Source organism: Ramlibacter henchirensis (genome assembly GCF_004682015.1).
Classification (GTDB): Bacteria; Pseudomonadota; Gammaproteobacteria; order Burkholderiales; family Burkholderiaceae_C; genus Ramlibacter; species Ramlibacter henchirensis.
This window is the reverse complement of record NZ_SMLM01000001.1, coordinates 2,433,679-2,487,693: the sequence shown is the minus strand read 5'-3', so window position 1 is coordinate 2,487,693 and position 54,015 is coordinate 2,433,679. Positions and strand designations below refer to the sequence as shown.

59 protein-coding genes (2 of these 59 cut by a window edge) are annotated in these 54,015 nt (G+C 68.1%); 9 read left to right on the top strand and 50 right to left on the bottom strand.

Features of this window, described 5'->3' with window-relative positions; translation table 11 throughout:
* Positions 1 to 117, bottom strand: partial view of a Nif3-like dinuclear metal center hexameric protein gene (locus EZ313_RS12290; RefSeq protein WP_135263423.1) — the start only. It extends 642 nt beyond the left edge of the window; only the first 117 of its 759 coding nucleotides appear in the window; its start codon is at positions 115 to 117; the stop codon falls past the left edge of the window.
* Between the two features lie 112 nt (positions 118 to 229).
* Here EZ313_RS12290 and EZ313_RS12285 point away from each other — a divergent pair, with 112 nt between their 5' ends.
* Positions 230 to 1,381: a S1C family serine protease gene (locus EZ313_RS12285; RefSeq protein WP_135263422.1), complete on the top strand. Its 1,152-nt coding sequence runs from the start codon at positions 230 to 232 to the stop codon at positions 1,379 to 1,381.
* A gap of 6 nt (positions 1,382 to 1,387) precedes the next feature.
* On the opposite strand, the gene tatC is transcribed toward EZ313_RS12285, so the two are convergent.
* From tatC to EZ313_RS12150, 27 genes are all read right to left on the bottom strand, one after another.
* Entirely contained in the window at positions 1,388 to 2,182 is a 795-nt protein-coding gene (gene tatC, locus EZ313_RS12280; RefSeq protein ID WP_135263421.1) for a twin-arginine translocase subunit TatC, read from the bottom strand.
* Positions 2,182 to 2,649, bottom strand: a complete 468-nt coding sequence (gene tatB, locus EZ313_RS12275; RefSeq protein ID WP_135263420.1) for a Sec-independent protein translocase protein TatB — start codon at positions 2,647 to 2,649, stop codon at positions 2,182 to 2,184. The genes tatC and tatB overlap by 1 nt, the downstream gene beginning before the upstream one ends.
* A 25-nt stretch (positions 2,650 to 2,674) precedes the next feature.
* A complete protein-coding gene (tatA, locus tag EZ313_RS12270; protein WP_135263419.1) occupies positions 2,675 to 2,920 on the bottom strand; it encodes a Sec-independent protein translocase subunit TatA in 246 nt (81 codons plus the stop codon).
* An 81-nt stretch (positions 2,921 to 3,001) separates the two neighbouring features.
* Positions 3,002 to 3,364: a histidine triad nucleotide-binding protein gene (locus tag EZ313_RS12265; RefSeq protein WP_135263418.1), complete on the bottom strand. Its 363-nt coding sequence runs from the start codon at positions 3,362 to 3,364 to the stop codon at positions 3,002 to 3,004.
* A gap of 5 nt (positions 3,365 to 3,369) precedes the next feature.
* Positions 3,370 to 3,726, bottom strand: coding sequence for a DUF4870 family protein (locus EZ313_RS12260; protein ID WP_135263417.1), 357 nt, complete (start codon positions 3,724 to 3,726; stop codon positions 3,370 to 3,372).
* Positions 3,723 to 4,091 carry a phosphoribosyl-ATP diphosphatase gene (locus tag EZ313_RS12255; protein ID WP_135263416.1) on the bottom strand — a complete coding sequence of 123 codons (369 nt, stop codon included), beginning with the start codon at positions 4,089 to 4,091 and terminating at the stop codon, positions 3,723 to 3,725. The genes EZ313_RS12260 and EZ313_RS12255 overlap by 4 nt, the downstream gene beginning before the upstream one ends.
* Positions 4,088 to 4,495, bottom strand: a complete 408-nt coding sequence (hisI, locus tag EZ313_RS12250; protein WP_205960364.1) for a phosphoribosyl-AMP cyclohydrolase — start codon at positions 4,493 to 4,495, stop codon at positions 4,088 to 4,090. Before hisI ends, EZ313_RS12255 begins: the two co-directional genes overlap by 4 nt.
* A 25-nt stretch (positions 4,496 to 4,520) precedes the next feature.
* Positions 4,521 to 5,300 carry an imidazole glycerol phosphate synthase subunit HisF gene (hisF, locus tag EZ313_RS12245; RefSeq protein WP_135263414.1) on the bottom strand — a complete coding sequence of 260 codons (780 nt, stop codon included), beginning with the start codon at positions 5,298 to 5,300 and terminating at the stop codon, positions 4,521 to 4,523.
* Between the two features lie 28 nt (positions 5,301 to 5,328).
* Positions 5,329 to 6,072: a 1-(5-phosphoribosyl)-5-[(5-phosphoribosylamino)methylideneamino]imidazole-4-carboxamide isomerase gene (hisA, locus tag EZ313_RS12240; RefSeq protein ID WP_135263413.1), complete on the bottom strand. Its 744-nt coding sequence runs from the start codon at positions 6,070 to 6,072 to the stop codon at positions 5,329 to 5,331.
* A gap of 57 nt (positions 6,073 to 6,129) precedes the next feature.
* A complete protein-coding gene (gene hisH / locus EZ313_RS12235) occupies positions 6,130 to 6,774 on the bottom strand; it encodes an imidazole glycerol phosphate synthase subunit HisH (protein ID WP_135263412.1) in 645 nt (214 codons plus the stop codon).
* Between the two features lie 36 nt (positions 6,775 to 6,810).
* Positions 6,811 to 7,407: an imidazoleglycerol-phosphate dehydratase HisB gene (gene hisB, locus EZ313_RS12230; RefSeq protein ID WP_135263411.1), complete on the bottom strand. Its 597-nt coding sequence runs from the start codon at positions 7,405 to 7,407 to the stop codon at positions 6,811 to 6,813.
* Positions 7,408 to 7,462: 55 nt separating this feature from the next.
* Positions 7,463 to 8,542 carry a histidinol-phosphate transaminase gene (gene hisC, locus EZ313_RS12225; protein ID WP_135263410.1) on the bottom strand — a complete coding sequence of 360 codons (1,080 nt, stop codon included), beginning with the start codon at positions 8,540 to 8,542 and terminating at the stop codon, positions 7,463 to 7,465.
* A complete protein-coding gene (gene hisD, locus EZ313_RS12220) occupies positions 8,539 to 9,858 on the bottom strand; it encodes a histidinol dehydrogenase (RefSeq protein WP_135263409.1) in 1,320 nt (439 codons plus the stop codon). Before hisD ends, hisC begins: the two co-directional genes overlap by 4 nt.
* Entirely contained in the window at positions 9,858 to 10,508 is a 651-nt protein-coding gene (hisG, locus tag EZ313_RS12215; protein ID WP_135263408.1) for an ATP phosphoribosyltransferase, read from the bottom strand. Before hisG ends, hisD begins: the two co-directional genes overlap by 1 nt.
* Positions 10,505 to 11,773: a UDP-N-acetylglucosamine 1-carboxyvinyltransferase gene (gene murA, locus EZ313_RS12210; protein WP_135263407.1), complete on the bottom strand. Its 1,269-nt coding sequence runs from the start codon at positions 11,771 to 11,773 to the stop codon at positions 10,505 to 10,507. Before murA ends, hisG begins: the two co-directional genes overlap by 4 nt.
* A 5-nt stretch (positions 11,774 to 11,778) precedes the next feature.
* Positions 11,779 to 12,024 carry a BolA family protein gene (locus tag EZ313_RS12205; RefSeq protein WP_135263406.1) on the bottom strand — a complete coding sequence of 82 codons (246 nt, stop codon included), beginning with the start codon at positions 12,022 to 12,024 and terminating at the stop codon, positions 11,779 to 11,781.
* 88 nt (positions 12,025 to 12,112) lie between these two features.
* Positions 12,113 to 12,868, bottom strand: a complete 756-nt coding sequence (locus tag EZ313_RS12200; protein WP_135263660.1) for an ABC transporter permease — start codon at positions 12,866 to 12,868, stop codon at positions 12,113 to 12,115.
* A gap of 5 nt (positions 12,869 to 12,873) precedes the next feature.
* Complete coding sequence (locus EZ313_RS12195; protein ID WP_135263405.1) at positions 12,874 to 13,797, bottom strand: ABC transporter ATP-binding protein; 924 nt, start codon at positions 13,795 to 13,797, stop codon at positions 12,874 to 12,876.
* 64 nt (positions 13,798 to 13,861) lie between these two features.
* The gene (locus tag EZ313_RS12190) at positions 13,862 to 14,137 is read right to left on the bottom strand and encodes an STAS domain-containing protein (protein ID WP_135263404.1); all 276 of its coding nucleotides are present in this window, start codon (positions 14,135 to 14,137) and stop codon (positions 13,862 to 13,864) included.
* Positions 14,137 to 14,781, bottom strand: a complete 645-nt coding sequence (locus tag EZ313_RS12185) for an MlaC/ttg2D family ABC transporter substrate-binding protein (RefSeq protein ID WP_135263403.1) — start codon at positions 14,779 to 14,781, stop codon at positions 14,137 to 14,139. The genes EZ313_RS12190 and EZ313_RS12185 overlap by 1 nt, the downstream gene beginning before the upstream one ends.
* A 105-nt stretch (positions 14,782 to 14,886) precedes the next feature.
* Positions 14,887 to 15,708: an MlaA family lipoprotein gene (locus EZ313_RS12180; protein WP_135263402.1), complete on the bottom strand. Its 822-nt coding sequence runs from the start codon at positions 15,706 to 15,708 to the stop codon at positions 14,887 to 14,889.
* Entirely contained in the window at positions 15,705 to 16,229 is a 525-nt protein-coding gene (mlaD, locus tag EZ313_RS12175) for an outer membrane lipid asymmetry maintenance protein MlaD (protein ID WP_135263401.1), read from the bottom strand. Before mlaD ends, EZ313_RS12180 begins: the two co-directional genes overlap by 4 nt.
* An 11-nt stretch (positions 16,230 to 16,240) precedes the next feature.
* Positions 16,241 to 17,023, bottom strand: a complete 783-nt coding sequence (gene mlaE, locus EZ313_RS12170; protein ID WP_135263400.1) for a lipid asymmetry maintenance ABC transporter permease subunit MlaE — start codon at positions 17,021 to 17,023, stop codon at positions 16,241 to 16,243.
* On the bottom strand, positions 17,020 to 17,835 hold the full coding sequence (locus EZ313_RS12165) for an ABC transporter ATP-binding protein (RefSeq protein ID WP_135263399.1): 816 nt from the start codon (positions 17,833 to 17,835) through the stop codon (positions 17,020 to 17,022). The genes mlaE and EZ313_RS12165 overlap by 4 nt, the downstream gene beginning before the upstream one ends.
* Positions 17,836 to 17,962: 127 nt before the next feature.
* Positions 17,963 to 19,429 (bottom strand): glutamate synthase subunit beta, encoded by a 1,467-nt coding sequence (locus tag EZ313_RS12160; RefSeq protein ID WP_135263398.1) that lies wholly within the window; start codon positions 19,427 to 19,429, stop codon positions 17,963 to 17,965.
* Between the two features lie 26 nt (positions 19,430 to 19,455).
* Positions 19,456 to 24,186: a glutamate synthase-related protein gene (locus tag EZ313_RS12155; protein ID WP_135263397.1), complete on the bottom strand. Its 4,731-nt coding sequence runs from the start codon at positions 24,184 to 24,186 to the stop codon at positions 19,456 to 19,458.
* Between the two features lie 133 nt (positions 24,187 to 24,319).
* Complete coding sequence (locus tag EZ313_RS12150) at positions 24,320 to 25,015, bottom strand: REP-associated tyrosine transposase (protein ID WP_135263396.1); 696 nt, start codon at positions 25,013 to 25,015, stop codon at positions 24,320 to 24,322.
* A gap of 130 nt (positions 25,016 to 25,145) precedes the next feature.
* Between EZ313_RS12150 and EZ313_RS12145 the strand changes: the two genes are divergently transcribed.
* Positions 25,146 to 25,325: a hypothetical protein gene (locus tag EZ313_RS12145; protein ID WP_135263395.1), complete on the top strand. Its 180-nt coding sequence runs from the start codon at positions 25,146 to 25,148 to the stop codon at positions 25,323 to 25,325.
* Here EZ313_RS12145 and EZ313_RS12140 read toward each other — a convergent pair whose 3' ends face one another.
* Genes EZ313_RS12140 through EZ313_RS12090 form a run of 11 tightly spaced genes read right to left on the bottom strand, consistent with a single transcriptional unit; the run spans position 25,326 to position 35,864 of the window.
* Positions 25,326 to 26,177: a class I SAM-dependent methyltransferase gene (locus tag EZ313_RS12140; RefSeq protein WP_135263394.1), complete on the bottom strand. Its 852-nt coding sequence runs from the start codon at positions 26,175 to 26,177 to the stop codon at positions 25,326 to 25,328.
* On the bottom strand, positions 26,174 to 26,734 hold the full coding sequence (locus EZ313_RS12135; protein WP_135263393.1) for a DUF1415 domain-containing protein: 561 nt from the start codon (positions 26,732 to 26,734) through the stop codon (positions 26,174 to 26,176). Before EZ313_RS12135 ends, EZ313_RS12140 begins: the two co-directional genes overlap by 4 nt.
* 32 nt (positions 26,735 to 26,766) lie before the next feature.
* Complete coding sequence (locus EZ313_RS12130; RefSeq protein WP_135263392.1) at positions 26,767 to 27,966, bottom strand: MFS transporter; 1,200 nt, start codon at positions 27,964 to 27,966, stop codon at positions 26,767 to 26,769.
* Positions 27,963 to 29,093: a deoxyguanosinetriphosphate triphosphohydrolase gene (locus EZ313_RS12125; protein ID WP_135263391.1), complete on the bottom strand. Its 1,131-nt coding sequence runs from the start codon at positions 29,091 to 29,093 to the stop codon at positions 27,963 to 27,965. The genes EZ313_RS12130 and EZ313_RS12125 overlap by 4 nt, the downstream gene beginning before the upstream one ends.
* Before the next feature lie 24 nt (positions 29,094 to 29,117).
* Positions 29,118 to 30,227 (bottom strand): 3-dehydroquinate synthase, encoded by a 1,110-nt coding sequence (gene aroB / locus EZ313_RS12120; RefSeq protein ID WP_135263390.1) that lies wholly within the window; start codon positions 30,225 to 30,227, stop codon positions 29,118 to 29,120.
* A gap of 27 nt (positions 30,228 to 30,254) precedes the next feature.
* Entirely contained in the window at positions 30,255 to 30,782 is a 528-nt protein-coding gene (locus EZ313_RS12115; RefSeq protein WP_240788596.1) for a shikimate kinase, read from the bottom strand.
* A 19-nt stretch (positions 30,783 to 30,801) separates the two neighbouring features.
* A complete protein-coding gene (locus EZ313_RS12110; protein WP_135263389.1) occupies positions 30,802 to 32,907 on the bottom strand; it encodes a type IV pilus secretin PilQ in 2,106 nt (701 codons plus the stop codon).
* The gene (locus EZ313_RS12105; RefSeq protein WP_135263388.1) at positions 32,904 to 33,446 is read right to left on the bottom strand and encodes a pilus assembly protein PilP; all 543 of its coding nucleotides are present in this window, start codon (positions 33,444 to 33,446) and stop codon (positions 32,904 to 32,906) included. The genes EZ313_RS12110 and EZ313_RS12105 overlap by 4 nt, the downstream gene beginning before the upstream one ends.
* The gene (locus EZ313_RS12100; protein ID WP_135263387.1) at positions 33,443 to 34,117 is read right to left on the bottom strand and encodes a type IV pilus inner membrane component PilO; all 675 of its coding nucleotides are present in this window, start codon (positions 34,115 to 34,117) and stop codon (positions 33,443 to 33,445) included. The genes EZ313_RS12105 and EZ313_RS12100 overlap by 4 nt, the downstream gene beginning before the upstream one ends.
* Before the next feature lie 2 nt (positions 34,118 to 34,119).
* Entirely contained in the window at positions 34,120 to 34,788 is a 669-nt protein-coding gene (locus EZ313_RS12095) for a PilN domain-containing protein (protein WP_135263386.1), read from the bottom strand.
* Positions 34,785 to 35,864, bottom strand: a complete 1,080-nt coding sequence (locus tag EZ313_RS12090) for a pilus assembly protein PilM (RefSeq protein ID WP_135263385.1) — start codon at positions 35,862 to 35,864, stop codon at positions 34,785 to 34,787. Before EZ313_RS12090 ends, EZ313_RS12095 begins: the two co-directional genes overlap by 4 nt.
* A 264-nt stretch (positions 35,865 to 36,128) precedes the next feature.
* Here EZ313_RS12090 and EZ313_RS12085 point away from each other — a divergent pair, with 264 nt between their 5' ends.
* Positions 36,129 to 38,636, top strand: coding sequence for a penicillin-binding protein 1A (locus tag EZ313_RS12085; RefSeq protein WP_135263384.1), 2,508 nt, complete (start codon positions 36,129 to 36,131; stop codon positions 38,634 to 38,636).
* A gap of 25 nt (positions 38,637 to 38,661) precedes the next feature.
* Here the strand turns inward: EZ313_RS12085 and cyaY are convergent, their stop codons facing one another.
* Entirely contained in the window at positions 38,662 to 38,988 is a 327-nt protein-coding gene (cyaY, locus tag EZ313_RS12080) for an iron donor protein CyaY (protein ID WP_135263383.1), read from the bottom strand.
* A gap of 12 nt (positions 38,989 to 39,000) precedes the next feature.
* Between cyaY and lptM the strand changes: the two genes are divergently transcribed.
* Together lptM and lysA are read left to right on the top strand one after the other, a co-directional pair.
* Complete coding sequence (gene lptM, locus EZ313_RS12075; RefSeq protein WP_135263382.1) at positions 39,001 to 39,282, top strand: LPS translocon maturation chaperone LptM; 282 nt, start codon at positions 39,001 to 39,003, stop codon at positions 39,280 to 39,282.
* A 2-nt stretch (positions 39,283 to 39,284) separates the two neighbouring features.
* Positions 39,285 to 40,556, top strand: coding sequence for a diaminopimelate decarboxylase (lysA, locus tag EZ313_RS12070; protein ID WP_135263381.1), 1,272 nt, complete (start codon positions 39,285 to 39,287; stop codon positions 40,554 to 40,556).
* Here the strand turns inward: lysA and EZ313_RS12065 are convergent.
* On the bottom strand, positions 40,519 to 41,181 hold the full coding sequence (locus tag EZ313_RS12065; protein ID WP_135263380.1) for a protein-methionine-sulfoxide reductase heme-binding subunit MsrQ: 663 nt from the start codon (positions 41,179 to 41,181) through the stop codon (positions 40,519 to 40,521). The genes lysA and EZ313_RS12065 overlap by 38 nt on opposite strands.
* A gap of 66 nt (positions 41,182 to 41,247) precedes the next feature.
* Between EZ313_RS12065 and EZ313_RS12060 the strand changes: the two genes are divergently transcribed.
* Complete coding sequence (locus EZ313_RS12060) at positions 41,248 to 41,622, top strand: hypothetical protein (protein ID WP_135263379.1); 375 nt, start codon at positions 41,248 to 41,250, stop codon at positions 41,620 to 41,622.
* Here EZ313_RS12060 and msrP read toward each other — a convergent pair.
* The 4 genes from msrP to EZ313_RS12040 form a co-directional block, all read right to left on the bottom strand.
* Positions 41,616 to 42,611, bottom strand: a complete 996-nt coding sequence (gene msrP, locus EZ313_RS12055; RefSeq protein WP_135263378.1) for a protein-methionine-sulfoxide reductase catalytic subunit MsrP — start codon at positions 42,609 to 42,611, stop codon at positions 41,616 to 41,618. The genes EZ313_RS12060 and msrP overlap by 7 nt on opposite strands.
* 68 nt (positions 42,612 to 42,679) lie before the next feature.
* Positions 42,680 to 44,002: a c-type cytochrome biogenesis protein CcsB gene (gene ccsB, locus EZ313_RS12050; RefSeq protein ID WP_135263377.1), complete on the bottom strand. Its 1,323-nt coding sequence runs from the start codon at positions 44,000 to 44,002 to the stop codon at positions 42,680 to 42,682.
* Positions 43,999 to 46,119: a cytochrome c biogenesis protein ResB gene (locus EZ313_RS12045; RefSeq protein ID WP_135263376.1), complete on the bottom strand. Its 2,121-nt coding sequence runs from the start codon at positions 46,117 to 46,119 to the stop codon at positions 43,999 to 44,001. Before EZ313_RS12045 ends, ccsB begins: the two co-directional genes overlap by 4 nt.
* 97 nt (positions 46,120 to 46,216) lie before the next feature.
* Positions 46,217 to 46,945, bottom strand: a complete 729-nt coding sequence (locus EZ313_RS12040; RefSeq protein WP_135263375.1) for a c-type cytochrome — start codon at positions 46,943 to 46,945, stop codon at positions 46,217 to 46,219.
* Positions 46,946 to 47,028: 83 nt separating this feature from the next.
* On the opposite strand from EZ313_RS12040, the gene yihA reads away from it, so the two are divergent.
* Entirely contained in the window at positions 47,029 to 47,694 is a 666-nt protein-coding gene (gene yihA / locus EZ313_RS12035; RefSeq protein ID WP_135263374.1) for a ribosome biogenesis GTP-binding protein YihA/YsxC, read from the top strand.
* Positions 47,691 to 48,602 carry an alpha/beta fold hydrolase gene (locus EZ313_RS12030; protein WP_135263373.1) on the top strand — a complete coding sequence of 304 codons (912 nt, stop codon included), beginning with the start codon at positions 47,691 to 47,693 and terminating at the stop codon, positions 48,600 to 48,602. Before yihA ends, EZ313_RS12030 begins: the two co-directional genes overlap by 4 nt.
* Here EZ313_RS12030 and EZ313_RS12025 read toward each other — a convergent pair.
* Both EZ313_RS12025 and EZ313_RS12020 read right to left on the bottom strand, forming a co-directional pair.
* The gene (locus EZ313_RS12025) at positions 48,599 to 49,465 is read right to left on the bottom strand and encodes an LpxL/LpxP family acyltransferase (RefSeq protein ID WP_135263372.1); all 867 of its coding nucleotides are present in this window, start codon (positions 49,463 to 49,465) and stop codon (positions 48,599 to 48,601) included. The genes EZ313_RS12030 and EZ313_RS12025 overlap by 4 nt on opposite strands.
* The gene (locus EZ313_RS12020; protein WP_135263371.1) at positions 49,465 to 50,283 is read right to left on the bottom strand and encodes a lysophospholipid acyltransferase family protein; all 819 of its coding nucleotides are present in this window, start codon (positions 50,281 to 50,283) and stop codon (positions 49,465 to 49,467) included. The genes EZ313_RS12025 and EZ313_RS12020 overlap by 1 nt, the downstream gene beginning before the upstream one ends.
* Positions 50,284 to 50,423: 140 nt before the next feature.
* On the opposite strand from EZ313_RS12020, the gene metK reads away from it, so the two are divergent.
* The gene (metK, locus tag EZ313_RS12015) at positions 50,424 to 51,608 is read left to right on the top strand and encodes a methionine adenosyltransferase (RefSeq protein WP_135263370.1); all 1,185 of its coding nucleotides are present in this window, start codon (positions 50,424 to 50,426) and stop codon (positions 51,606 to 51,608) included.
* A gap of 49 nt (positions 51,609 to 51,657) precedes the next feature.
* Here metK and EZ313_RS12010 read toward each other — a convergent pair whose 3' ends face one another.
* From EZ313_RS12010 to EZ313_RS12000, 3 genes are all read right to left on the bottom strand, one after another.
* On the bottom strand, positions 51,658 to 52,257 hold the full coding sequence (locus EZ313_RS12010; protein ID WP_135263369.1) for a class I SAM-dependent methyltransferase: 600 nt from the start codon (positions 52,255 to 52,257) through the stop codon (positions 51,658 to 51,660).
* Positions 52,258 to 52,276: 19 nt separating this feature from the next.
* Positions 52,277 to 53,728: an APC family permease gene (locus EZ313_RS12005; protein ID WP_135263368.1), complete on the bottom strand. Its 1,452-nt coding sequence runs from the start codon at positions 53,726 to 53,728 to the stop codon at positions 52,277 to 52,279.
* Positions 53,729 to 53,853: 125 nt separating this feature from the next.
* Positions 53,854 to 54,015: the end of a hypothetical protein gene (locus tag EZ313_RS12000; protein ID WP_135263367.1), read on the bottom strand. 732 nt of this gene lie beyond the right edge of the window; 162 of the gene's 894 nt are visible here — the last part of the coding sequence; its start codon lies off the right edge, out of view — the gene reads right to left on this strand; the stop codon is at positions 53,854 to 53,856.

The following is a 54,015-nucleotide window of genomic DNA, read 5'->3' as shown; positions in this document are numbered from 1 at the left end:
GATGCGCCGCACCTCGGCCCGGCCCTCGACCTGCAGGCCGTTGGGTCCGTAGTCCTTGAAGCGCTCGGGCTGGAGCAGCGAATCGAACGCGTCGGCGAGGTGCTGGCGGGAAGTCATCGGTGGCCCGGGAAAAGCTCCATTGTGGAGGAGCGCGCGCCGCCCGCGCAGCCGGCACCCACGCCGGAATGCCGCGCGATCTACACTGCTGGTTTCGCCCTCAAGCCCCTCCATGCGCCGCTCCTGGCTCCTGTTCTCGCAGACCGTCACCATCCTGCTGGCCGCCTATTTCGTGGTGGCGACGCTCAAGCCGGACTGGCTGCGGCGCCCCGGCATCACGACCCAGAGCACGGGCGTGACGCTGCTGGAGGCACCTGCGTCCGCGGGCGCTCCGGTCCCGCCGGTGGGCAGCTTCCGCCAGGCCGCGCAGCGTGCTTCCGCCGCCGTCGTGAGCATCAACACCAGCAAGGCGCCGCAGCGCAATCCGCAGGCCAACGATCCCTGGTTCCGCTTCTTCTTCGGCGACCAGGGCGGCCAGCCGCAGGTGGGCCTGGGCAGCGGCGTGATCATCAGCCCCGACGGCTACATCCTCACCAACAACCACGTGGTCGAAGGCGCCGACGAGATCGAGGTCACGCTCAATGACAGCCGAACGACGCAGGCGAAGGTGATCGGCACGGACCCCGACACGGACCTGGCCGTCCTGCGGATCACGCTCGACCGCTTGCCCGCGATCACGCTGGGCAACTCCGACGCGCTGCAGGTGGGCGACCAGGTGCTGGCGATCGGCAACCCGTTCGGCGTCGGGCAGACCGTCACCAGCGGCATCGTGAGCGCGCTCGGCCGCAACCAGCTGGGCATCAACACCTTCGAGAACTTCATCCAGACCGACGCCGCGATCAACCCGGGCAATTCGGGCGGCGCGCTGGTCGACGTCAACGGCCAGCTGATGGGCATCAACACCGCGATCTATTCGCGCTCGGGCGGCAGCCTGGGGATCGGCTTCGCGATCCCGGTGTCCACGGCCAAGCAGGTGCTGGAAGGCATCGTCAAGGACGGCGTGGTGCGGCGCGGCTGGATCGGCGTGGAGCCGGCCGACCTGTCGCCCGACCTGATGCAGACCTTCGGCGTGAAGGCGCGCAATGGCGTGCTGGTCACCGGCGTGCTGCAGAACGGGCCGGCCGCCCAGGCGGGCCTGCGACCGGGGGACGTCATCGTCGAGGTGGCCGGCAAGCAGATCGACAACGTCTCGGAACTGCTCACCAACGTCGCCGCGCTCAAGCCGGGAACGCCAGCGCCTTTCAAGGTGCAGCGCCGCGAGGAATCGCTGCAGCTGAACGTGACGCCGGGCCTGCGGCCCAAGCCGCGGCAGGTGCCGCGCTGACGGCGGTCAGGAAGTCTTCTCGGCCGCGTCGGAGCTGTCTTCCGGCGCGCGCGTCGCCTTGACGAACCAGCGGGCGCCGAGGATGCCCACCTCGTACAGGATCACCATCGGCACCGCGAGTGCGAGCTGGGAGATCACGTCCGGCGGCGTCACCACCGCGGCGACGATGAACGCGATCACGATGAAGTAGCCGCGGAATTCCTTGAGCTTCTGGATCGTGACGAGCTCGAAGCGCACCAGCAGCATCACCACGATGGGCACCTGGAACGCCAGCCCGAACGCGATGTACAGGCCCAGGATCGCTTCCACGTACGACGCGATGTCTGGCGTAGCGGCCACGCTCTCCGGCGTGAAGCCCTGGATGAAGCCGAACATCTTGTCCAGCACGAAGAACTGCACGAAGGCGATGCCCGCGTAGGCCAGCCCGCTGCCGAAGATGATCAGCGGAAGCGCGAAGCGCTTCTCATGGCTGTACAGGCCCGGCGCGACGAAGGCCCACAACTGGTACATCAGCCACGGCAGCACCAGCAGGACCGCCACCAGCAGAAGCACCTTGAGTGGCACGAAGAACGGCGAGAACACGCCTACGGCGATCAGCTTCGCGTCCGGCGGCATGTGGGCGCGGATCGGCTGCGCGATGAAGTCGATCAGGCCGTTGGGTCCCGGCCAGATCGCCAGGACGATCACGGCGGCGACGATGCCGTAAATGCAATAGAGGAGCCGGTCGCGCAGCTCCACGAGGTGGGCGACGAACGGCTGCTCGCTGCCCGCGAGCTCGTCTTCCTTGTCGGGCTGGGCCATCAGTTGAGTTTCTTGGGCCGAAAGCGCGCCACGCGGGCCGCGCCCGACAGCGCCCGGGTCCGGATCCCGTTGCGGGCCTTGTACCACTGCGGCGTGGCGCCCTGCTTCAGGCGCCACTTCTTCTTCGGGTGCTTGTACTCGGGATAGGAGGGCGGCGGCTCGATGGCCGGCTGCGACTCGCCGGCGCTGCCGACCGCGTCGGACCACTGCTTCTCGAAGTCGGCCGTGCCCGTGCGCACGGAGTTCTCGACGTCGCGCGCGGCGGTTTCCACGCTCTCCTTCATCTTGCGAAGCTCATCGAGCTCCATCGAGCGGTTGACCTCGGCCTTGACGTCGTTGACGTACCGCTGGGCCTTGCCCAGCAGCGTCCCGACGGTGCGGGCGACGCGCGGCAGCTTCTCGGGGCCGATGACGATCAACGCCACCGCCCCGATGAGCGCCATCTTGGAAAGCCCGAGATCGATCACCCGAGGGCGCCTTTCGCAAACGCTGTCACGACTTGTTGCGCGCCTCGACGTCGATGGTCGTGCGATCGGAAGCCGCGGCCGGCGGGTTGCCGGTGACCTGCTGCGTCGGCGGCACCGGGGTGTCCGGCTGCGAACCGTCCTTCATGCCGTCCTTGAAGCCCTTGACGGCGCCGCCAAGGTCCGAGCCCATGTTCTTCAACTTCTTGGTGCCGAACACCAGCACCACGATCAGCAGCACGACCAGCCAGTGCCAGATGGAAAACGAACCCATGGATCAACTCCTGAATGAATTGCCTCGATTTTAGTCGGCAGGGCCGCGCCTTCCCGGCCGGAACCTGCTGTGCGCGAAGGGTCAGCCCCTGCGCCAGGGGCGCGGGCCGCCGATCACGTGCAGGTGCAGGTGATGCACCTCCTGCCCGCCGTCGTCGCCGGTGTTGATCTGCACGCGGTGCCCGCCCTCGGGGTACGGCCTCGCGCCGTTCTGCGCCGCCAGCTTCGGCGCGAGCGCGAGCATCTTGCCCAGCAGCGCCGCATGTTCCGGCCCCACGTGCGCGAGCGACGGGATGTGGTCCTTGGGAACCATCAGGAAGTGCACCGGCGCCCAGGGATTGATGTCGTTGAAGACGAAGATCTCGTCGTCCTCGTACACCTTGCGCGAGGGGATCGCGCCCTGGACGATCTTGCAGAAGATGCAGTTCGGGTCGTGTTGGCTCATGGCGATCAGTAAGGCGGCCGCCCGTCGGTGAACCGCAGCCAGCCGCGGACGCAGCGGTAGAGGTACCAGAGGCCGACGATGGCGTGGGCCACCATGCCGGGGAAGAAGAACAGCAGGTACAGCGGGGCCGTCACCAGCAGCCACAGCAGGCTCCACCAGAACGTGGAGATCATGTAGTTGTGGTGCGAGACGTAGATGGCGTCGAATTCGTCGGAGCGCCGCACGTAGTTCACCACCATCGCGATGATGGCGAGCACCCAGTACGTGAAGGGCGCGAAGGTGTGCATGCCGTACAGCACGTGCATGATGGTGCGGTCCTCGGGCTTCTTGCCCTCGAACGCCGTGAAGTCGGTCTCGCTCATTCGCCTGCTCCTTCCCGCTGACGCGCCTTGCGCAACGCCTTTTCCTCGATGCCGCTGGTGCCCTCGCGGCGCTCGAGCTCCGCGATCACGTCGGCCGGCGACAAGCCGTAGTGCGCCAGCGCGATCATGCTGTGGAACCACAGGTCCGCGACCTCGCCCACCAGTTTCGCGGGGTCGCCGCCGTTGCCGGTGTCCTTGGCGGCCATCACGACCTCGGTGGCCTCCTCGCCGATCTTCTTGAGGAAGGCGTCCGGTCCCTTGTGCAGCAGGCGCGCGACGTAGCTGCTTTCGGGGTCGCCGCCACGGCCGGGCTTGCGGGTCTCGATGACAGCCGCCAGGCGGGCCAGGGAATCGTTGGCGTTCATGAGCCTTGCGAGTAGATGTGTCCGGGGTTCTTCAGCACCGGCTCGACCGTTTTCCAGCGCCCATCCTCGTGGCGCTGGAAGAAGCAGCTGTGCCGGCCCGTGTGGCACGCAATGGATGGATCGTGGCCCCGCTGGGTCACCTTGAGCAGCAGCACGTCGTTGTCGCAGTCCATGCGGATCTCGTGCACCTGCTGCACGTGGCCCGATTCCTCGCCCTTGAACCACAGGCGATTGCGCGAACGGCTGAAGTACACGGCGCGGCCGAGCTCAGCCGTGCGCTGCAGGGCCTCGCGGTTCATCCACGCGAACATCAGCACATCGCCGGTGGCCTGCTCCTGGGCAATCACGGGCACCAGGCCGGAGGCATCCCACTTGACTTCGTCCAGCCAGTCCATGGGCCGCATTGTCGGCCATCGGCACGGCGGACGCTCAGCGCCGGACCGGGATCCCGCGCTCGGCCATGCGCGCCTTGGCCTGCGCGACCGTGTACTCGCCGTAATGGAAGATGCTGGCGGCCAGCACCGCGTCCGCCCCGCCCTTCTGCACGCCGTCGGCCAGATGGTCGAGGTTGCCGACGCCGCCCGAGGCGATCACCGGCACGGGCACCGCGTCGCTGACCGCGCGCGTCAGTTCCAGGTCGAAGCCTGACTTGGTGCCGTCGCGGTCCATGCTCGTGAGCAGGATCTCGCCGGCGCCGCGGCGCGCCATCTCGGCCGCCCATTGCACCGCGTCCAGGCCGGTATTGCGCCGGCCGCCGTGGCTGTAGACGTCCCAGCCCGCGCTGCGCTCCGCTTCTTCCGCGCCCGTGCGCCGCTTGGCGTCGATCGCCACCACGATGCACTGCGCGCCGTACTTGGCCGAAGCCGCGCTGATCACGTCCGGGTTGGCGATGGCGGCCGAATTGAAGCTGGTCTTGTCGGCGCCCGCATTCAGCAGCCGCCGCACGTCTTCCACCGTGCGGACGCCGCCGCCCACCGTCAGCGGAATGAACACCTGCGAGGCGACCGCCTCGATGATGTGCAGGATCAGGTCGCGGCCGTCGCTCGTGGCCGTGATGTCCAGGAAGGTGAGCTCGTCGGCGCCCTGCTCGTTGTAGCGGGCCGCGATCTCCACCGGGTCGCCCGCATCGCGCAGCTCCACGAAGTTGACGCCCTTGACGACGCGGCCGCCGGTGACGTCCAGGCAGGGAATGATTCGCTTGGCGAGCATGGCAAGTTGATCGGGCGCCTTGCGGCGCTCAATCCCTGGAAAGTTCGTCGGCCTTGGCCTGCGCCTGCACGAAATCGAGGTCGCCGCTGTAGATGGCGCGCCCGCAGATCACGCCCTCGATGCCCTCGTCCTCGACGGCGCAGAGCTTCTCGATGTCGGGGAGGCCGGCGAGGCCGCCGGAGGCGATCACCGGGATGGTCAGCGCCTGCGCGAGCTTCACCGTGGCCTCGACGTTGATGCCGGTAAGCATGCCGTCGCGGCCGATGTCGGTGTAGACGATGGATTCGACGCCCCAGTCCTCGAACTTGCGGGCCAGGTCGATCACCTCATGGCCGGTGAGCTTGCTCCAGCCGTCGGTGGCGACCTTGCCGTCCTTGGCGTCCAGGCCCACGATGATGTGGCCGCCGAAGGCGCTGCACGCGTCTTTCAGGAAGCCCGGGTTCTTGACGGCGGCGGTGCCGATGATCACGTAGCGCAGGCCGCTGTCGATGTACTTCTCGATCGTGTCCAGGTCGCGGATGCCGCCACCCAGTTGCACCGGGATCTCGTCGCCCACGGCCTTGAGGATGGACTTCACCGCCGCGAAGTTCTGCGGCTTGCCGGCGAAGGCGCCGTTCAGGTCGACCAGGTGCAGGCGGCGCGCCCCCTTGGACAGCCAGTTGCGCGCCATGGAGGCGGGGTCCTCGCTGAAGGTGGTGGCCTGGTCCATGTCGCCCTGCTTGAGGCGTACGCAATGCCCGTCCTTCAGGTCGATAGCGGGAATGAGGAGCATGGAGGAGGGGGAATGCGGCGTTGGGAGGGCCGGACTGCGGACGATGCCTGTGGGGCGTCAGGGGTTCCAGCGAAGGAAATTCCGATAGAGGGCGAGGCCTGCGTCAGCGCTTTTCTCGGGGTGGAACTGGGTCGCAAAAATATTATCGCGGGCCAGCGCGGCGGTAAAGCGGCCGCCATAGTCGGCCTCGCCCGCGCTGTGGCGCGCTTCCGACGGCCGGGCGTAGAAGCTGTGGACGAAATAGAACCATGCGCCGTCGGCGATGCCGCCCCACATCGGATGCGGCTGCGCCTGCCACACGGCGTTCCATCCCATTTGCGGCACCTTGAAGCGGCTGCCGTCGGCCTGCAGGCGGCCGGCCAGCTCGAACCGCTTCACCTCGCCGGGGATCAGGCCCAAGCCTTCGCTCGGGCCCTCCTCGCTGCGATCCAGCAGCATCTGCATGCCGACGCAGACGCCGAACAGCGGCTTGCTTGCGGCCGCCTCGAGCACGGCGGGCAGCAGGCCCGAGTCGCGCAGCTCGCGCATGCAGTCGGGCATCGCGCCCTGCCCCGGCAGCACGACGCGTTCGGCCGCGCGGACTTCCTCGGCGCGCGAGGTGATCAGGGCCTTGAAGCCCGAGTCCTGGGCGGCATGCAGCACCGCCTGCGAAACCGAACGCAGGTTGCCCATGCCGTAATCGACGACCGCTACCGTTTTCATCTCAAGTGCCCGTGCGCCCGGCCCGGGACAAGTGCATCAGAGCGAGCCCTTCGTCGAAGGAATGGTGCCCGCCGCGCGCGGGTCCAGCTCCACCGCCGCGCGCAGCGCGCGGGCGAAGGCCTTGAACACCGTCTCGCACTGGTGGTGGGCGTTCTCGCCGCGCAGGTTGTCGATGTGCAGGGTGACGAACGCATGGTTGGCGAAACCCTGGAAGAACTCGTGCGCGAGCTGGGTGTCGAAGCTGCCGATCATCCCGCTCTTGAATGGCACGTTCATGACAAGCCCCGGCCGGCCGGAGAAGTCGATGACCACGCGCGACAGCGCCTCGTCCAGCGGCACGTAGGCATGGCCGTAGCGGCGGATGCCTTTTTTGTCGCCGATGGCCTTGGCCACGGCCTGGCCGATCGTGATGCCCACGTCCTCGACCGTGTGGTGGCCGTCGATGTGCAGGTCGCCCTTGGCTTCGACGTCGAGGTCGACCATCCCGTGCCGGGCGATCTGGTCGAGCATGTGGTCGAAGAAGCCGATGCCGGTGGCCAGGCGGGCCTGGCCCGTGCCGTCGAGGTTGACGCGCACGGTGATGCGGGTCTCGGCGGTGTTGCGGGTGATCTCGGCGGTGCGCGCGGTGAGCATCAGTAATCCTTCGCGCTACGCGCTGCGGTATTCGACTTGGGAGCGGCCCGGCGTCTCATAAGGATGTCTGCAGGGCTTGGAGCATCTGCGCGTTGTCGTCGGCGGTGCCGACGGTCAGGCGCAGGCAGTTGGCCAGCAGTGGATGCATTTTAGAAACGTTCTTGACGAGCACGCCGCGCGCCTTCATTCCCTGGAAGGCGCGGTCGGCATCGGGCACCCGCACCAGGACCATGTTGGCGTCGCTGCGCCAGGCCTTCACGTTCGGCAGAGCGGCCAGGCGCTCGAGCAGCAGCCCGCGCTCGCGCCGCAGTTGCGCCGCCTGCTCGTCGAACACGTCGGCGTGCTCAAGCGCGAACAGCGCGGCCTCGCAGTTGAGCACGCTGATGTTGTACGGCGGGCGCACCTTGTCGATCTGGGCGATCAGCGCCGCAGGACCGATGAGGTAGCCGATGCGGACGCCGGCGAGGCCGAACTTGCTCAGCGTGCGCATCAGCAGCACGTGCCCGTGGCGGGTGATCCGGTCGGCGTAGCTGCGGCTGGCGAACGGCTGGTAGGCCTCGTCGATCACGACCAGCCCCGGCGCGGCCTGCACGATGCGCTCGATCACCGCATCGTCCCACAGATTGGCTGTCGGGTTGTTGGGGTAGGCGATGTAGATGATCGAGGGCTGGTGCTGTTCGATGGCCGCCAGCATCGCGCGCTCGTCCAGCTCGAAGTCCGGCGTGAGATCCACCGGAATGAACTTCAGCCCCTGCAGCTGCGCGCTCATGCCGTACATCACGAAGCCCGGCACCGGTGCAAGGATGCTCGCGCCCGGCACGTCGCAGGCCATGGCCAGCATCGAGATCAGCTCGTCGGAGCCGTTGCCCAGCATCAGGTCGAAGCCCTCCGGCACCTTCGCATACGTTGCGAGGGCTTGACGCAGCGTCTCGACGCGCTGGCCCGGGTAGCGGTTCAGCGCCACCGCCCCGAGCCGTTCGCCGAGCTCGCGCTGGAGCGCCGGCGAGAGGCGATGCGGGTTCTCCATCGCATCGAGCTTGACCATGCCCTCCGAGGGCTGGACGGCGTAGGCGTGCATGCCCTGCACGTCCTGGCGGATCAAACGTGCGAGCCGCGGCGGCAGTGCGGCGCTCATGGCTTGATCCTCATCTCGGCGGCCCGCGCATGCGCCTGCAGGCCTTCGCCATGGGCGAGCGTGGCGGCTACTCGGCCCAGCGACTGCGCGCCGGCTTCGCTCACCTCGATCAGGCTGCTGCGTTTCTGGAAGTCGTACACGCCGAGCGGGCTGGAGAAGCGCGCGGTGCTGCTGGTGGGCAGCACGTGGTTGGGGCCGGCGCAGTAGTCGCCCAGGCTCTCGCTGGTGTAGCCGCCCAGGAAGATCGCGCCGGCGTGCTTGAGCAGCGGCTCCCAGCGGTGCGGCTCGGTGCTCGCAATCTCCAGGTGCTCCGGCGCGATGCGGTTGCTGATCTCGCAGGCCTGCGCCATGTCGCGCGTGCGGATCAGGGCGCCGCGGCCACTCAGGGACCTGGCGATGATCTCGGCGCGCGGCATCTCCGGCAGGAGGCGATCGATCTCCTGCTGCACGCGGTCGATGTAGCCGGCGTCGGGGCACAGCAGGATGCTCTGCGCGAGTTCGTCGTGCTCGGCCTGGGAGAACAGGTCCATCGCCACCCAGTCGGCGGGCGTGCTGCCGTCGGCCAGCACGAGGATCTCGCTCGGGCCGGCGATCATGTCGATGCCGACCAGGCCGAAGACGCGCCGCTTGGCGCTCGCGACATACGCGTTTCCCGGTCCGGTGATCTTGTCGACGCGCGGCACCGTCTTCGTTCCGTAAGCGAGTGCGCCGATGGCCTGGGCGCCACCGACCGTGAACGCGCGGTGCACGCCCCCGACGTGCGCCGCGGCCAGCACCAGCGGGTTCTTCTCGCCGCCCGGCGTGGGCACCACCATGATGATCTCGCCGACGCCCGCGACATGCGCCGGGATCGCGTTCATCAGCACCGAGGACGGGTAGGCCGCCTTGCCCCCGGGCACATAGATGCCGACGCGGTCCAGCGGCGTGACCTTCTGGCCGAGCAGCGTGCCGTCGGCGTCGCGATAGCTCCAGCCCTGGCCGTTGGCCTGCTTCTGCGCCTCGTGGTAGCTGCGCACGCGGGCCGCAGCGGTCTCGAGGGCGGAGCGCTGCGCGGCAGGCAGCGACTCGAACGCGGCCTTCAGTTCGGCGGGCTTGAGCTCCAGCGCAGCCATCGAAGGCGCCTGCAGCCGGTCGAAGCGGCGGGTGAACTCCAGCACCGCCTCGTCGCCTCGCTTGCGCACCGCTTCGAGGATGTCCGTCACGGCCTGCTCAACCTGCGCGTCCGTGTCCGCCGACCAATGCAGCCGCGCCTCAAAGGCAGCTTCGAAACCGGCGTCGGCGGTGGACAGGCGAAGGGGGCGGGCTTGCAAGACCATCACGAGGGCTGCGCCGCCGAGGCGCGCGAGAAGGCGTCGATCAGCTCCCGGATCGGGGCCTGCTTGAGCTTGAGCGCGGCCTGGTTGACCACCAGGCGCGAGCTGATGTCCATGATGCGCTCGACCTCCACCAGCTGGTTGGCCTTGAGCGTGCCGCCGGTGGAGACCAGGTCCACGATGGCGTCGGCCAAGCCGGTGAGCGGCGCCAGTTCCATGCTGCCGTACAGCTTGATCAGGTCGACGTGCACGCCCTTGGCCGCGAAGAACTCGCGCGCGATGGACACGTACTTGGTGGCCACGCGCAGGCGCGAGCCCTGGCGCACGGCGCTGGCGTAGTCGAAGTCGGAGCGCACGGCCACGCTGACGCGGCAACGCGCAATGTCCAGGTCGAGAGGCTGGTACAGGCCCTGGCCGCCGTGCTCGATCAGCGTGTCCAGGCCGGTCACGCCGAGGTCCGCGCCGCCGTACTGCACGTACGTCGGCACGTCGGTGGCCCGAACGAGGACCACGCGCAACTCAGCGCGGTTCGTGGGCAGGATCAGCTTGCGCGACTTCTCCGGGTCTTCGAGCACGCGGATGCCCGCGGCCTGCAGCAGCGGCATCGTCTCGTCGAAGATGCGGCCCTTGGAGAGCGCGAGCGTAATGGTCATGCCCCGATCCGCTCGATCTCCGCGCCCAGGCCGCGCAGCTTGCCTTCCATCTGGTCGTAGCCGCGGTCCAGGTGGTAGATGCGGTCGACCAGCGTCTCGCCTTCGGCCACGAGGCCGGCGATGACGAGGCTTGCGGAAGCCCGCAGGTCGGTGGCCATCACGGTGGCGCCCGACAAGCGCGGCACGCCTTCGACCACCGCGACCTTGCCGTCCACCTGGATCTTCGCGCCCAGGCGAACCAGCTCGTTCACGTGCATGAAGCGGTTCTCGAAGATGGTCTCGGTGACGTGCGAAGCGCCTTCGGCCACCGCGTTCAGCGCCATGAACTGCGCCTGCATGTCGGTGGGAAAGCCGGGGTACTCGGTGGTGCGGAAGCTCTGGGCCTTGAGGCGCCCGTCAGCCCGGATGCGGATGCCTTCATCCACCGCCGACACTTCGGCGCCCGCCTGGCGCAGCTTCTCGATCACCGCCTCGAGGTGGTCGGCGCGGCCATGGCGCAGGAGCGCCTCACCGCCCGTGGCCGCGACGGCGCACAGGAAGGTGCCGGCCTCGATGCGGTCGGCCACCACGCGATGCGTGCAGCCGGAAAGGCGCGGCACGCCCTCGATGCGGATGCGGCTGGTGCCGTGGCCTTCGATCTTCGCGCCCATGCGGATCAGCATCTCGGCCAGGTCGCCGATCTCCGGCTCCTGGGCGGCGTTCTCCAGCACCGTCTCGCCATCGGCCAGCGCCGCGGCCATCATGAAGTTCTCGGTGCCGGTGACGGTCACCATGTCGGTGGTGATGCTCGCGCCCCGCAGACGTTCGCGGCCCTTGGGCAGCTTGGCGATCATGTAGCCGTGCTCCACCAGGATCTCGGCGCCCATCTGCTGGAGGCCCTTGATGTGCTGGTCCACCGGCCGCGAGCCGATGGCGCAGCCGCCCGGCAGCGACACGGTGGCTTCGCCGAAGCGCGCCAGCAGCGGGCCCAGCGCCAGCACCGAGGCGCGCATCGTCTTCACGAGCTCGTACGGCGCTTCCGGCGAGCTGAGCTTGCTTGAATCGATGCGCACACTGCCTTGGGCGTTGCGCTCGGCGCTGGCGCCCATGTTGCGGATCAGCTTGAGCATGGTGGCCACGTCCTGCAGCCGCGGCACGTTCTCCAGCGTCACCGGGTCGGCGGTCAGGAGCGCGGCGCACAGCTGCGGCAGCGCCGCGTTCTTGGCGCCGGAAATGCGGACCTCGCCGTGGAGCGGCCGGCCCCCGCGAATCGATAGCTTGTCCATTCAGGTCAGGGATGTGGGGTGGACGCCCATTCGGCGGGCGTGTACGTCCTCATCGACAGCGCGTGCACCTCGTCCGTGTGCATTCTCGCACCCAGGGTGGCGTAGACCCGCTGGTGGCGCTGGATGGCCCGCTTGCCCTCGAACTCGGCCGAGACGATCACGGCCGACCAGTGGCGGCCGTCGCCGTCGACTTCGAGGTGCTCGCAGGGCAGGCCCGCGGCGATGAGGGAGCGCAGTTCCGAGGCAGTCATACGGGCCTCCGACGGGCCGCCCCTAGGAGGCCCAGCCCCCTCGGGGGGCAGCGAGGAACGATAGTGAGGAGGGTGGGGGCCAACATTGCTAGCCCCTGATCTTGTAGCCGATGCGAAGCAGGTGGATCGCGATCGCGCTCACGACCAGCATCGCGCTTGCGACGATCGCCAGGCTGAGCCAGGGCGACACGTCGCTCACGCCGAAGAAGCCGTAGCGGAAGCCGTCGATCATGTAGAAGAACGGATTGAGGTGGCTCACGCGCTGCCAGAACTCCGGCAGCGAGTGGATCGAATAGAACACGCCGGACAGGAACGTCATCGGCATGATGAGGAAGTTCTGGAAGGCCGCCATCTGGTCGAACTTCTCGGCCCAGAGGCCGGCGATCAGGCCGAGCGCGCCCAGCATGCCGGCGCCGAGGATCGCGAACACCAGGATCCACTGCGGCGCCACGAAGCTCGGGCGCCCGAACCAGGCCGTGACGACGAACACGCCCAGGCCCACGGCCAGCCCGCGCGCGATGGACGACCCCACATAGGCGATGAACCAGCTCCAGTGCGACAGCGGCGTGAGCAGCACGAAGACCAGGTTGCCCATGATCTTGCTCTGGATCAGGGACGAGGAGCTGTTGGCGAAGGCGTTCTGCAGCACGCTCATCATCACCAGGCCGGGCACGAGGAACGCGGTGTAGCTGATGCTGTCGTACACCTTCACGTGATCCTCCAGCACGTGCCCGAAGATCAGCAGGTACAGGATGGCGGTGAGCACCGGCGCGGCGACGGTCTGGAAGCTCACCTTCCAGAACCGCAGGATCTCCTTGTACAGCAGCGTCTGCCAGCCACCCATCGCGGTCATACCGCCACCCTCTGCTGGTACTTGGCCGACATCACGTCGAGGAAAACGTCCTCCAGGTCGGCTTTGCGGATCTCCACGTCCTCGACGCGCAGGCCCGCGCGGCGGATGGCGGCCAGGTAGTCCTCGATCTCGTGGGCGTCATGGGCGGGCAGTTGCACGATGCGGCCGGTGACGCGCGCCTTGTGGGCGAATTCCGCGGGCAGCTGGCTGTCCATCTTGAAGCGCAGCACGTTGCTGGACGCGGCCTTGAGCAGGTCGCTGGTGCGCTCCAGCGCCACCACCCTGCCCGTCTTGAGCATGGCGATCCGGTTGCACAGCGCCTCGGCTTCTTCCAGGTAGTGCGTCGTGAGCAGCACCGTGTGGCCCTGCCGGTTCAGGCGTGCGATGAACTGCCAGAGGGTCTGGCGCAGTTCCACGTCGACGCCGGCCGTGGGCTCGTCCAGCACGATTACGGGCGGTTTGTGCACCAGGGCCTGCGCCACCAGCACGCGCCGCTTCATGCCGCCGGACAGCTGCCGCATGTTGGCGTGGGACTTGTCGGCCAGCCCCAGGCTCTCCAGCAGCTCGGTGATCCAGGCTTCGTTGTTGCGAACGCCGAAATAGCCGGACTGGATGCGCAGCGCCTCGCGTACCGTGAAGAAGGGGTCGAAAACCAGCTCCTGCGGCACCACGCCGAGCTGCCGGCGCGCATTGGCGTACTCGGCCTGCACGTCGTGGCCGCGCACGGACACTCGGCCCGACGTGGCGCGCGCCAGGCCGGCCAGGATGCTGATCAGGGTGGTCTTGCCCGCGCCGTTGGGGCCCAGCAGCCCGAAGAACTCGCCCTCCTCGATGTCGAAGGTGACGTGGTCCAGCGCGGTGAGCTTGCCACGCGCCGAGGGGAAGGTCTTGGAGACGGACTGGAACGAGATGGCGGGCATGGGAGCCCGCGATTTTAGGCGGTGCCCTCGCCGGGCCGCCGCCGGGCCGGTCAAAGCCCTCGGCCTAGCCCGGCACGGGCGTCAGCAACTCGCCCACGCCGTAGACGCTGGCCAGCTCGCGCAGCCGCGGCGGCATGTTGGCCACGCTGAAGTTCTTGCCGAGCGACAGCGCCTCGCGGCGGCAGTCCAGCAGCACCGCCAGCGCGGAGGAGTCGAAATCGCGCAGCGCTCCCGCGTCGGCAATGGCGTGCTGCTGCCCTTCCGAGCGCAGCGCCTGCGCCAGCATGCGCACGCACGCCGGCGCGTCGGCGTGCGTCAGGCGCTCGGGCAGGACCAGCATCAGCCCTTGCGGCCGGCGTTCGCGCGATTGCGCTCCACCAGCGAGGCGATCAGGCCGTCCACGCCCTTGGCGTTGATCTCCTGCGCGAACTGGCTGCGGTAGGTTTCCACCAGCCATACGCCCAGCACGTTGAGGTTGTAGATCTTCCAGCCGGCGCCCTGGCCCGGCGTCTTCTCGAGGCGGTAATCGAGCTGGATCGGGTCGCCGCGGCCGCGGATCTCGGTGCGCACGACCACTTCCTTGTCCTCCGGCGACGCGCGCATCGGCTTGATCGAGATCACCTGGTCGTCCACTTGCGACAGCGCGCCCGAATACGTGCGCACCAGCAGCGTCTTGAACTCCTCCTGCAGGCGCTTCTGCTGCTCCGGCGTGGCCTGGCGCCAGGCCGGGCCGACGGCGGCCGCGGTCATGCGCTGGAAGTTCACGTTCGGCATGATCTTGCTGTCGACCAGCGCCATGATCTTGTTGATGTCGCCGGACTGGATCGACTTGTCCGCCTTGATGGCGCCGAGCGTCTCATCCGACAGGCGCTTGATCATCACCTCCGGCGCCTCGTCTGCCGCCAGCGCCACCTGGGGAACAGCGGCCAGAGCTCCCAGCGCCAGGAAAGCGGCCGCCAGGCGACCTAAAAAGCGTCTTTGCATGCTTCGAACCCTTTCTTGAGCGGGACGTGGCCCGCGATGCTGTTTGGAACCCCAGGCTGCGGCCGGGTTCCGGAGCCCGGCCGCCGCTTGCAACCGGATGCAACTCTACCGGCTGGGCGCGGGGCTCGGGACGGGAACGCCCGGCGTGGATCCGGTGGGCGCGCCTCCCGGCGACTGCTTGGCCTCGCCGCTGTCCTCTTCCGGCTCCTGGCCGTCGTTGTCCACCGGCCCGGAACGGGTGCCGATCTCGGCGCGGCGCCGCTGCAGGTAGGAATCCCGGATGAAGCTGTAGCGGTCCAGGGCCGCGCCCTCGAGCACGTCGCTGGCCCGCAGCAGGTTGGCGCGGATGTCCACCGCGCGAAGGACGTACAGCGTGTTGCGCTCGGAAGCGTGGTTCAGGTCGCGGACCGGGTCGCCGCGCCGGTCGATCGGCAGGACGAGGGTGTCGCGCAACGTCGAAGGCCCGAGCAACGGCAGGACGATGTACGGCCCCGCGGGAACGCCCCAGTGTCCGAGCGTCTGGCCGAAGTCCTCGCGATGGCGCTCGATGTTGAAGTCGCTCGCGATGTCCAGGATGCCGCCCAGGCCCAGGAAGGTGTTGGTCGAAAAGCGCATCCAGTTCTCGGCCGCGTTCTGGAACTTGAACTGCAGCGCGCTGTTGATGGCCGACCAGGCGTCGCCGAGGTTGCCGAAGAAGTTGGACACGCCGGTGCGCACCAGCGGCGGCACCTTCTCGCGGTACAAGGTGGCGCCCGGCTTCAGGATCACCGCGTCGACGCCTTCGTTGAACTTCGACACCTCGCGGTTCAGAGGCTCCAGGGGATCGTTGGGATTGGCATTCGGCCCGGTGGCGCAGCCGGCCAGAGCCAGCAGCGCGGACAGCAGCAGTGTGCGCAGGCCCATGCCGGCGTGGATTCCCGTTCTCATTTCCTGGTCGCCGGTGCGTTCTTGGGGGCCGGTGCGGCGGGCGCCTGCGGAGCGTTGTTGTTGCCGCCTTCGGCGGCGCGGTTGTAGAGGAACTGCCCGATCAGGTTTTCCAGCACCACGGCCGACTGCGTGGTGGTGATCGTATCGCCGGGCGCCAGGTTCTTCTCTTCGGCGCCGGCCTCCACGCCGATGTACTGCTCGCCGAGCAGGCCGCTGGTGAGGATCTTCAGCGAGCTGTCCTTCGGGAACTGGTAGCGGCGCTCCAGTTCGAGCGTCACGCGCGCCTGGTAGCTCTTGTCGTCGAAGCTGATCGACTCGACCCGGCCGACCACCACGCCGGCGCTGCGCACCGCCGCCTGTGGCTTGAGGCCGCCGATGTTGTCGAACTTGGCCGTGACCCGGTAGGTGGGCTGGAAGCTCAGGCTCAGCAGGTTGGCCGACTGCAGGGCCAGGAACAGGAGGGCCGCCGCTCCCACGAGCACGAACAGTCCCACCCACACGTCGTTCTTGGATCGTTCCATATCGCTACATCCTAGATGCTGAACATCATCGCCGTGAGCAGGAAGTCGAGCCCGAGGACCGCCAGCGAGCCGGCCACCACGGTGCGCGTCGTCGCGCGCGAGACGCCTTCCGGCGTGGGCTGCGCCTCGAAGCCCTGCAGCAATGCGATGAAGGTGACGGTGACGCCGAACACCAGGCTCTTGATGACGCCATTGCCGACGTCGCGCCAGACGTCCACGCCGCCCTGCATCTGGCTCCAGAACGCGCCCGGGTCGACGCCGATCAGCAGCACGCCGACCACGTAGCCGCCGACGATGCCGACCGCGCTGAACACCGCGGCCAGCAGCGGCATCGTGATCACGCCGCCCCAGAAGCGCGGCGCCAGGATGCGGCGCACGGGATCGACCGCCATCATCTCCATCGCCGAAAGCTGCTCGCCCGCTTTCATGAGACCGATCTCGGCCGTCAGCGACGTGCCGGCGCGGCCCGCGAACAGGAGCGCTGTGACGACCGGGCCGAGTTCGCGCACCAGCGACAACGCGACCAGCAGGCCCAAGGCCTCCGACGAGCCGTACCGCTGCAGCGTGTAGTAGCCCTGCAGCCCGAGCACGAAGCCGACGAACAGGCCCGAGACCGTGATGATCGCCAGCGAATAGTTGCCCAGGAAATGGACCTGGTCGCGCACCAGCCCGAAGCGCCGCAACGCGGGGCCGGACAAGGCGAGCAGCCGCAGGAACAGGCGCGCACCCTGGCCCAGGTCGACCAGCAGGCCGCGCGTGGCGTAACCGACGTCGGCGGGATGCCACCACCTCATCGGGAGAAGCCTCCGCCGAAGTCTTGCGCCACGGTCGGGCCCGGATAGTGGAAATGCACCGGGCCTTCGGGCCGGGCGTTGACGAACTGCGACACGAGGGGATCCGTCGATGCGCGCACCTGCTCGGGTGTGCCCTGCGCTGCGATCTTGCCGTTGGCCAGCACGATCACCTGGTCGGCGATGCGGAAAGTCTCTTCCAGGTCGTGCGACACCACGATGCTGGTGATGCCCAGCGAGTCGTTGAGGCGGCGGATCAGCTGCGCAGCCGTGCCCAGCGAGATCGGGTCCAGACCCGCGAACGGCTCGTCGTACATCACGAGGTCCGGGTCCAGCGCGATCGCGCGGGCGAGGGCCACGCGGCGCGCCATGCCGCCGGACACCTGGCTGGGCATCAGGTCGCGGGCGCCGCGCAGGCCGACGGCGTTGAGTTTCATCAGGACGATGTCGCGCACCAACTCTTCGGGGAGATCGGTGTGCTCGCGCAGCGGGAACGCCACGTTGTCGAAGACCGACAGGTCCGTGAACAGAGCGCCGAACTGGAACAGCATGCCCATACGGCGACGCATGGCGTACAGCCCCGCCCGGTCGAGCCCGCCGACCTCCTGGCCGTCGAACCGCAGGCTGCCGCGCTGGGCGCGGTGCTGCCCGCCGATCAGGCGCAGCACCGTGGTCTTGCCGCCGCCGGAGGCGCCCATCAGCGCCGTCACCTTGCCGCGCGGGACGGTGAAGCTCACCCCGTCGAGGATGCGGCGCTCACCGTACCCGAAGCTCAGGCTTTCGCATTCGACCAGCGGACTGTCGGGATCGGGCATTCGGTATGAAAAAGCCGGGACGAGCCCGGCTGTGACTTGGGTAAGGCCGATGATAAACGGCCTGCCCAGCAGAAGCGGCTCAGGCGCGGATGAGCTGGTGCATCCGCGCATCACCGCCGGAAGTGGCTCAGCGGGGAAGGTCGCTGAAACCCATCAGGAACTCGTCCACCGCACGGGCGGCCTGCCGGCCCTCCCGGATGGCCCAGACCACCAGCGACTGGCCGCGGCGAATGTCGCCCGCCGCGAACACCTTGGGCACGCTGGTCGCGTAGCCGCCGATGAAATCGGTGCTGGCCTTGGCGTTGCCGCGCGCGTCCTTGTCCACGCCGAAGCCTTCCAGGATGGTCTGCACCGGGCTGACGAAGCCCATGGCCAGCAGGACCAGGTCGGCCTTGTATTCCTTTTCGGTGCCCGGCATCTCGACGAACTTGCCGTCCTTGAACTCGACCTGGACCGTCCTGAGACCCGTGACCTTGCCCTTCTCGCCCATGAACTCCTTGGTGGCGGTGGCGAACTCGCGCTCGCAGCCCTCTTCGTGGCTGGAGCTGGTGCGCAGCTTGTAGGGCCAGTACGGCCAGGTGAGCGGCTTGTTCTCCTCTTCGGGCGGCTGCGGCATCAGCTCGAACTGCACGACGCTGGCGGCCCCGTGGCGGTTGCTGGTGCCCACGCAGTCCGAGCCGGTGTCGCCGCCGCCGATCACGATCACGTGCTTGCCGTCGGCGCGGATCTGGCCCTTGACCTTGTCGCCCGCAATGACCTTGTTCTGCTGCGGCAGGAACTCCATCGCGAAGTGGATGCCGTCCAGGTCGCGGCCGGGCACCGGCAGGTCGCGCGACTGCTCGGCCCCGCCGGCCAGCACCACGGCGTCGAAGTCCTGCTGCAGCTGCCGGGGCGAGATCGTTTCCTTCGCCCAGTTGGTCACCTTGGAGCCCTTGGGCAGCTCGCCGATCATCACGCCCGCGCGGAAGGTGACGCCCTCGGCCTGCATCTGCTCGACGCGGCGGTCGATCTGCTGCTTCTCCATCTTGAAGTCGGGGATGCCGTAACGCAGCAGGCCGCCGATGCGGTCGTTCTTCTCGAACACCGTGACGTCATGGCCGGCGCGCGCCAGCTGCTGCGCGGCCGCGAGGCCCGCGGGCCCGGAACCGACGACCGCCACCTTCTTGCCGGTCCTGATCTTGGCGATGCGGGGCTTGACCCAGCCGTTGTCCCAGGCGCGGTCGGCGATGGCACGCTCGAGCGACTTGATGCCGACCGGTTCGTCGTTGTAGTTCAGCGTGCAGGCCGCCTCGCACGGCGCGGGGCAGATGCGCCCCGTGTACTCGGGGAAGTTGTTGGTCGAATCCAGCACCTGCCAGGCGTTGAACCAGTCCTGCTGGTACACCAGGTCGTTGAAGTCCGGAATGATGTTGTTGACCGGGCAGCCCGAGTTGCAGAACGGCGTGCCGCAGTCCATGCAGCGCGCCGCCTGCACCTTCGACTCCTCGTCGCTCAGGCCGATGACGAATTCCTTGTAGTGCTTCACGCGCTCGGGGACGGGCTTGTAGCCCTCCTCGATGCGCTCGAATTCCATGAAGCCGGTGACTTTCCCCATGTTTCTTCCTCTCCGTCCTCGCCCGCTTACTTGGCAGGCGCCGGCTCGTGCGCCATCGCGGCATGCGCGTTGTTGCCGACGCTGGCCAGTTCCACTTCGCGCTCGTGCATCTCGGCCAGCGCGCGCTTGTACTCGTTCGGGAACACCTTGATGAAGCGCGTGCGCGCCGTCGCCCAGGTGTCCAGCAGCTCGCGGGCGCGGCGGCTGCCCGTCCAGCGGTTGTGCTCCTCCAGCAGTTTCTTCAGCAGCCCCTCGTCGGACTGGCCCGCGTGCAGCTTGCTGCGCGGCGCCAGCGCCTTCTGCTCGCCCGAAGGCAGCACGTGCTCCAGCGACACCATCGAGGTGTTGCAGCGGGTGGAGAACTGCCCGTCCTCGTCGTAGACGTAGGCCACGCCGCCCGACATGCCGGCGGCGAAGTTGCGGCCGGTCTTGCCCAGCACGACCACGGTGCCGCCCGTCATGTACTCGCAGCCGTGGTCGCCGGTGCCTTCCACCACCGCCGTGGCGCCCGACAGGCGCACCGCGAAACGCTCGCCCGCGACGCCGGCGAAGAAGGCCTCGCCAGTGGTGGCGCCATACAGCGCGGTGTTGCCGATGATGATGTTCTTCGTGGCCTCGCCGCGGAAGTCGATGCTCGGGCGCACCACGATGCGGCCGCCCGAGAGCCCCTTGCCGGTGTAGTCGTTGGCATCGCCGATCAGGTACAGCGTGATGCCCTTGGCGAGGAACGCGCCGAACGACTGGCCGCCCGTGCCTTCCAGCTGGATTCGGATGGTGTCGTCGGGCAGGCCTTCCGGATGCACCTTCGTCAGCGCGCCGGACAACATGGCGCCGACCGAGCGGTTGACGTTGCGCGCCACTTCGATGAAGGACACCTTCTCGCCGCGCTCGATGGCCGGACGGCTGCGCTCGATCAGGATGCGGTCCAGGCTCTTGTCCAGGCGGTGGTCCTGCTCCTCGATCTGGAAGCGGGCCACTTCGGCCGGCACGTTCGGCTGCGCGAACAGGCGGCTGAAGTCCAGGCCGCGCGCCTTCCAGTGGTCGATGCCCTTCTTCACGTCCAGGAGGTCGGTGCGGCCGATCAGGTCGTCGAACTTGCGGATGCCCAGCTGCGCCATGATCTGGCGCACTTCCTCGGCGACGAAGAAGAAGTAGTTGACGACGTGCTCGGGCCGGCCCTCGAACTTCTTGCGCAGCACCGGGTCCTGCGTGGCCACGCCCACCGGGCAGGTGTTCAGGTGGCACTTGCGCATCATGATGCAGCCCTCCACCACCAGCGGCGCGGTGGCAAAGCCGAATTCGTCCGCGCCGAGGATCGCGCCGATGGCGACGTCGCGGCCGGTCTTCATCTGGCCGTCGGCCTGCACGCGGATGCGGCCTCGCAGGCGGTTGAGCACCAGGGTCTGCTGGGTCTCGGCCAGGCCGATCTCCCAGGGCGAACCGGCGTGCTTGATGGACGACCAGGGCGAAGCGCCCGTGCCGCCGTCATGGCCCGCGATCACCACGTGGTCGGCCTTGCACTTGGACACGCCGGCCGCGATGGTGCCGACGCCCACTTCGGACACCAGCTTCACGCTGATCGACGCATGCGGCGCCACGTTCTTCAGGTCGTGGATCAGCTGCGCCAGGTCCTCGATCGAGTAGATGTCGTGGTGCGGCGGCGGCGAGATCAGGCCGACGCCGGGCACGGAGTAGCGCAGCTTGCCGATGTAGTTGGAGACCTTGCCGCCGGGCAGCTGGCCGCCTTCGCCGGGCTTGGCGCCCTGCGCCATCTTGATCTGGATCTGGTCCGATGAAGAAAGGTATTCGGCCGTGACACCGAAGCGGCCGGACGCGACCTGCTTGATGCGCGAGCGCAGCGAATCGCCGTCCTGCAGCGGGATGTCGACCTCGACCACGTCCTTGCCGATGATCTGCGCCATCGTCTGCCCGGTCTTGATCGGGATGCCCTTGAGCTCCTGCCGGTAGCGGGCCGGGTCTTCGCCGCCCTCACCGGTGTTGCTCTTGCCGCCGATGCGGTTCATGGCGATCGCCAGCGTGGCGTGCGCCTCGGTGGAGATGGAGCCGAGCGACATGGCGCCGGTGGCGAAGCGCTTGACGATCTCCTTGGCCGGCTCGACCTCGTCGACCGGGATCGCCCTGCTCGGATCGACCTTGAACTCGAACAGGCCGCGCAGCGTCATGTGGCGGCGGCTCTGGTCGTTCACCAGCTGCGCGTACTCCTTGTACGTGCTCCAGTTGTTGGCGCGGGACGCGTGCTGCAGCTTGGCGATGGCGTCGGGCGTCCACATGTGCTCCTCGCCGCGGGTGCGCCAGGCGTATTCACCGCCCGCATCCAGCATGGTGGCCAGGATCGGGTCGTCGCCGAAGGCGGCCCTGTGCGTGCGGATCGCTTCCTCGGCGATCTCGAACACGCCGATGCCCTCGACGCGGCTGGCCGTGCCGGTGAAGTACTTCTCCACCGTGTCGCTGTTCAGGCCGATGGCCTCGAACAGCTGGGCGCCGCAGTAGGACATGTAGGTCGACACGCCCATCTTGGACATGATCTTCGACAGGCCCTTGCCGATCGCCTTGACGTAGTTGTAGATGGCTTTCTCGGCCGACAGCTCGCCCGGCAGGTCCTGGTGCAGCGACACCAGCGTCTCCATCGCCAGGTACGGGTGCACGGCTTCGGCGCCGTAGCCCGCCAGCACGCCGAAGTGGTGGACTTCACGGGCGGAACCGGTCTCCACCACCAGGCCCGCGGTCGTGCGCAGGCCCTCGCGCACCAGGTGCTGGTGGATCGAGGACAGCGCCAGCAGCGCCGGGATGGCCACCTGCTGCGGCCCGACGCCGCGGTCGCTGATGATCAGGATGTTCTTGCCGCTGCGGATGGCATCCACCGCCTCGGCGTTGAGCGACGCCAGCTTGGCCTCGACACCCTCGTGGCCCCAGTGCAGCGGGTAGGTGATGTCCAGCGTGTAGCTGCGGAACTTGCCCTGCGTGATCTTCTCGATGCCGCGCAGCTTGGCCATGTCGGCGAAGTCCAGGATGGGCTGGCTCACTTCCAGCCGCATCGGCGGGTTCACCTGGTTGATGTCCAGCAGGTTCGGCTTGGGGCCGATGAAGGACACCAGCGACATCACGATCGCCTCGCGGATCGGGTCGATCGGCGGGTTGGTCACCTGGGCGAACAGCTGCTTGAAGTAGCTGTAGAGCGGCTTGTTCTTGTTCGACAGCACGGCCAGCGGGCTGTCGTTGCCCATGGAGCCCACGCCCTCCTCGCCGGCCGCGGCCATCGGCGACATCAGGAACTTGAGGTCCTCCTGCGTGTAGCCGAAGGCCTGCTGGCGGTCGAGCAGAGTGACTTCGCTGGCCTGCGCCTCGCCCGTGTCCTCGGACAGGTCGTCCAGCTTGATGCGCAGGTTTTCGATCCACTGCTTGTACGGGCGGCTGTTGGCGAGGCTGGCCTTGAGCTCCTCGTCATCGATCATCCGGCCCTGCTCCAGGTCGATCAGGAACATCTTGCCGGGCTGCAGGCGCCACTTGCGCACGATGCGGTTCTCCGGCACCGGCAGCACGCCGGACTCGGAGGCCATGATCACCAGGTCGTCGTCGGTCACGCAGTAGCGAGACGGACGAAGGCCGTTGCGGTCCAGCGTGGCGCCGATCTGGCGGCCGTCGGTGAACACGATGGAGGCCGGGCCGTCCCACGGTTCCAGCATGGCCGCGTGGTACTCGTAGAACGCCTTGCGGCGCTCGTCCATCAGCGTGTGCTGCTCCCAGGGCTCCGGGATCATCATCATCACGGCCTGGGCCAGCGGGTAGCCCGCCATGGTGAGCAGCTCCAGGCAGTTGTCGAACGTCGCCGTGTCGGACTGGCCGGCGAAGCTGATCGGATAGAGCTTCTTGAGGTCGGCAGCCAGCACCGGCGACGACATCACGCCTTCGCGGGCGCGCATCCAGTTGTAGTTGCCCTTGACGGTGTTGATCTCGCCGTTGTGCGCCACGTAGCGGTACGGGTGCGCGAGCGGCCACTCGGGGAAGGTGTTGGTCGAGAAGCGCTGGTGCACCAGGGCCAGCGCCGACACGCAGCGCGGATCCTTCAGGTCCAGGTAGTAGGTGCCCACCTGGTCGGCCAGCAGCAGGCCCTTGTAGACCACCGTCCGGCTGGACATGGACGGAACGTAGTACTCCTTGGAGTGCTTCAGCCGCAGGCTCTGGATGGCCGCGCTCGCGGTTTTACGTATCACATACAGCTTCCGCTCGAGCGCGTCCTGCACGATGACGTCGGCGCCGCGCCCGATGAACACCTGGCGCAGGATCGGCTCCTTCTTGCGCACGGCGGGCGACATCGGCATCTCGCGGTCGACCGGCACGTCGCGCCAGCCCAGCAGCACCTGGCCCTCGGCCTTGATGGCGCGCTCCAGCTCCTGTTCGCAGGCCAGGCGCGAGGCGTGTTCCTTGGGCAGGAAGATCATGCCCACGCCGTATTCCCCCGGCGGCGGCAGTTCCACGCCCTGCCTGGCCATTTCCTCGCGGTACAGCGCGTCCGGCAGCTGGATCAGGATGCCCGCACCGTCCCCCATCAGCTTGTCGGCGCCCACTGCACCGCGGTGGTCCAGGTTCTCGAGGATCTTCAGGCCCTGCGAGACGATGGCCTGGCTCTTCTCCCCCTTGATGTGGGCGACGAAGCCGACACCGCACGCGTCATGCTCATTGGCGCCGGAATAGAGCCCGTGTTCTTGCAAATAGGAAATCTCGGCAGCCGTCGTCATGGCGCGCACTCCAGGTCGGGGAATCAGGGTTTGCGAGCATAAGTCAGCCTGCACCCCCTGCCAAGCAGAATTAATTGGGGTCAGATTCCAATTTTAGACTGCGATTTTCGGTTTAACCCGAATTGGGGACAGATCAAGTTGATCTCTTCTTCTGAGGACGACCCGCGGCCAACGGCTCCGGCCGGCGATCACTGCGCTGCCGCAGTTCAGCGAGATAGCGCGCATCGCCCAGCGCCCAGCCCCGATGGGTCGCGCCTGAAAGCGCCTCCTGCGTGTCACGGCTGATGCCTGCGGCGATCAGCTCGCCATACGCCTGCTCGCGCGCAAACGGCGTATTGCCGAGCGACCAGATCAGCGGATGCGGCGTCACCAGCCGGTCATGCGCGGCGCCCACGTAATGGCGGTGACTGGACCACGGGTACTGCGCCGGCTCCTCCACCATCCGCGCGCGGACCGGGTTCAGGTCGATGTAGACCATGCACGCCAGCAGGTAGCGCTCGGCCTGGATGAGCGTCGAACGGTACCGACCCTCCCACAGCGTGCCGCTGCGCTTCTGCCGGTTGTTGAAGTAGCGCACGTAGCGGCGACCGATGGCCTGCATCATCTCGGGCAGCCCCCTTTCAGTCCCGGGCGTGGCCAGCAGGTGGAAGTGGTTGTCCATCAGCACGTAGCTGTGGATCGCCACCTTCAGCTCGCGCGCATAGCCCTCGACCAGCTCGAGCAGCAATCGGCGGTCAGCGTCGTCCTCGAAGATCCGCTGGCGGTTGTTGCCGCGCTGGATCACGTGGTGCGGATAGCCGGGAAGCGTCAGCCGGGGAAGTCGGGCCATCTGCGGACTGCTGAATTGGAATCTGACCCCGATTATCGGAAGGTCTCGGCTGACGGCAATGAGAGATTTGCACCGACAGCGCGACGGGAATCCGGCTTCCAGAATGGCTGAACCCCGAACGGAGAAGGCCGTGCCATTCGCTGTCTACATGATCGGTTTCCTGGTCTTCATGGCCGGGGTCGTCTGGGCGGCCGTCGTGGTGGGCGTGCCGCAGCTCTACATCACGTTTGGCGCTTTGGTGCTGATCGCCGTGGGCGCGCTGTTCGCGTTTGCGCGTTCGCGCCGCGAGCGCCGCCACCACCACCGGTAGCTACTCCGCTGGTTCCTGGGCGAGCGCAGGAAAGCGCACCGGCTCCAGCGACTCCAGCCCGAATTCCGCCAGCAGCGCCCGCAGCCGCTCGGCTGAACTGCGTTTTGGTTTGCCGGTGTAGCGCGCCAGGATCAACTCGTTCTTCATGCTGTGCTCCCAGCCCACCAGCTCCGTCACCGTCACCGTATAACCGCAGGCCTCCAGGTACAGGCAGCGAAGCACGTTGGTGAGCTGGCTGCCCATCTCGCGCGTGTGCAGGGGGTGCCGCCACAGCTCCGCCAGCGGCGTACGCGACAGCGACAGCGCCTTGCCCTGCCGCAGGCGCGCCGCCACTTCGGCCTGGCAGCAGGGCACCAGCACCATCGCGGCCGAGTGCTTGCGCAGCCCGAAGGCGATCGCGTCATCGGTGGCGGTGTCGCACGCGTGGAGCGCGGTGACGAGCTCCACCCGCTCCGGCAGTGATTGGTCGTCGGCGGCCTCGGCCGCGCTGGTGTGCAGGAACTGCATGCGCTCGAAGCCGAAACGCTGCGCCAGGGCCCGAGAGCGTTCGACCAGTTCCTGGCGCGTCTCGATGCCGTAGACCGTCCCGCGCCCCGACTCCTTCAGCGACAGGTCGTAGATGATGAACCCAAGGTAGGACTTGCCCGCTCCGTGGTCGACGATCGCCGGCCCGTCCTCGCCCGCGGGCAGCTCCTTGAGCAGCTGGTCGATGAACTGGTGCAGGTGATAGACCTGCTTGAGCTTGCGGCGCGAATCCTGGTTGAGCTTGCCCTCGCGCGTGAGGATGTGCAGCTCCTTGAGCAGCTCGGTGGACTGCCCGGGACGCAGCTGCAGGTCCTGGGCGGCGCTCATGAACGCCGTGCCCCGAGTGCCAGCCAGCCTTCACGGCCCAGGCGCTCCAGCGTGCGGATGTTCGCCTCGTAGATCAGCTCCGCGTCCGGGAAGGCGGCGACCGCCCGGTCCATGCTCTCCTCGCGCAGCAGGTGCAGCGTGGGCCACGGCGCGCGGTTGCTGAAGTTGGCCATGTCGTCTTCGTTCGCGCCCGCGAACACGAAGGCGGGATGGAAGCTCGCGAGCTGCAGCACGCCGGCGAGCTTGCGGCGCGCCAGCAGCCGTTCGCCTTGCCGGACCAGGTCGTGGAACAGCAGGAACTCATCGAACCCGTTCGGCACGACGAGCAGCGTGGTGTCGCGCACCGCGGGCTCGAGCGCCAGCAGGTCGGTGATCTCGGCATCGAGGCTCTCGATCACGCCCGGCACGTCATCCGACGCGCTGACGGCGAAATGCACCTGTCCCCTGACGTGCACCGCCTTCGCGAAGGGGCACAGGTTCAGGCCGATCACCGCCCGCTCGAGCCAGCGGCGGGTGTCGGCGATCGCCTGTGCGGAAGAAAAGGGGGCATCGGCCATGGGGGCGCGATTCTAAGAGCGGCGCCTTGTCCCTAGTGGGCGCGCGCCTGCGGCATCCGCGCCGCCAGGGCCGCCAGGACGAGGCCGCACGCGGCGCAACCACCGGTCACGATCCAGCTCCACTCCCAGCCGCCCGCGCGCGCAGCGACCCAGGCCACGGCGGGCGGGCCGAGGAACTGCCCGAACGCGGACCACTGCTGCATCCAGCCGACGGTCGTCGAGACCGTGTCTTCGCCGGGGGCCAGCCGCACGGCCAATGAGAACAGCGTGCCCGGGATCACGCCGCCGACCGCGGAGAACGCCAGCACCGCCACATAGCGCAACACAGGGCCCGGTCCGGAATCCGGCAGGGCATCGGCGAACGCCAGGACGCCGCAGACGCCCATGGTCGCGAAGCCGAACGCGAGCAGCCTCGGGGCCGGCACGCCACGCTGCAGCAGCGGCCCCGACACCAGGCTGCCCGTCATGTTGACCCCCGCGGCAAAGGCGGTCGCCACCGCGGCCACCGACGGGTGGATGCCGGCCGCCTGATAGATCGACGGCAGGAAGCCGATGACGGCGAGCCACTGTCCGGAATAGACACCGAACGCGAACGCAACGAGCCAGGGCCCCGGTGCGGCGAGCGTCTGGCGGACTCGCGCCGACCATGCGCCCGCGCCGGTCGTGACCGGGTGCGGATCGGGCGGCAGGTGTCGCACCAGTGAAAGCGCCAGGACGAGCGACATGCCGCCCAGGAGCCACCACCAGGCCGGCCAGCCCGCCCAGGCCATCCAGGCCGGCCCGCAAAGGAGCGTGAGGGCGGTGGCGAACGCCATGTTGGCGCCCCAGACGCCGAGCATCCCGCTCATGCGCTCGCGCGGCACGAGCCGGCGGATCAAGCCCGGCCCGGGCATGAAGGCAAGCAAGAAGCCCAGGCCTTCCGCCGCGCGCAGTGCGAGCAAGGCCGCCGGAGTCTGGACGAAGCCGCCCGCGACGCTGGCGGCACCCGCGATGGCGAGGCCGGCGACCATCGTCCTCTTCAGCCCCAGCCGGTCGGCCGTGAGTCCGACGAGCAGGCCGAGCGTCATGCCGGCCAACTGCACCAGCGAGAGCAGGAAGCCGGCTTCCACGAGCGTGAGGCCGAGCGCCTCGCGCAGCACCGGCAGTGCGGGGGGCAGCTTGCCGATGTGGGCCGCGGCCGCTGCGCCGCCGCCCACCACCAGCCAGGCGCGCCCGCTGCTCGCCGGCGTCACGGCAGCAAGGGCCTGCCGGTGAGCCGCTCGTGTTCGCGCGCGGCGAAGCGGTCGGTCATGCCGGCGATGTAGTCGGCGACGGCCCGCTCGCGATCACCGCGCGCGTCGAAGCCGCCACCCATCTGCGCCGGATCGGCGACGTAGGCTTCGAACAGGTCGCGCACCACCTGCTTGGCGCGGCCGGTGGTCTCGACCACCTGCGGGTGCCGGTACAGATTGCGCAGCAGGAACTGCTTGAGCTGGGACGACTGGTTGCGCATGCCGGGGCTGAAACAGACCAGGGGATTCGCCACGCGCGCGGCGTCCGCGCTGTCGACGCCGCTGGCGCGCAGCGCCTCCTGCGTGGCGTCGATCACGTCGTAGACCTGCGCGCTGAGCATGCGCCGAATGGATTCGTACAGGAGGCGGCGGCCCTGCAGCTGCGGGTGCTCGCGTTGCGTCTGTTGGCGGAAGCGCTCGAACAACGGCACCTCCTCGAGCTGCTCCAGCGTGATCAGGCCCGATCGCACGCCGTCGTCGATGTCGTGCGCGTTGTAGGCGATCTCGTCGGCCAGGTTGCACAGCTGCGCTTCCAGGCTGGGCTGCGTCCGGTCCAGGAAGCGGCGGCCGACGCCGCCGGGCTCGCGCTGCTCGAGCCGCTGCGCATTGGCGCGCGAGCAGTGCTTGAGGATGCCTTCGCGCGTCTCGAAGCAAAGATTCAGGCCGTCGAACGAGGGATAGCGCTCCTCGAGCTGGTCGACCACGCGCAGGCTCTGCAGGTTGTGCTCGAAACCACCGTGCGCCTGCATGCAGTCGTTGAGCGCGTCCTGGCCGGCGTGGCCGAACGGCGTGTGGCCCAGGTCGTGCGCGAGCGCGACGGCTTCGACGAGGTCCTCATTCAGGCCCAGGGGCCGCGCGATGGAGCGCCCGAGTTGCGCGACTTCGAGCGAGTGCGTCATGCGCGTGCGGAACAGGTCGCCTTCGTGGTTGAGGAACACCTGGGTCTTGTAGACCAGCCGGCGGAACGCGGTGGAGTGCACGATGCGATCGCGATCGCGCTGGAACCCGGTGCGCGTCGGCGCGGCCGGCTCGGGATGGCGGCGGCCGCGCGAGCGGTTCGGGTCGGAAGCGTAGGGAGCCAGGGCCATGGCGGAAGGCGCGAAAGGCGGAAGCTACGCGGTGCAGTGCTGCAGCACCTCGCGCACCACGGCTTCGGGCGCCGGCCGCACGCCTGCATGCCCGGGCGATTCGATGACCACGAAGCGGATGTCGCCGGCCTCGGCTTTCTTGTCCAGGCGCATCAGTTCGAAATAGCGGTCTACGCCGAGCCGAGGACCGCGCACCGGCAAGCCGGCCTCACGCACCAGCTCGGTCAGGCGATGGGTGAACGCTTCATCGACCAGGCCCAGCCGGCGCGAGAGATCCGCGGCCATCACCATGCCGCATCCCACCGCTTCGCCATGCAGCCATTCGCCGTAGCCGAGGCCCGCCTCGATCGCATGCCCGAAGGTGTGGCCGAAGTTGAGGATGGCTCGCAGCCCGCCTTCGCGTTCGTCCTGCCCCACGACCCAGCCCTTGATCTCGCAGCTGCGGCGCACCGCGTAGGCGACCGCCTCCGGTTCGCGCCGCAGCAATGCGGCGAGGTTGGCCTCGATCCAGTCCAGGAACGCCATGTCGGCGATCGGGCCGTACTTGATCACCTCGGCCAGCCCCGCGCTGAACTCGCGCGGCGGCAGCGTGGCCAGTGTGTCCAGGTCGCACACCACGCGCACCGGCTGGTGGAAGGCGCCGATCATGTTCTTGCCGAGCGGATGGTTGATCGCCGTCTTCCCGCCGACCGAAGAATCGACCTGCGCCAGCAGCGTCGTCGGCACCTGCACGAACGGCACGCCGCGCATGTAGCAGGCCGCCGCGAACCCGGTCATGTCACCGACGACGCCGCCTCCGAGCGCGAAGAGCACGGTCTTGCGGTCGCATCCCTGCGAGAGCAGCGCGTCGAAGATGCGGTTCAGCGTCTGCCAGTCCTTGTGCTCCTCGCCGTCGGGCAGGACCACGTGGTGGATCTGTGGGAAGCGTCCCTGGAGTGCTGCCACGAGCCGCTCCAGGTAGAGCGGCGCGACTTTGTCGTTGGTCACCACCATGGCCGCAGCGGCGCGAGGCACCTGGGCCCACGCAGACGCGTCGCCCAGGAGGCCGGTGCCGATCACGATCGGGTAGCTGCGGTCGCCCAGTTCGATGGCGACCTCGTGCAGCAGGTCAGGCTGGGATGCGGCGGCGGACATGGCCGCAGTTTAAGGGCCGTGGCCGGCTCAGGAGGTTGGCAGGATGCCCGCGAGCTCCAGCTGCATCAGCACCATGTTGACCAGCGTCGGCACCGAGGGCCGCCCGGTCTCGACGACGAAGTGCGCCGTCTCGCGGTACAGCGGATCGCGCTGCTCGTACAGCTCACGCAGCCTGGCTTGCGGGTCGATCACCTGCAGCAAGGGGCGCTGCGTGTCGTGGCGCAGGCGCCTCCACAGTTCCTCGGGCGTGGAGCGCAGGTAGAGCACGTGACCCGCGCCGCGCAACAGGGTGCGGTTGGCTTCCCGCAGCACCGCGCCGCCTCCGGTGGCCAGCACGCGGCGATCTCCCGAGACCAGATCCGCCAGGACCTGCTGCTCGATGTCGCGGAAGCGGGCCTCGCCCTCGCGCTCGAAGAACTCGCGGATCGAACAGCCGAGGCGCTGTTCGATCGCGTGGTCCGAGTCGCTGAAGGGAAGGTTCAGCCGCCGCGCGAGGCTGCGGCCGACGGTCGATTTGCCGGACCCGGGCAGGCCCACGAGGACGAGGCTGCGCACGTCCGCGTGGCCGTCCCGATCAGCGCGCAGCGCTGCGGTCGGCGATCATCTTCGGGGTGATGAACACCAGCATTTCCTGCTTGTTGGCAGTGCGGGCGCGGTTCTTGAACAGGTTGCCCAGCGCGGGGATGTCACCCAGCAGCGGCACCTTGGTTTCGGTCTCGGCTTCGGCCAGCTCGAAGATGCCGCCGATCACCACCGTGCCGCCGTTGTCCACCAGCACCTGGGTGCGGATGTGCTTGGTGTTGATGGCGATGCCGGCGGCCGTGGTCTCGCCGCGGCTGTCCTTGCTGATGTCCAGGTCCAGGATGATGTTGCCCTCGGGCGTGATCTGCGGCGTGACTTCGAGCTTGAGCGTGGCGCGTCGGAAAGCGACCGACGTCGCGCCGCTCGAGGTGGCCTGCTGGTACGGAAATTCGGTGCCCTGCTCGATCAGCGCCTTGGTCTTGTCGGCCGTGACGATGCGCGGGCTGGACACCAGCTTGCCCTTGCCATCGGCTTCCAGGGCGGAGATTTCGAGGTTCAGCAGGCGCGTGAGGCGCGACTCGAACAGCGAAACCGCGAACGAAGCCGGGGCGAAGCCGCCGACACCCAGCGACGGGAGGTTCACGAAATCGCCTGCCGTCGTGCCGACGTTGTCGCCGAGCACGGGCGGGTTTTGCTGGTCGAAATTGGGTCCGATGTACGTCGGGCCGAACATGCTGTTGCGGCCGCCGTTCACGGTGATCGGGAATCCGCCCAGGCGCACACCCAGCGATTTGCCGAAGGTGTCGGACGCTTCGACGATGCGCGCCTCGATCAGGACCTGCGGCACGGCGATGTCGAGCTGGCTGATCAGCGACTGCACCTGCTCGATGCGGGACGGGATGTCCGTGACGAAGAGCTGGTTCGTGCGGGGCTCGGCGATGACGCTGCCGCGCGGGCTGAGGATACGCGCCGCACCCGTGCCGGCCGTGATCTGCGCCGCGATCTCGGCGGCCTTCGTGTAGTTGAGTTGGAAGGACTGCGTGCGCACCTGCTCCAGGCTCTGGATCGCGTTGCGGGACTCGAGGTCCAGTTTTTCCTTGGCGGCGATTTCGTCCTTCGGCGCGATCCACAGCACGTTGCCGCTCTTGCGCATGCCCAGGCCCTTGGCCTGCAGGATGATGTCCAGTGCCTGGTCCCAGGGGACGTCCTTCAGCCGCAGCGTCACGGCGCCCGACACGGAGTCGGAGGTGACGATGTTGAAGTTGGTGAAGTCGGCGATCACCTGGAGCAGCGAGCGAACCTCGATGTTCTGAAAGTTCAGCGACAGCTTCTCGCCGGTGAAGCCCGGGCCCTGAGACAGCTTGTTCGGATCGACGCGCAGCGGCCGCACTTCAACCACGAACTGGGTGTCGCTCTGGTAGGCGCTGTGTTCCCACTGGCCCTTGGGCTCGATCACCATCCGCACGCGGTCGCCCGCCTGGAAGGTGGTGACGGTCTGCACCGGGGTGCCGAAATCGGAAACGTCGAGACGGCGGCGCAGGCCTTCAGGCAGCGTGGACCGCAGGAATTCCACGACCAGTTGCTGGCCTTGCTGCTTGATGTCGACGCCGACCTGGTTGCTCGGCAGTTCGACCTGCACCCGGCCTGCGGCGTCGGCGCCGCGGCGGAAGTCGAGGTCCTTGATCGGCTGGGCATCGCGGTTGCGGCTCTCGGCGAAGGCGGACTGGCCGGCCGAAGGCGCGGTGCTCGCCACGGCGACCGGCTCGAGCGACACCAGCAGCGACTTGCCCTCGACCTGGGCCTTGTAGCCCGTGGGCGCCTTCAGGTTCAGCACCAGGCGCGTGCGGTCACCGGCGGTGACGACGTTGACCGAGCGCAGGTTGCCCTGGTTCAGTTCGACCGAGGAGCGGCCCAGACCGTTCGTGGCGCCGGGAACGTCCAGCGCGATGCGCGCAGGGGTCTGGACCGTGAAGCCGGGCGGCACCGCGGTGAGCGGCTGGGAGAAGTCGATGCGGACGACCTCGACACCGCCCTGGATGGAGCTGCTGACGTTCTCGATGACGGTCTGCGCGCTCGCGGAAAGGCTGGCGCCGAGCGCCATCAGGCCCCCAACGCACGCAATCAGCAGTCGCCATGACAAGGATTTCTGGTTTTTCATTTCGCCCTCTCTTGCAATTGGAGGGTCGCGGTGCGCTCGACCCACTCGCCCGCGGCGTCCTGCACGATCTCGCGCAGCACGACCTCGGCCTCGCCGACCTTGACGATCTTTCCGTAGTTCTGGCCGAGGTAGTTGCCCGGCTTGACTTGGTACAGCAGGCTGTCCACCTTCACCAGCGCCACCGGCCGGCCCTGCTTGAGCAGGCTGCCGACCATGGACATCGTGTCCAGCGGGAAGCTTTCCAGCGGTTCCTTGTGGCGGGCCAGCTCGGGGGCCAGCAGCGCGGCGCTGGTGGTGGAATGCGCCGATTCACGCTTGAGCGCCTGCGTGAGCTTCTGGTTGCTGAAGGGATCGAAGGCCGTCGCCTGTGTATAAGGCTGGGGCGTGAACTTCTTGGGCTCGGGGATCGGCTCCACCTTCGGCTTCGTCTGAGCCCTCTGCTGCGCCATCCAGTCCTGGAGTTCGTCCTGGCCCGAGCCGCCGCAGCCCGCCAGGGCGGCGGCCAGCGCGGCGAAAAAGACGATGCGCTGCGTGATCATTTCTTGGCTCCCGGCGCCGTGGCCTTGCGCTGTTTCTGGACTTCTTCGGCATCGAGGTACCGGAAGGTCTTGGCCTGCGCTTCCATGACCAGCGTACCGTCCTTGGCGGGCGTCACCGCCAGGTTGTTGAGCGTGACGATCCGCGAAAGATTGGCCACGTCCGCGGTGAACGAGCCCACGTCGTGGTAGCGCCCGGTCACCTTCAATGCGATGGGCAGTTCGGCGTAGTACTCCTTGACGTTCACTTGCCCGGGGCGGAACAGCTCGAACGTCAGGCTGCGGCCGAGGCCCGCCTGGTTGATGTCGGACAGCAGTGCGTCCATCTCGGCCTTGCTGGGAAGCTGCTTTTCCAGCTGGTCGACGTAGCGCTGGACCTGTTCACGCTGCTGCTTGAGCGCCGCGAGGTTGACCGCCTGGCCCAATTTCTTGGTGAAGTCCGCCTTGAGGGCCTTCTCCTTGGCCAGTTCGGCCTCGAGCTCCGCGTCGGAGTTGGAGAGCCAGACGAACCACAGCGCGATGACGATGGCGGCCATGAGCGCCGCGCACGCGAGCAGGCGCGGCAGGATCGGCCAGGTCGCCGGGTCGTTGGGGTTGAGCCCGCGGAACTGCGAAGCGATCTTCTGCTGCAGGTCGGCGAGGTTGAACTTGGGTGCGGCGGTGGAGGCGGCCATGGTCAGGTCCTCGCGGCGGAAGCCGGTGCGGCGGCGGACGGTGCAACGGCGGCCGGGGCGGGAGCGCCGGCAGCAGGCGCCGAAGCGGCCCCTGCCGCCTTTTGCACTTCGCTCGAACGCAGCAGGCGCACGCGCATGTTGAAGTTGCCCACGCGGCGCTGCTCGCGCGGGGTCAGGTTCACGTTGCCGGCGACGATCTCGACCAGTTCCGGTTTGGTCAGGTACTGGCTGTTGTTGGCAAGATTGCGCAGCAGTTCCGACACACGCTCGTTGGACTGCGCGACGCCCGAGATGCTGACCGTCTGGTTCTCCTGCTTCAGGCTGGTGACGTAGACGCCATCGGGCAGCTGCGCCACGAGTTCGTTGAGCAGGTGCACGGGCATGTTGCGGTCGGCCTGCAGGTCTTCCACCGCCTGCTGGCGGGCGCGCAGCGCGGCGATCTCCTGCTGGAGCGTGGAGATCTCCTTGATCTGCGCCTCGAGTTGCTTGATCTCCTGCTCGAGGACCGTGTTCTTGGCCTGCTGGTTGGAGATCTGGGCCGCGTACCAGAGGAAGATGGCGCCGGCGACGACGCCGCCGAACACCGCCGCGGCTCCCAAGGAGGCGAAGAACGCCTCGCGCCTGCGCTTTCGGGCCGCTTCGCGGTGCGGCAACAGGTTGATCAGGATCACTGCAGGAACCTCCGCATGGCCAGGCCGCAGGAAGTCAGATACGACGGTGCCTCGCGCCGCATCTTCTTCTCGCGCACGCCGTCGCCGATGTGCATGCCTTCGAACGGGTTGGCCAGCGCGCAGGGAAACGAGGTCTGCGCGGTGACGGCTTCATTGAGCCCGGGGAGCGCCGCCGATCCGCCCGCGAGCATGATGTGGTCGACCTTGTTGTGCGGCGTGCTGGTGAAGAAGAACTGCAGCGCGCGGGCCACTTCCTGCGCCATGCTGTCGACGAAGGGCCGCAGCACGGCCGTCTCGTAGTCGTCGGGCAGCTCGCCGCTGCGCTTCTTGGATTCCGCCTCCTCGGGGGAGAAGCCGTACTGGCGCACGATCAGCTGCGTGAGCTGGGCGCCGCCGAAGGCCTGGTCCCGGTCGTACAGGACCTCGTCGTTGCGGATCACCTGCATGCTGGTGGTGAACGCGCCGACTTCGAACAGCGCCACCATCGTGTCGACACCGCCGGTGGGCAGCGACTGGATCAGGCGACCAGCCGCCAGGCGCGAGGAATAGGACTCGACGTCGATGATCACCGGCTTGAGGCCCGCGGCCTCGGCCAGGCCCTGGCGGTCCTGCACCTTCTCGCGGCGGGAGGCGGCGATGAGCACCTCGATGTCGCCAGCGGACGTGGGGCTGGGGCCGACCACGCAGAAATCCAGGCTTACTTCATCGAGCGAGAACGGGATGTATTGGTTGGCTTCGGTCTCGACCTGCACCTCGAGCTCCTGCTCGCTCAGGCCGCCCGGGAGGATGATCTTCTTGGTGATGACGGCCGATGGAGGCAGGGCCATCGCGACGTTGCGGGTGCGGGTGCCGCTCTTCTTGACGAGCCGGCGCATCGCCTCGGCGACCTCGTCGAACTTCTCCACGTTCCCGTCGGTGATCCAGCCGCGCTCGAGCGGCTCCATCGCGCAGCGCTCCAGCACGAGCGTGCCGGACTTGTCACGGCCGAGCTCGACCAGCTTGACACTGGAGGAGCTGATGTCCAGCCCCAGCAGAGGTGCCGGGCCGCGGCTCAAGAATGATCCGAAAGAGCTCAACACTCACTCCTCCACATCCATTTCAGGACGTAACAAACTTAAGATTCCACTTGAATGCTAGCAGTAACATCCTTGTCGCAAAAGGATTTTTTCCTCCGCTCGACAGTCAAGCGTTGTCAAAAACCGACGAGCTGACCAGCTCATGCGCAATGCAACCGCAGAGCTTAAGAATGCGGCTTAACCGATGAGGGCGGCTGCCCTTCCGAGCCCGACAGTCCGCAGGGGCCGTTCCTATAATCGTCCCGGGACGCAATCCAACGTTTTATGCCCACTGATCTGCCGCCCGAAGACCGCCCGGCGTCCCGCTCCCGGTCCAAGTCCAACCGCACCTTCAGCCAGCGCGTGCTCGCGGCGCTGTTGTGGCTTGCCGGCGGCGTGCTCGCGGCTGGCGTTTCCCTGGTCATCGTCGGCGCCGTGGCGCTCTCGGTCGCTTACCCCAACCTGCCTGATATCTCCGAGCTCGCCGACTACCGGCCCAAGCTGCCGCTGCGCGTGTTCTCGGCCGACGGCGTGCTGCTGGGCGAGTTCGGCGAGGAGCGGCGCAACCTGACGCCGATCGCCGAGATTCCCGCGGTCATGAAGAACGCGGTGCTCGCGATCGAGGACGCGCGCTTCTATTCGCACAGCGGCGTCGATTACCGCGGCCTGGTGCGCGCCGCGATCGCGAACCTGGGCCGGGCCAAGAGCCAGGGCGCCTCAACCATCACGATGCAGGTGGCGCGCAACGTCTACCTCTCGTCCGAGAAGACGTTCACCCGCAAGCTGTATGAGGTGCTGCTCACGTTCAAGCTGGAGCACCTGCTCACCAAGGACCAGATCCTCGAGATCTACATGAACCAGATCTTCCTGGGCAACCGCGCGTACGGCTTCGCGGCGGCCTCGGAGATCTATTTTGGCAAGCCGATGAAGGACATCACCATCGCCGAGGCGGCGATGCTGGCTGGCCTGCCCCAGGCGCCTTCGGCCAACAACCCGGTGAGCAATCCCAAGCGGGCGCGCTCGCGCCAGCTGTACATCATCGAGCGGATGGAGGAGAACGGCTTCATCACCGCCGAAGACGCGGCGTCCGCGAAGAAGCAGGAACTGAAGCTGCGCACCGGCGGCTTCGACGTCGCCACGCACTCGGCCTACGTGGCCGAGACGGTCCGCCAACTCGTGTTCGCCCAGTACGGCGCCGAAACCTACACCCGCGGCCTCAACGTGGTGACCACCGTGAAGGCCTCGCAGCAGGAGGCGGCCTACCGCTCGCTGCGCAAGGGCATCATGGATTACGAGCGCCGCCAGATCTACCGCGGCCCCGAGGAATTCGTGAACCTGCCCGCCGACCGCAAGGAGCGGGAAGACGCCATCGACGACGCGCTGTCCGATCACCCGGACAACGGCGACGTGATGGCCGCCGTGGTGCTGGAGGCCGGGCCCAAGCGCATCGTTGCGGTGCGCGGCAATGGCGAGCCGTTCGAGATCACCGGCGAGGGGCTGCGGCCCGCGCAGACGGGCCTGTCGGAAAAGGCGGCGCCCAAGATCAGGATCCGGCCCGGCGCCGTCATCCGCGTCGTGCGCACGCCCAGGAACACCTGGGAGATCACGCAGCTTCCCGAAGTGGAAGGCGCATTCGTCGCGCTCAATCCCCGCGACGGTTCGATCCAGGCCATGGTGGGCGGCTTCGACTTCCACAAGAACAAGTTCAACCACGCAACCCAGGCCTGGCGCCAGCCGGGCTCCGGCTTCAAGCCCTTCATCTACTCGGCGGCGCTCGAGAAGGGCTTCACTCCGTCGACCATCATCAACGACGGACCGCTGTTCTTCGATGCGGGCGTGACGGGTGGTCAGCCCTGGGAGCCGAAGAACTACGACGGCAAGTTCGAGGGCCCCATGCCGCTGCACGCGGCGCTGGCCAAGTCCAAGAACATGGTGTCGATCCGCATCCTGCAGGCAGTGGGGACGCAGAACGCGCAGGACTGGGTCACGCGATTCGGCTTCGAAGCGGAGAAGCACCCGCCCTACCTGACGATGGCGTTGGGCGCGGGCTCCGTGACGCCGCTGCAGATGGCCACCGGCTACGCGGTGTTCGCCAACGGCGGCTACCGCGTCAATCCCTGGATGATCGCGCGCATCAGCGACCACCGCGGCAAGGTGCTGGTGGAGACGCAGCCGCCGCTGCCCACCGAGGCGGTGCGCGCCATCGACGCGCGCAACGCCTTCATCATGAACCGGCTGCTGCAGGAGATCACGCGATCGGGCACGGCGGCGCGCGCTCAGGCCACGCTCAAGCGACCGGACATCTACGGCAAGACCGGCACCACCAACGATTCGATCGACACCTGGTTCAACGGCTTCCATCCTTCGCTGGTCGCCGTGGTCTGGATGGGATACGACAACCCGCGCCCGCTGGGCGACCGCGAGACCGGCGGCAGCATGAGCCTGCCGGTGTGGATCAACTTCATGGAAACCGCGCTCAAGGGCGTGCCCGAAGTGCCCGCGTTTGCCCCGCCCGGCGTGGTCAACGTCGGCGGCGAGTGGTACTACGAGGAGTACGCGCGCGGCGGCGGCGTTGCGAGCCTGGGCGTGACCACCCCGCTGGCCGGCGAGCCGGTGAGCGCGGGCAGCAACGAGATCCAGGCGCCGCGGGGCAGCTCCGGCCAGGCCGCACCCGGCGCGCCCGGCGACCGGACCCTGCTGAACTCCGACGGCATGCCGCCCGCTCCTGCAGCCGCTCCCGCGCCGCGTGCGCCCGAGGAACGCCGCAGCATCCTCGACCTGTTCCGCAATTGAACGCCGCGCTTCGCGGCCGCGGCGTTCAGCCGAACGACAGTGGCTGCCCGGCCTGCTGCGTCGCCTGCCGGCTCAGGTTCTCGAAGAACTCGCCCTGGCCCTTGGTGTCCATCCAGCGCGACCCATCGAACCTGTAGTGATAGCCGCCGGCCTTGGCCGCGAGCCAGACCTCGTGAAGCGGCTTCTGCAGGTTGACGACGATCTGGGTGCCGTTGCGGAACGTGAGCGTGACCATGCCGCCGACCCGCTGGCTGTCGATGTCCGCTTCGGTGTCCTCGTTGATGCGGTCGCAGCCCATCTCCACCTGGCGCAGCAGCGCCTCGGCGCGGTCCATGTACTCGGGGTCGGTCATTACAATTCCGCGATGTTGACTCTCCGGGCGATTCTATGCAGCGGCCCCTGGCGCCGCGCGCTGCCGGCCGCGATGGCACTGGCGTCATTGGCGGCTTGCGGACAGAAGGGCGACCTCTTCCTGCCCACCGACCCGGCCGCCGCCAACCGCGCCACCCTGCCGCAGGTGCTCATCCCCGGCCGGACGATCACCCCGACCATGACCGATCCCTCGATGACATCGCCGGCTCCTCCCGCGCAGACGCGTGAGCCCGTGGGCGGACAAGGCACGGGCACTGCAGCCCCGGTGCGTTAGCCATGACCACACCCGGACATCCCCACTTCGCCTGGCGCGACGGCGAGCTGCATGTCGAGCAGCTGCGCGTGAGCGAACTCGCGCGCCGGCACGGCACGCCCCTGTTCGTCTATTCGAAGGCGTCGATGCTCGCGTCGCTGTCCGCCTACCAGCGCGGATTCGCGGGACGCAAATCGAAGATCTGCTACGCGATGAAGGCCAACTCGTCGCTGGGCGTGCTGCAGGTGTTCGCGCAGGCGGGCTGCGGTTTCGACATCGTCTCGGGCGGCGAACTCGAGCGAGCGTTGGCCGTCGGTGCGCCCGCGCGCGACATCATCTTCTCGGGCGTCGGCAAGACGCGCGCGGAGATGGCGCGCGCGCTCGAGGTCGGCATCGGCTGCTTCAACGTCGAGAGCGAGGCCGAGCTGGAAGTGCTGAGCGAAGTCGCGTCCACGCACGGCCGCACGGCCCCGGTGAGCATCCGCGTCAATCCGAATGTCGACCCGAAGACGCATCCCTACATCTCGACCGGCCTGAAGGACAACAAGTTCGGCATCGCACACGAGCGCACGCTCGCCGCGTACTGCCGCGCCGCAGAGCTGCCGGGGCTGCGCGTGGTCGGCATCGACTGCCACATCGGTTCGCAGATCACCGACAGCAGCCCGTACATGGACGCGATGGAGCGGGTGCTCGACCTCGTGGAGGGCATCGAAGCCGCCGGCATCCGCCTGCAGCACATCGACTTCGGCGGCGGCCTGGGCATCGACTACCAGGGCGTGCTGCCGCCCGCGGCCGACCAGCTGTGGTCCAGGCTGCTGGCCCGCCTCGACGCGCGCGGCTACGGCGACCGCGAGCTGATGATCGAGCCGGGCCGCTCGCTCGTGGGCAACGCAGGCATCTGCGTCACGGAGGTGCTGTACCTCAAGCCCGGCGAACAGAAGAACTTCTGCATCGTCGACGCGGCGATGAACGACCTGCCGCGCCCGGCCATGTACGAGGCCTACCACGCCATCCTCCCGGTCAAGCCCCGCTCCGGGGCTGACGAGTCCAGTTACGACGTGGTCGGTCCCGTGTGCGAAAGCGGCGACTGGCTCGGCCGCAACCGCCAGCTCGCCGTGCAGCCGGGCGACCTGCTCGCCGTGCTGTCGGCCGGCGCGTACTGCATGAGCATGGCCAGCAACTACAACACCCGGTCGCGTCCCGCCGAGGTGCTGGTCGATGGCGACCGCGCGCACCTGATCCGCGAGCGCGAGCAGGTCAGCGACCTGATGCGGGGCGAGCGGCTGGTGCGCTGACCGGCCGCGCGGCCGCGCCGCGCAGTCGCCGCCACAGGCGCCATCCGAGCAGCACCGCTAGGATGGCGGCATACACCGCCACTTCGGCGAAGTCGTTCTTGCCCGCGCGCATCCAGAAGAAATGGAGGATCGCCAGGCCGGCGATGACGTAGACGGCGCGGTGCAGCGCCTGCCAGCGCGACGCACCAAGCGCGCGGATCGCGCGGTTGAACGACGTCGCGGCCAGCGGCGTCAGCAGCAGGAACCCCGCGAAGCCCACCAGGATGAACGGCCGCTTGGCGATGTCTTTCGCGATGTCGGCGAAGTCCAGGCCCATGTCGAACAGCGCATAGCCCGACAGGTGCAGGCACGCATAGAAGTAGGTGAACAGCCCCAGCATCCGCCTGAAGCGCACGAGCGCGGGCTGGCTGGTGACCACTCGCAGCGGCGTGACGGCCAGCGTCAGACAGAGAAAACGCAGCGTCCAGTCGCCGGTGGCGCGGATGAGGTATTCGGCTGGATTCGCTCCGAGCTGATTCGCCACCGCGCCGTAGAACAGCCACGCGAATGGCAGCAGCGCCAGGACGAACAGCAGCGGTTTGGCCGCCGGATGCAGCAGGACGGAACGGCGCGCGGCGGTGGCCATCAGCAGAGGCTCCGGCCCCACGCAAACGGGGAGCGAGTGCTATTCTGGATTTCCTGCGAAGCAGCCATGAGCACCCGGCTCTCCTCCCCGGTCGCAGCGGCGATGCTGCTGGCGGGAGTGGCCGTGCTCGACGCGGTGCAGGGGCTGGGCAGCCGATGGCCCGAGCCGCAATCGCGCACCGGCACCACCGCGGCGCAGCGTGTGCCGCTGAGCACCGGCGCACGTCTCGCCCTCGCCCGCTGCCGCGAACAGGTGGCCAACATCCATGACGTCCACTGGGCGGCCGCTTGCGCCAATCCCGCCGACGGCGCGGCGCGGGACGATTCACCCGACTGCACGCTGCCCGACCTCATCGCCTCGAAGCTGAACCGCGAACGGTCCCTCGCGGAACAGCAGTGCCTGGCCGAAGCCGCTCGCATCGCCGAGGCCCCGGCTCAGTAGTTCTTCTTCAGGTCCATGCCGGCGTACAGCTGCCCGACCTGGGCCTCGTAGCCGTTGAACATCAGCGTCTTGCGCTTCTTGGCGAACAGTCCGTCCTCGCCGATGCGGCGCTCGGTGGCCTGCGACCAGCGCGGGTGGTCCACGTTCGGGTTCACGTTGGAATAGAAGCCGTATTCGTTGGCCGCAGCCTTGTTCCACGCGGTCTTGGGTTCCTGGTCGGTGAAGCGGATGCGCACCAGGCTCTTGGCGCTCTTGAAGCCATACTTCCACGGCACCACCAGACGCACCGGCGCGCCGTTCTGGTTGGGCAGGACCTCGCCGTACATGCCGAAAGAAAGCAGCGTCAGCGGATGCATCGCCTCGTCGAGGCGCAGGCCTTCGACATAGGGCCAGTCGAGCACGCTGGAGCGCAGGCCCGGCATGGTGGCGCGATCGGCCTGCGTGTAGAACTCGACGAACTTCGCGCTGCCCAGCGGCTCGACCCGCTCCACCAGCTTCGACATGGAGTACCCGACCCACGGGATCACCATCGACCAGCCTTCGACACAACGCAGGCGGTAGATGCGCTCCTCCTGCGCCGACAGCTTCAGCAGGTCTTCGAGCGCGAACTTCGCCGGCTTCTTCACCATGCCGTCGACTTCCACCGTCCACGGCGAAGTCTTCAGCGTCTTCGCGTTCTTCGCCGGGTCGTCCTTGTCGGTGCCGAACTCGTAGAAGTTGTTGTACGTCGACGCGTCCTTGTAGTCGGTGACCTTCTCCATCGTCATCGCACCGGGGACTTGCGACTTCGTCGACGGCAGCTCGGCCAGCTTGCCCGGCCGCTGCCCCTGTGCCCAAGCCTCGCGGCCGGCCCAGGAAGCCAGCGCGGCGCCGGCGGCGCCGGTGGCCATCAGCTTGAGCAGTTCCCGCCGGCTGCGGTACACCGCCTGCGGCGTGATCTCGCTGGAGATCGGGTGGATGAAGCCGTCGCGTGCGGTCTTGATCAGCATGAAGGTCCCCTTCGCGGTTGCCCTGGTGAGAAGGTGCTGCGCGCCCGGACCATACACGGAATCAGGTGTCAGAGCGCGCCGTAGCTATGCAGGCCCGATAGGAACATGTTGACGCCAAGAAAGGCGAACGTCGTTACCGCCAGGCCCACCAGTGCCCACCACGCCGAGACCGCGCCGCGCAGGCCTTTCATCAGGCGCATGTGCAGCCAGGCCGCGTAGTTGAGCCAGACGATCAGCGCCCAGGTCTCCTTCGGGTCCCAGCTCCAGTAGCCGCCCCAGGCCTCCGCCGCCCAGAGCGCGCCGAGCACGGTGGCGATGGTGAAAAAGGCGAAGCCGACGGCGATGGACTTGTACATCACGTCGTCCAGCACTTCGAATGAAGGCAGGCGCGCGGCGATGCGCCGGCGTCCCCACAGGATGCCGGCGACGATCAGGGCCGCGACGCCGAAGTACACCGCCCAGTAGCTGCTGCCGCCTTCGACGTTGCGGCGGAACACGATCGGCTCGAAGCACAGCACCACGCCCAGGCCCCACAGGGGCGCCAGCTTCCACCAGCGCGTCTCGCCCGCCTTCTGCTTGATCAGGTACGCGAACGCCACCATCGCGGCGAGCGCGAACGTGCCGTAGCCGATGAAATTGGCCGGCACGTGCAGCTTCATCCACCAGCTCTTGAGCGCCGGCACCAGCGGCTGGATCTCGTGCGCCTCGCGCACCACGGTGTACCAGAGCAGGAAACCGACCGCTGCGCTGACCACCAGCATCACGAATGCGCCGAGCGAGCGCGTGCCGTAGTGCGACTCGAAGTAGAGGTAGAACAGCGCCGTCAGCCAGCAGAAGAGGACGAAGACTTCGTACAGGTTGCTCACCGGGATGTGCCCGATGTCCGGCCCGATCAGGTAGCTCTCGTACCAGCGCACCATGGTGCCGATGAGGGCCATGCCCACTGCCGCCCACGCAACGCGCGAGCCGATCCTTTCCATCGCGTCGGCCTGGCTGCGGCCGACCATCCCGAACCAGTAGAACGCGGTGCTCATGAAGAACAGCACGCTCATCCACAGGATCGCCGATTGGCTGGAGAGGAAGTACTTCAGCCAGAAGACGTTCTCCGCGCGCGCCAGCGAGCCCTGGTACGAGAAGACGCCCAGCAGCGAGAACCCGGCCACCGCGACCATCAATGCCTGCAGCGGACGCCAGAACCAGCCCAGCCAGATCGCCGCGGGGATCGATCCCAGCAGGATGCCCTTCTCGTACACGTCCATGTACGCCGAGTAGCGGGTGAAGGCGAACAGCCCGCCGGCGGCGACCAGCAGGGCGAACACCCAGTCCAGCGGGCGCCGCTTCGCGAAGAAGCCTGGGTCGAGGGTGATGGTCTGGGTGGCGGCGGTGTTCATCGGGTTCCGAGCAGTTGGGTGCGCAGGCGGTCGAACTCGCGATCGACCTCGAGGGTCTGGCGGTTGCTCGACAGCGCCATCGACGCTTCGCTGCCGCCGGCCGCGGGACGCAGCCACACCCACAGGCGGCGCTCGCGGACGTAGAGCATCGCAAAAACGCCAAGGATCAGCAAAGCGCACCCGAGATAGACAATGTTGCGCCCCGGGGAACGTGTCACCTGGAACACGCTGGCCTGCAGCTGCTGGAAATCCTTGAGCTGGAAGGCCATCGGCGCGGGGTACAGGTGCGCGTCGCTCAGCGCCATCACGGCCTGCGTCATGAACGCCTGAGTGCGATCGCCCGGATCCAGGGGCGCCAGCCCCGCCTGCTGGCGCGTGATCTGCGCCAGCTCGAACAGCACGCCGCCGAGGATCCGCACCACGACTTCGCCCGCCCGATTGCGCTCGCCCTCGGGCACGCGCGTCTCGAGGAAATCCGACACGGCGGCGAGCCCCGCGCCTTTGCCGCCTGCGGCGGGGTCACCCGCGAACAGTGCGAGCGCCTGTGCGGCCGATCCCGCCAGCTGCTCGGCGAGTTGCGGCCGCGCGGGATCGGTGGCCGCCTTCGCGTAGCGGCGCACCGCCTGCTCGCGCATCGCGGGGTCGGCCAGCGCGGCCCGCAGTCGCAGGAAGCCGTCCATGCCGCCCTGGTCGTCGGCCGGCACGCGCAGGTAGCGGAAGTTCTCCGACGGCGTGTCGCGCAGGCCCAGCAGGAACACCGGCACGCCCTCGCCCATGTCGACCGGCAGCATGTAGTTGTTGAACTCGCGCGCCTGGCCTGCTGCGTCCCGCAGCTTGTAGCTGACGGAGGGGCCGATGTTGCGCAGCTCCTTCTTGTTCGTCGTCTTGTTGGCCGCGCCCAATCGCGCGCCGATCGAGTCGCCCAGGTCGACCTTGCGCGGATCGGCTCCGCTGCCGCCGCCCGCTTCCGACATGTTCTCCACGTTGATCACGCGCAGGCCCGTGAACTCCAGCGTGAGCTTCTCGGCACCGTCGCCCTGCCCTCGCGTGATCTGCGTGTTGCTGCCGATCGTGCCCTGGACCTCGAACGGCTTGCCCGTGCCGGTCATCGGCACCGCCGCCAGCTTCACGGTGGAACCGCCGTCGTCGAAGCTCGATTGGTAGATCTCGATGCCGCGCCAGCTGGCCGGATGGTTGACCTCCACGCGCGCCGGCACCTTCTCGCCCGTTTCGCGGTCGTGGATCACGATCTCGCTGGCGAACAGCTTGGGCATGCCGGTGGAGTAGTACTCCACGATGAACTTCTTCAGCTCGATGGAGAACGGCAGTTCCTGCAGCAGGATGCCGTCGGACTGCGCCAGGATCGCCGTGCTGGACTGCGTGCCTTCCGAAACGAGCAGGTTGCCGCGGAAGGTGGGATTGCTGGCCGGCAAGCGGTGGCGCGGCGGCACGTCGGCGATGAGGCCACCGCCGGTGTACGGCGTCTTGCCGCCGAACCACATCTGCGCGCGCACGATCAGGTCGCCGTCGAACAGCCCGCCCAGGCAGACCAGCACGATGGCGCTGTGCGCGGCGATGTACCCGAGCTTGTTGGCCGCGCCCGTCTTGGCCGCCACCATCCAGCCTTCGCCTTGCGGCGTGGTGCGCTGCTGCAGGCGCACCTTCCAGCCGCCGGAAACCAGGGCTTTGCCGATGCGATGCGCGGCCGCTTCCGGCGCATCGCCCAGCTCACCGCCGGCGCGGTGGTGGAAGGCCTGCAGGCTCTGCTCGCGGATGTTCTCCTTGTAGCCCTTGAGGTCCGCCAGGATCTTGGGCGTGTTGCGCGCGATGCAAAGCGACGTGCTCACCACCAGGAAGGCCAGGATCAGCAGGAACCACCAGGCGCTGTAGACCGCGTTGAGCTTGAGCGCCAGGAAGAGCTGCGACCAGAACGGGCCGAACTGGTTGACGTAATTGACCGCGGGTTCGTGCTGCTTGAGGATCGTGCCGATCACCGACGCGATGCAGATCACCGTCAGCAGCGAGATCGAGAACCGCATGGACGACAGCAGTTCCACCGTGGCTCGCAGGCGTTCGGATGGTGTCGCGAGGCGCAAGCCCTCGGTGGAAGCGGTCATTCGGGGAGGCTTATGAAAACAAAAAGGCGGGATCCGGAAGATCCCGCCCCCTGTAGTGTCGGGCCGGACCTGCTTGGTTCCCGGCCCGTGCGAGCCATCAGCGCAGGCCGGCGACGTAGTCGGCGACGGCGCGGATCTCCTGGTCGGTCATGCGGGAGGCGATCTGCATCATCTGGATGCTGTTGGCCCGTGCGCCGTCGCCCTTGACATTGGGCACGTTGGCGGCGGTGCGGAACTTGTTCAGCTGCGTGATGGTGTAGTCGGCGTGCTGGCCCGACAGGCGCGGGTACTGCGCCGGGATCCCGGCGCCGTTGGGGCTGTGGCAGCCCGCGCAGGCGGCGATCTGGCGGTCGGGCAGGCCGCCGCGCCAGATGCGCTCGCCCTGGGTGACCAGGGCCTTGTCGCGCGCGAAGCCGGGCCTGGCCTTGCTGCTGGCCAGGAACGCCGCGATGTTGACCATGTCCTGGTCGCTCAGCTGCGAAGCGAATGGCTTCATGATCGCGCTGGGCCGCTTGTCGGTCTTGAACTCCTGCAGCTGCTTGACCGTGTACTCGGCGAACTGCTGCGCAAGCTTGGGGTTCTGCGCGATGCCGGAGTTGCCTTCCGGCCCGTGGCATGCCGCGCACACGGCGGCGTAACGCTGGCCGCCGGCGGCGGCGTCGACCTTGACCTGGCCGGCCGGGGCGGCGGGCGTGGCGTTCGCCGCAGGCGCGGAAGCGGCCGCTGCAGGCGCGGCGGCGGGGGCGGCGCCCTGCTGCTGGGCGAAGGCGTGGAGCGCGGGAGCGGCCAGGATCGCGGCGGCGAGCAGGCGGGCGAGCAACGTCATGTTCTAGAGGTGGGTTTCTTGGCGCAAAACCCCGGGATTCTACAATGCGCCTCCCCGGGCTCCCCGGGCGGCACCTCCCCCACATGACAGCACCGCCGGCCGCCAGCGCCGCTTCCAAAGGCCCGGCCGATCGCGCGATGGCGTGGCTGCACACGGCGCGCTTCCTGACCACCGCGCCCAAGCTCGAATTCCTGCCGCCGCATGACCATCCGGAGATCGCCTTCGTCGGCCGTTCCAACGCCGGCAAGTCGACCTGCATCAACACGCTGACGCAGCAGAAGCGGCTGGCTTTTGCCTCCAAGACGCCCGGCCGCACGCAGAGCATCAACCTGTTCTCGCTGGGCAAGCAGGACGTGACCGACGCCGTGCTGGCCGACCTGCCCGGCTACGGCTACGCCGCCGTGCCGCGCGAGGACAAGCTGCGCTGGCAGCAGGTGATGGCCAACTACCTGGTGAGCCGACCCAACCTGCGCGGCGTGGTGCTGCTGTGCGACCCGCGCCATGGCCTGACGGAGCTCGACGAGATCCTGCTGGAGGTGATCCGGCCGCGCGTCGAAGCGGGCCTGAAGTTCCTCGTGCTCCTGACCAAGGCCGACAAGCTGAGCAAGAGCGAAGCCGCCAAGGCCCTGTCCATCGCGCGACTGCAGACCGCGGGCGGCGAAGCCAGACTGTTCTCCGCCCTCAAGCGGCAAGGCGTGGAAGAAACCGCGCAGCTTCTGTGGAACTGGACGCACAGCGAGGACGAATGATCGAAACGTATCTGCAGGACCTCCCCCACGGCATCACCCTCAGCTGCCGGGCCACGGGCGAACGCGGCCGGCCCACGCTGGTGTTCCTGCACGGCTTTCCCGAAGCGGCGTTCGTCTGGGACGAGCTGCTGCAGCATTTCGCGCGGCCGGAGAACGGCAGCTACCGCTGCGTGGCGCCGAACCTGCGCGGCTTCGAGCGATCGTCCTCGCCCAAGGACGTGAGCGCCTACCGCGCCAAGCACCTCGTGCAGGACATCGCCGCGCTCATGGCCGCCGAAGGCGGTCAGATCGAGTGCCTGGTCGCGCACGACTGGGGCGGCGCGATCGGCTGGAATCTCGCCAACCAGCAGCCACAGCTCATGCGCCGGCTGGCCATCATCAACTCGCCCCATCCCGGCACCTTCCTGCGCGAGCTGCGCGGCGACCCGCAGCAGCAGCAAGCCAGCGCGTACATGAACTTCCTGATCCGCCCGGATGCGGAGCAGCTGCTGGCCGAGGACGATTACCGCCGCCTGTGGGCCTTCTTCCGCAGCTGGGGCGCGGCGACGTGGCTCACCGAGGCTGTGAAGGACCAGTACCGCGAAGTGTGGAACGGGCCTGCCGGTGGACCGCCCGGGGCGGGGCTCGTGGGCGGCTGCAACTACTACCGGGCATCGCCCGTGCGTCCTGCGCGTGCCGGCGATCCGGCGGCCGCTGGTGTGACGCTGCCGCGCGAGATGCTCACGGTGGGGCTGCCAACGCTGGTCCTTTGGGGCATGCAGGATGCGGCGCTGCTGCCGTCCCTCGTCGAGGGCCTCGAGGAGTACGTTTCGGACTTGAAGTTGGAGAAGGTGCCGGACGCGTCTCACTGGATCGTCCATGAAAAGCCCGGGTTCGTGGCGGAGAGGCTCGCGGCGTTTCTGGCCTAGTACACCGGCTTGGCGCCTTCCGGCCGCGTCTTGAACCGCTTGTGCACCCAGTAGTACTGCTCCGGCATCCCGTCGATGTAGTCCTGCAGCCGCTCGTTCATCAGCGCCGTGTCCGCTTCCAGGTCGTCGGACGGGAAGTCGTGCCACGCGGGCAGCACCTGCACCTCGTACCCCTGTGGCGTGATGCGCGTGAGCAGCGGCACCACCTTGGCCCGGCCCAGCCGCGCGAAGCGCGAAAGCGACGGCACGGTCGCAGCCGGCACGCCGTAGAACGGCACGAAGATCGACTCCTCCGGACCGAAGTTCATGTCGGGCAGCAGGCACAGCGGCACGCCGTCGCGCAGTGCACTCACCACCGCCTTCACCCCATCCGCGCGGCGGAACAGCCGCACGTTGCCGAAGCGCTGGCGGCCCTGGAGGATCCAGTCGTCCACCACCCGGTTCTTCTGGTGCGTGTAGATCGTCATGAAGGGGCGGGTGGTATCCAGCGTCAGCGCCGTCCAGCCGGCGTCCATGCCGACGAAGTGCGGCCAGAAGACCACCGTGGGCTCATTCCCCTCGAGTTCGCCGACGGCGCCCTTCAGCGTGACGCGCTCGCGCACCTTGACCGGATCGCCATGCCACAGCCAGCTGCGATCCAGCCACGCCTGGGCGAAGGCGATGAAGACGCGCGGCACGAGCGCGCGGCGCTGCTCGGGGCTCCACTGGGGGAAGCACAGGTCGAGGTTCACGCGGACCACGTGGCGCCGGCGCGGCACCACGAAATACAGGAGCCACCCCAGCGCAGAACCCAGCCCGCGCACCCAGCCCAACGGCAGGGGCGCGAGCGCCTTCATGAAGAGGACCCCCAGGCGGCTCAGCATCAGCGCGCCTCCCTCGGCGTCTTGTAGCGCGCGTAACCCCACAGGTACTGCGAAGGGCACTCGCGGATCAGCGCTTCCATCTGCGAATTGACCTGCGCGGCGGCCGCCTGCGGTTCCGCTTCGAAGTCCCCGGGCCAGGGGCGCAGGTGGATCCGGTAACCACGGCCCCAGCCCAGCCGCTCGCCCCAGGCCAGCAGCACGGCAGCGCCGGTCTGCCGTGCGAGGCGGGCCGAGAGCGTCATCGTGTACGCGGGCCTGCCGAAGAACGGCGCCCACACGCCCAGCCCATCGGGCGGGACCTGGTCCGGCAGCAGGCCGACGGCCTGCCCGGCCTGCAGCGCCTTGAGCATCTGCTTCACACCGGCCAGCGTGGTGGGCGCGGCGAACAGGTTGCGGCGCGTTCTCGCGCCCTCCACCAGCGGACGCAGCCAGGCCTTGCGCGGCGGCCGGTACAGCACGGTGATGGGCCCGAAGCGGCCGGCGTAGCCCTGGGCCGCGGCCTCGAAGCAGCCCAGATGCGGCGTGAGGAAGACGATGCCGCGCCCGCGCGTCAGCGCGGCGTCGATCAACTCCGCGCCGGACCAGAGCACGCGCGGCGCGGCGCCGAACCAGAGGCGAGGCGCCTCGGCCACCAGCCGGCCGGCGGACGGCACCGCGCTGATCACGTCGGCCAGGCGGTAGCCGGCCTGCCGCGCATTGGCCGCAAAGCGGCGCCGGTAGGTCGGCGAGCCCAGGAAAGCCAGCCAGCCCAGCAGCCAGCCGATGGCGTGCAAGAGCCACAGGGGCAGCACGGCCAGCGCGCGAAAGAGGGTGAGCACTTCTGGAAGCTTTAGAATCGGGCCTGTCGCCGAGTTATTGAACTACTTGCAGGGCGACCCAAAAAATTCTGCTAAAGCGTTCGCCCGAAGCTCCGGCCAAGGCAACGCGCCTTGCAACCGAAAACGCTGGAGTTTATTCAATGGCGAACGACTTCCTCTTCACCTCCGAATCCGTGTCCGAGGGGCACCCCGACAAGGTGTCCGACCAGGTCTCCGACGCAATCCTCGACGCCATCTTCAAGCAGGACCCGCGCAGCCGCGTGGCCGCCGAGACGCTGTGCAACACCGGCCTGGTGGTGCTGGCCGGTGAGATCACGACGAACGCCCACGTCGACTACATCCAGGTCGCGCGCGACACCATCAAGCGCATCGGCTACGACAACACCGAGTACGGCATCGACTACAAGGGCTGCGCCGTGATGGTCTGCTACGACAAGCAGTCCAACGACATCGCCCAGGGCGTAGACCACGCGTCGGACGACTACCTCAACATCGGCGCCGGCGACCAGGGCCTGATGTTCGGCTATGCCTGCGACGAGACGCCGGTGCTGATGCCCGCGCCGATCTACTACGCCCACCGGCTGGTGGAGCGCCAGGCCCAGCTGCGCCGCGACGGCCGCCTGCCCTTCCTGCGCCCCGACGCCAAGAGCCAGGTGACGATGCGCTACGTCAACGGCAAGCCGCACAGCATCGACACCGTGGTGCTCTCCACCCAGCACAGCCCCGAGCAGAGCGAGGGCACCAAGATGAAGGCCTCCTTCACCGAGGCCATCGTCGAGGAGATCATCAAGCCGGTGCTGCCCAAGGAGTGGCTCAAGGAAACGCGCTACCTGATCAACCCGACCGGCCGCTTCGTCATCGGCGGCCCGCAGGGCGACTGCGGCCTGACCGGCCGCAAGATCATCGTCGACACCTACGGCGGCGCCTGCCCGCATGGCGGCGGCGCGTTCTCGGGCAAGGACCCGTCCAAGGTCGACCGCTCCGCGGCCTACGCGGCGCGCTATGTCGCCAAGAACGTCGTGGCCGCCGGGCTGGCGCGCCAGTGCCAGATCCAGGTGGCGTACGCCATCGGGGTCGCCAAGCCGATGAACGTGACGGTCTACACGGAAGGCACGGGCGTCATTCCCGACGAGAAGATCGCCCAGCTGGTGAACGAGCACTTCGACCTGCGCCCGAAGGGCATCATCCAGATGCTGGACCTGCTGCGCCCGGTGTACGAGAAGACGGCGGCCTACGGCCACTTCGGCCGCGAGGAGCCGGAGTTCACCTGGGAACGCACCGACAAGGCCGAAGCGCTGCGCAGCGCGGCCGGCATCAAAGGCTGATCAAGCCTCGTGGAGTCTCGACGGCCCGCCTCGAGCGGGCCGTTTGCTTTCAGGCCCGCGCCTTCTTGTGCTCGGGCTTGATCGTCCAGGCGTAGATCGTCTTGAAGTCGACGCGCTCCGTCTGCTCGGGCGGCCACTCGTCGCCCATGTCGAACGCGTGCGAGACGATGCGCGTGCCGACCTTGAGCTGCTGCCACAGCTGCGGCCGCAGCCGCTTGTTGATGTCGGGCAGCAGGTAGAGCGTGACCACGGTGGCGGGTGAGAAGTCGGACTTGAACAGGTCGCCGACGCGGAACTGCACGCGGTCCTTCACGCCCGCCTTCTGCGCGTTCTCGTTGGCCTCGGCGATGCGCTGAGGGTCGATGTCGATGCCGACGCCGCGCGCGCCGCGCTCCTTGGCCGCCGTCACGACGATGCGGCCGTCGCCGCAGCCCAGGTCGTAGAGCACGTCCTTGGAATCGACCTTGCCCATGTCGAGCATCTTGTTGACGACCTCCATGGGCGTGGGCACGTAAGGCACGTCCAGCTTGGGCCTGGCGGCGTCCTGCGCGAACAGCGGCAGCGCGGGCAATCCGAGGCCGGCGAACGGCAAGGCGATGGACACGGCCCGGCGTTTCGGGTCGAAGGCGATGTGGCGGGGCTGCGGCATGTTTTCCTCCTGGGGTGATTCACGGACGTTGCGCAGTGGCGGCCAACCCCGCGGGCTGGCGCGGCATCAGGAGCAGCAGCACGCAGCCGAGTGCCAGCACAGCCACGCCGATCCAGGCGGCATTCAGCCCGCCGAGCTTCTGGCTGTAGACATACGACAGGCTCGACCACAGCATGTAGGCGCAGGTGGCGCAGAAGACGATCGGCACCAGCGGGTAGAGCGGCACCTTGAAGGGCCGTTCGGTTTCCGGCTCGCGCGCCCGCAAGACGAATAGCGAGATCCCGGCGAGCAGGAAGAAGAACCAGAACACCGGCGCCGTGAACTCGACCATCGAGCGGAAGCCGCTGCCGGTCCACGCGCCCAGCCCCACCAGCAGCAGCGCGGCGATGTTCTGCACGTGCATTGCGTTGGCAGGCGTGCCGCGGCGGCCGTCCCACAGCGCCAGCTTCTGCAGCAGGGGCCAGTCGCGACCCAGCGCATAGTTGGTGCGCGCGCCGACGATCATGGTGGCGTTGATCGACGTGAGCGCGGCGATCGCCACCATCACGGCGATGATCTTCTCGCCCGCGCTGCCGAACGCCACCCGCATCAGGTCGGCGGCCAGCGCCTCGGACTTGGCCATCCCCTGCAGGCCCAGGCCGCGCCAGTAGGCCCACGTGACCAGCATGTACAGCACGGTGATGAGCACGATGGAGAGCACCAGCGCGCGGGCCATGTTGCGACGCTCGTCCTTCAACTCGGCGCTGATGTACGCGGCCTCGTTCCATCCGCCGAAGGTGAGCAGCACGAACACCATCGCGAGGCCGAACGCCGCGAGACCCGGCGCCGGGGCCGCAGCGGAGGATGCCGCGGCAGGTGCGGCAGGCGCCGGACCGCTGATCAGCCAGAGGGCGGCGACGACGATCAGCAGCAGGCCCCCGACCTCGACGGCCGTGAGCCAGCTCTGCGTCGACGCACCCGCGCGGATGCCGCGGGAGTTCACCCACCACAGCACCAGGATCGCCGCGAACGCGTAGACCGCCGGCCCGACTGATGTACCTCCGACGTGCAGCGGCACGGCCTGGTTGAGGTAATCACCGAACACGAAGGCCAGCAGCGCGATCGAGCCCGTGGTGATGACCGAAAACCGCGCCCAGCCGAAGAGAAATGCCACCGAACGCCCGTAGGCCCGGCGCAGGAAGTGGTAGTCGCCTCCGGCGCTGGGATACGCGGTCGCGAGTTCGGCGTAGCAAAGCGCGCCGATCAGCGAGATCAGTCCGCCGAGCAGCCACGCGCCGAACATCCACGTCGCCGAGCCCGTCATCTGCGCCACCATGGAGGGCGCCTTGAAGATGCCGGCCCCGATCACCACGCCCAGGATGAGGAAGATGGCTTCTCGCAGGCCCAGCACTTCGGTGGGATGAGCCACACCCAGGGGCGCAGCAACGGAGGCGGCCTGCGCAGCAGCAGGCCGTGATGGGGGGTGGTCCATGGGAAGGAATCCTCGTCGGTGCGCCGAAAGACGGCGAAGGCCGCGATGGTGGGTCCGAATCCTCCCGCGCCCGTGTCAGCCGTCGATGAACCTGCTGTCGGACCGCGCTTGCGCCGAGCTGGGCATTAATTCAGAAGTGCCTGTTGGCGCTCGTGTTCCTGCAGCTTCATCGACGCGTACGTCGGCCACGGCATCTCGCGCAGCTGGAGCGGAAAGCGCTCGGTCGCGTCGAACCAGCCGCGGATGCGCGCCTGCACCTGCTGGTCCGGCGGGGCCGAAAGCGAATC

Bases quoted from the DNA above. Each gene is read 5' to 3' on its own strand.
- hisI (WP_205960364.1), bottom strand. From the start codon at position 4,495: ATGCGGCCCATGGACTGGCTGGACGAAGTCAAGTGGGATGCCTCCGGC.
- aroB (WP_135263390.1), bottom strand. From the start codon at position 30,227: ATGTCCGCCGCCGCATCCCAGCCTGACCTGCTGCACGAGGTCGCCATC.
- EZ313_RS12060 (WP_135263379.1), top strand. From the start codon at position 41,248: ATGAGCACCCGGCTCTCCTCCCCGGTCGCAGCGGCGATGCTGCTGGCG.
- hisB (WP_135263411.1), bottom strand. From the start codon at position 7,407: ATGCTCACCGCGCGCACCGCCGAGATCACCCGCAACACCGCCGAGACC.
- mlaD (WP_135263401.1), bottom strand. From the start codon at position 16,229: ATGGAACGATCCAAGAACGACGTGTGGGTGGGACTGTTCGTGCTCGTG.
- tatA (WP_135263419.1), bottom strand. From the start codon at position 2,920: ATGGGTTCGTTTTCCATCTGGCACTGGCTGGTCGTGCTGCTGATCGTG.
- hisD (WP_135263409.1), bottom strand. From the start codon at position 9,858: ATGGTCTTGCAAGCCCGCCCCCTTCGCCTGTCCACCGCCGACGCCGGT.
- EZ313_RS12200 (WP_135263660.1), bottom strand. From the start codon at position 12,868: ATGGGTGGCTGGCAGACGCTGCTGTACAAGGAGATCCTGCGGTTCTGG.
- EZ313_RS12010 (WP_135263369.1), bottom strand. From the start codon at position 52,257: ATGCCGCAGCCCCGCCACATCGCCTTCGACCCGAAACGCCGGGCCGTG.
- EZ313_RS12110 (WP_135263389.1), bottom strand. From the start codon at position 32,907: ATGAAAAACCAGAAATCCTTGTCATGGCGACTGCTGATTGCGTGCGTT.
- EZ313_RS12195 (WP_135263405.1), bottom strand. From the start codon at position 13,797: ATGCCCGCCATCTCGTTCCAGTCCGTCTCCAAGACCTTCCCCTCGGCG.
- EZ313_RS12180 (WP_135263402.1), bottom strand. From the start codon at position 15,708: ATGAGAACGGGAATCCACGCCGGCATGGGCCTGCGCACACTGCTGCTG.
- msrP (WP_135263378.1), bottom strand. From the start codon at position 42,611: ATGCTGATCAAGACCGCACGCGACGGCTTCATCCACCCGATCTCCAGC.
- EZ313_RS12265 (WP_135263418.1), bottom strand. From the start codon at position 3,364: ATGAGCCAACACGACCCGAACTGCATCTTCTGCAAGATCGTCCAGGGC.
- EZ313_RS12125 (WP_135263391.1), bottom strand. From the start codon at position 29,093: ATGGCCCTGGCTCCCTACGCTTCCGACCCGAACCGCTCGCGCGGCCGC.
- EZ313_RS12260 (WP_135263417.1), bottom strand. From the start codon at position 3,726: ATGAGCGAGACCGACTTCACGGCGTTCGAGGGCAAGAAGCCCGAGGAC.
- EZ313_RS12045 (WP_135263376.1), bottom strand. From the start codon at position 46,119: ATGACCGCTTCCACCGAGGGCTTGCGCCTCGCGACACCATCCGAACGC.
- metK (WP_135263370.1), top strand. From the start codon at position 50,424: ATGGCGAACGACTTCCTCTTCACCTCCGAATCCGTGTCCGAGGGGCAC.
- EZ313_RS12040 (WP_135263375.1), bottom strand. From the start codon at position 46,945: ATGACGTTGCTCGCCCGCCTGCTCGCCGCCGCGATCCTGGCCGCTCCC.
- EZ313_RS12085 (WP_135263384.1), top strand. From the start codon at position 36,129: ATGCCCACTGATCTGCCGCCCGAAGACCGCCCGGCGTCCCGCTCCCGG.
- hisG (WP_135263408.1), bottom strand. From the start codon at position 10,508: ATGACCATTACGCTCGCGCTCTCCAAGGGCCGCATCTTCGACGAGACG.
- hisC (WP_135263410.1), bottom strand. From the start codon at position 8,542: ATGAGCGCCGCACTGCCGCCGCGGCTCGCACGTTTGATCCGCCAGGAC.
- EZ313_RS12150 (WP_135263396.1), bottom strand. From the start codon at position 25,015: ATGGCCCGACTTCCCCGGCTGACGCTTCCCGGCTATCCGCACCACGTG.
- EZ313_RS12190 (WP_135263404.1), bottom strand. From the start codon at position 14,137: ATGCTGGTCCTGCCCGAGCGCCTGACGCACGCCGACGCGCCGGCGTGC.
- EZ313_RS12135 (WP_135263393.1), bottom strand. From the start codon at position 26,734: ATGGCCGATGCCCCCTTTTCTTCCGCACAGGCGATCGCCGACACCCGC.
- EZ313_RS12205 (WP_135263406.1), bottom strand. From the start codon at position 12,024: ATGACTGCCTCGGAACTGCGCTCCCTCATCGCCGCGGGCCTGCCCTGC.
- EZ313_RS12285 (WP_135263422.1), top strand. From the start codon at position 230: ATGCGCCGCTCCTGGCTCCTGTTCTCGCAGACCGTCACCATCCTGCTG.
- EZ313_RS12030 (WP_135263373.1), top strand. From the start codon at position 47,691: ATGATCGAAACGTATCTGCAGGACCTCCCCCACGGCATCACCCTCAGC.
- EZ313_RS12255 (WP_135263416.1), bottom strand. From the start codon at position 4,091: ATGAACGCCAACGATTCCCTGGCCCGCCTGGCGGCTGTCATCGAGACC.
- mlaE (WP_135263400.1), bottom strand. From the start codon at position 17,023: ATGAGGTGGTGGCATCCCGCCGACGTCGGTTACGCCACGCGCGGCCTG.
- yihA (WP_135263374.1), top strand. From the start codon at position 47,029: ATGACAGCACCGCCGGCCGCCAGCGCCGCTTCCAAAGGCCCGGCCGAT.
- EZ313_RS12005 (WP_135263368.1), bottom strand. From the start codon at position 53,728: ATGGACCACCCCCCATCACGGCCTGCTGCTGCGCAGGCCGCCTCCGTT.
- EZ313_RS12105 (WP_135263388.1), bottom strand. From the start codon at position 33,446: ATGATCACGCAGCGCATCGTCTTTTTCGCCGCGCTGGCCGCCGCCCTG.
- EZ313_RS12065 (WP_135263380.1), bottom strand. From the start codon at position 41,181: ATGGCCACCGCCGCGCGCCGTTCCGTCCTGCTGCATCCGGCGGCCAAA.
- ccsB (WP_135263377.1), bottom strand. From the start codon at position 44,002: ATGAACACCGCCGCCACCCAGACCATCACCCTCGACCCAGGCTTCTTC.
- EZ313_RS12100 (WP_135263387.1), bottom strand. From the start codon at position 34,117: ATGGCCGCCTCCACCGCCGCACCCAAGTTCAACCTCGCCGACCTGCAG.
- EZ313_RS12185 (WP_135263403.1), bottom strand. From the start codon at position 14,781: ATGCAAAGACGCTTTTTAGGTCGCCTGGCGGCCGCTTTCCTGGCGCTG.
- cyaY (WP_135263383.1), bottom strand. From the start codon at position 38,988: ATGACCGACCCCGAGTACATGGACCGCGCCGAGGCGCTGCTGCGCCAG.
- EZ313_RS12160 (WP_135263398.1), bottom strand. From the start codon at position 19,429: ATGGGGAAAGTCACCGGCTTCATGGAATTCGAGCGCATCGAGGAGGGC.
- lysA (WP_135263381.1), top strand. From the start codon at position 39,285: ATGACCACACCCGGACATCCCCACTTCGCCTGGCGCGACGGCGAGCTG.
- hisF (WP_135263414.1), bottom strand. From the start codon at position 5,300: ATGCTCGCCAAGCGAATCATTCCCTGCCTGGACGTCACCGGCGGCCGC.
- EZ313_RS12140 (WP_135263394.1), bottom strand. From the start codon at position 26,177: ATGAGCGCCGCCCAGGACCTGCAGCTGCGTCCCGGGCAGTCCACCGAG.
- hisA (WP_135263413.1), bottom strand. From the start codon at position 6,072: ATGCTCCTCATTCCCGCTATCGACCTGAAGGACGGGCATTGCGTACGC.
- EZ313_RS12155 (WP_135263397.1), bottom strand. From the start codon at position 24,186: ATGACGACGGCTGCCGAGATTTCCTATTTGCAAGAACACGGGCTCTAT.
- EZ313_RS12025 (WP_135263372.1), bottom strand. From the start codon at position 49,465: ATGCTGAGCCGCCTGGGGGTCCTCTTCATGAAGGCGCTCGCGCCCCTG.
- murA (WP_135263407.1), bottom strand. From the start codon at position 11,773: ATGGACAAGCTATCGATTCGCGGGGGCCGGCCGCTCCACGGCGAGGTC.
- tatC (WP_135263421.1), bottom strand. From the start codon at position 2,182: ATGGCCCAGCCCGACAAGGAAGACGAGCTCGCGGGCAGCGAGCAGCCG.
- hisH (WP_135263412.1), bottom strand. From the start codon at position 6,774: ATGAAAACGGTAGCGGTCGTCGATTACGGCATGGGCAACCTGCGTTCG.
- EZ313_RS12165 (WP_135263399.1), bottom strand. From the start codon at position 17,835: ATGCCCGATCCCGACAGTCCGCTGGTCGAATGCGAAAGCCTGAGCTTC.
- lptM (WP_135263382.1), top strand. From the start codon at position 39,001: ATGTTGACTCTCCGGGCGATTCTATGCAGCGGCCCCTGGCGCCGCGCG.